The sequence below is a fragment of the Clostridium sp. CCUG 7971 genome (assembly GCF_017590215.1).
In the GTDB taxonomy this organism is placed as follows: Bacteria; Bacillota; Clostridia; order Peptostreptococcales; family Peptostreptococcaceae; genus Faecalimicrobium.
Window position 1 is genome coordinate 1 of the sequence record NZ_JAFFPK010000067.1, and the last position, 47,133, is coordinate 47,133.

Genomic DNA, 47,133 nt, shown 5'->3' on the forward strand with positions numbered 1-47,133 from the left:
TTATCAGTTATTACATTAAATAAATTTTTAGAAACAAAAAATATTTTAAATATTTTTGACTATAAAGCATTGATTTTATTTATAGTACTATTTGTTCTTTCTAATAAGCAGAAAAAACACCCTGCACTATATTTAGGAATAGGTGCAATAGTAGGTATAGTATTTGGACTTTAAATATGGAAGGAAATAAATATAGTGAATGAATTAATAGATTTATTAGATAAAGATATAAAAATATGTGAAGATACGTTAAAAGAAAATGATTTTTTAGAAATGGTAATTATAATAGAAGAATTACACAATAAATATAAAAATAATATAGAACAAATTTCTAATATAGAAAAAGATATAGTTTGGAAGTATAGTAAAAGCGATTTGCAAGTTATAGAAAATTGTTTAAAGGAATATAGAGAAAAATTAATAAAAGAAGAAAGTGAAAAAGATATAAATAAAAAGATAAAAGACCTTAAAGAAAAGATTAAAAATAGTGAAATTCTAAATAAAGAAGAAATTTTAAATACATTAGAAAATATAGAAACTATAAAAAATGAAGAAATAACATTAGATGAAAAATGGGGTAAATCAAAAGAATATTTATCATTTATTAAAAATCAAAATAGATATATAGCAATAGGATTTCTAGAAATACTAGAGTTTATAATTAGAAATTAATAGGAGGGAGTTATGGAAGATATAATCATAGAAACTAATAGGTTGAGTCTACGCGAAATAACTAAAGATGATTATAGAGATATTGCTAATATACTTCAAGATATTGAAGTAATGTATGCATGGGAAAAATCTTTTTCAGATGAAGAAGTCCAAGATTGGATAAATAAAAATTTAAAAAGATACAGTAATGAAGGATATAGCTATTTTTTAGCTATAAATAAAGAGAATAATAAAGTTGTTGGAGTAATGGGACCTTTAATTGAAAAAATAGACCAAAAAGAGTACATAGGAGTAGCATATATATTAAATAAAGAAGCATGGGGAATGGGATATGCAACTGAAGGTGTGAGCGCATGTATAGAGTATGCTTTTGATAAGCTTAATGCTGATAAAGTTATTGCACAAATAAGGCCTAATAACACTAATTCGTGTAATGTAGCAAAAAGATTAAACATGAAAATACAAGGTAAATATATAAAGGTATATGATAATAAGGAAATGGAACATTTAATATATTCAATTAAACATAGTGATTATTTAAAATGTAGTTATAAGAAATAGAGTAGATGTAACACATCTACTCTATTTTAATTTAGATATACAATTTATAATGTTTTAATTTTAAGATTAATACCTTAAGAAAGTAGGACTTTATAAATATAAAAAATGTATTTAATAATAGGATATTAGTTAATAACAATGAATATAATTTAAAATTATTAATTAAATTAGGGGGGATATAATGATAAGAAAATTAAATGAAAATGATAGAAAGATTACGATTAATTTTTTATCAAAACAAGCTGCTATTAATTTATTTATAATCGGTGATATAGAAAACTTTGGATTTGATAGTGAATTTCAAGAGGTCTGGGGAAGTTTTAATAAAGAGAATAATCTAAATGGAGTGCTGCTTAGATTTTATGAAAATTTTATTCCGTATTATGAAGATGAAAATATTGATATTGATGGATTTAAAAAGATAATATTTTCTAATAAAAATGCTAAGATAATTTCAGGAGAAAAGAGTATAGTAGATAATTTTTATGATGTATTTGAAAATAGCAAAGAAAAGAATAGTTATTTTTGTGAGATGGTTAGTTCTAAAAAATTATTATCATGGAGTAACAGTGTAAAAATAGCTTCTAAAAATGAAGCACAAGGTGTATATGATTTAATAGATACAATAAAAGAATTTAAAGATTCACTAAATCCTACAGTTAAACAACTTGTAAGAAAGATAGAAGATAAAAGTGGTCGTATATATTATATAGAAAATGAAAATAAAGAGATAGTGAGTGTAGCTCAAACAGCTGCTGAAAATAGTAAATCAGCAATGGTTGTAGGAGTTGCAACTAGAGAAGACTATAGAAATAAAGGATTATTAAGTAAATGTTTATCTAGACTATGTAATGATTTATTAAATGAAAATAAAACACTTTGTTTATTCTATGATAATCCTAAAGCTGGTAGAATATATCACAGATTAGGATTTGAAACTATTGGCAAATGGACTATGCTTATTAAAGAGTGATAATATTTCCTAGAAAGTATTGAAAATAATAAGTATATTATACTATGAAATATAGATAGAAACTACATTTACAATTCAAAAAATTTGCAATGGAAACTAATATATGGTATTATGGTATATAAAATAGTATATTTTGCAGAAACTAAGAGTGAGACCGATGTGCTCACTCTTTTGTTTTAAATACTAAACTTACAACTGAATAGGAGGGAAGAACATGAAAAGATCGATAGAAGCTACAATAGAAGAAATATTATCGCCAATAACTGATGCTAAAGGATTTGAAATTGTAGATATAGAATATGTTAAAGAAGCTGGAGAATATTATTTAAGAGTGTTCCTTGATAAAGAAGGAGGAATATCTTTAAATGATTGCGAAGCTGTTAGTAGAGAGTTAAGTGAAATACTAGACGTAAAAGATCCAATAAAGGATAACTACTTCTTAGAAGTATCTTCACCAGGACTTGATAGACCACTTAAAAAAGATAAAGACTTTGTAAGATACCAAGGTAGAGACGTTGAAATAAAATTATACAAGCCACTAAACGGTTCAAAACAATTTGAAGGTGAATTAGTTGGATTAACTGAAGATAAAAACATAAAAGTTATAATAGATGAAAATGAAGTTGAGTTTAACAAAAAAGAAGTTGCACTTGTTAGACTTGCTATAAAGTTTTAGTGAGAATTTAACAGGGAGGAAAAACAAATGAATCACGAATTTATGGAAGCTTTAGACGAATTAGAAAAAGACAGAGGTATAGATAAAGAGATACTTATAGATACTATAGAACAAGCACTTTTAACAGCTTACAAGAAAAACTTTGGTTCAGCTCAAAACGTTAGAGTTGAGTTTGACAGAGAAAGAGGAGATGTTAAAGTATTCTCTCAAAGAGTAGTAGTTGATGAGTCTGACTTATATGATACTTTCTTAGAAATAGAACTTAAAGATGCTAGAGAAATAAGCCCAAATTATGAATTAGGAGATATAATAGAAAATGAAGTAACTCCTATGGACTTTGGAAGAATAGCTGCTCAAACTGCAAAGCAAGTTGTTGTTCAAAGAATAAGAGAAGCTGAAAGAGAAATAGTATACAAAGAGTTTATGGATAAAGAAAATGAAATAGTTACAGGTGAAGTAGCTAGAGTAAACAAAAATATAGTTTATGTAAATCTTGGAAGAATAGAAGCTGTAATGACTCAAACTGAGCAAATGCAAGGAGAGAATTATAAAGCTGGACAAAAGATCAAGGTTTACATATTAGAAGTAAAGAAAACAAATAAAGGACCTCAAATAGTAGTTTCTAGAAGTCATCCAGGTTTAGTTAAAAGATTATTTGAATTTGAAGTACCTGAAATATTTGAAGGTATAGTTCAAATAAAATCTATAGCTAGAGAAGCAGGATCTAGAACTAAGATGGCTGTTAAATCAATAGATGAAAAGATAGATCCAATTGGGTCTTGTGTTGGACCTAAAGGTTCAAGAGTTAAAAATATAGTTGATGAGCTTGGAGACGAAAAAATAGATATAATAAACTATAGTGAAGATCCAGCTGAATTTATATCAGCTTCACTTAGTCCATCTAAAGTTGTAAGGGTTGACGTTAATGAAGAAGAAAAGTCTGCATTAGTTGTAGTTCCTGATTATCAATTATCATTAGCAATAGGTAAAGAAGGACAAAATGCAAGACTTGCAGCAAAACTTACTAACTGGAAGATAGATATAAAAAGCGAATCTCAAGCAAATGCAGAATAAGGAGGGATACCTTTGCAAAAAATAAAAAAAGTTCCTCAAAGAAAATGTATAGTTTGTCAAGAAAGAGAATCTAAAAAAGGGTTAATGAGGATTGTTAAAAACAAAGAAGGTCAAATCTTCTTAGATCCAACTAAAAAGGCAAACGGTAGAGGTGCATATATCTGTAAAGATAGTGAATGTCTAAAAAAAGCTATAAAAACTAAAGCTTTAAATAAAGCATTTAAAATAGAGGTATCAAGTGAAGTTTATGAAAATTTACTTAAGGAGCTTGAATCTTATGAATAAAACTACTGAAGCAAAAATATATTCTTTATTAGGCCTTGCAATGCGTGCAGGTAAGTTAGTCTCAGGAGATGATACAACACTTACTGAACTAAAAAAAGGATATGTTAAGCTTGTAATAATAGCAGATGATGCGTCAAATAATACACAAAAACTTTTTAAAGACAAAAGTTCTTTTAGAAGTATACCATATATAAATTTCTCTACGAAATTACAACTAGGGTTAGCTATAGGTAAGGCTCCAAGAGCTGTTCTTGGAATTAAAGATAGCGGATTTGCAAATAAATTAAAAGATTTAATGGAAGAACCAAAAATATAATAGGGGGTGATCTTGTGTCAAAAACAAGAGTATACCAAATCGCACAAGAGCTAAAAATGTCAAATGAAGATGTATTAGCTAAATTAAAAGAATTAGAAATAAATGCAGCAGATGAAAATTCTGAATTAGAAGAAGAAGAAGTTGAATTAGCTTTAGAAATATTAAAAGACGAAATAGCAGCTGCAAATGGAAACACTATAATAGTAAGTGGAAAGTTAACAGTTCAAGAGTTAGCTGAGAAATTAGATAAGTCTGCATCAGAAATAATAATGAAGCTTATGAAAATGGGAACAATGGCTACAATAAATCAAGAAATAAGCTTTGAAATAGCTTCACTTGTTGCAAGTGAATGTGGATTTGAATTAGTTGAAGGGTCAGCTAATGATGAAGAAGAGTTAGAAGCAATAGAAGCTTTAATAGATATAGAAGAAGATAAAGAAGAAGATTTAATTAAAAGACCACCAGTTGTTACTGTAATGGGACACGTTGACCATGGTAAAACTTCTTTACTAGATGCTATAAGAAAAACTAATGTAACTTCAAGTGAAGCAGGAGGAATAACTCAACATATAGGTGCCTCTGAAGTTATGGTAAATGGAGAAAAAGTAGTATTCTTAGATACTCCAGGGCATGAGGCTTTCACATCTATGAGAGCTAGAGGTGCACAAGTTACAGATATGGCAATATTAGTTGTTGCTGCAGATGATGGTATAATGCCTCAAACTGTAGAAGCTATAAATCATGCTAAAGCTGCTGAAGTACCATTAATAGTTGCTATAAACAAAATAGATAAGCCAGGAGCAAATCCAGATAGAGTTAAGCAAGAATTAGCTGATCAAGGTTTACTTGTTGAAGACTGGGGTGGAGATGTTATATCAGTTCCAGTATCAGCATTAAAAGGTGAAGGTGTAGATACTTTACTTGAAATGGTATTATTAGTTTCTGAAATGGAAGAATTAAAAGCAAATCCTAACAAGAGAGCTGTTGGTACTGTAATAGAAGCAGAACTTGATAAAGGTAGAGGACCAGTTGCTACTATCCTTGTTCAAGGTGGAACACTTAAAGTTGGAGACCCAGTAGTTGCAGGACTTGCTAGCGGTAAAGTAAGGGCAATGATAAACTCTAAAGGAAAAAGAGTTAAGACTGCTGGACCATCAACTGCAGTTGAAATATTAGGTTTATCAGAAGTTCCACAAGGTGGAGACCAAGTTATTGCAGTTCCAAATGAAAAAGCTGCTAGAAGTGTAGCTGAAAAGAGACAACAAATGGCTAGAGAAGAAATGTTAAAATCTAACCAAAGAATGAGTCTTGATGATTTCTTCAGCCAAATGGGTGATGCTGATGTTAAGGAATTACCAATAGTTATAAAAGCAGACGTTCAAGGATCTGCTCAAGCTGTTAAGCAATCTTTAGAAAAATTATCAAATGATGAAGTTGCAGTTAGAGTTATACATGGTGGTGTTGGAGCAATAAACGAATCAGACGTTATGCTTGCAACTGCATCTAATGCAATAATAATAGGATTTAACGTAAGACCAGTACCAGGTGCTGAAATGATAGCTAAAAAAGAAAATGTTGATGTAAGAAGTTACACAATAATATACAAAGCAATAGAAGATGTTCAAGCTGCTATGACTGGAATGTTAGATCCAGAATACAGAGACGAAGATACTGGTAAAGCTGAAGTTAGAGAAACATTTAAATTATCAGGTGTTGGTACAATAGCAGGATGCTACGTAACAACAGGTAAAATATTTAGAGGATCTAAAGTAAGAATAGTTAGAGACGGAATAATAATTCATGAAGGTCAATTAGCTGCTCTTAAAAGATTCAAAGATGATGTTAAGGAAGTTAATCAAGCATATGAATGTGGTATGAGTTTCGTTAATTACAACGATATAAAAGAAGGCGATGTAATAGAAGCGTACATTACTAAAGAAGTAGAAAGAAAATTAAAATAGATATAAAGAGGTCGATTTAAATGGCATCATATAACAGAACAAGAAGAATAGCTGAAGAAATAAGAAAAGTAGTAAGCACAATGCTTATAAGTGGAATAAAAGATCCTAGAATAACTTCTATGGTAAGTGTGACTGATGTTGAGGTTACAAATGACTTAAGTTATGCTTATGTATATGTAAGTATTTTAGGTGGAGACGAAGAATCTAGTTTAGTAGGACTTAAGAGTGCAGTTAACTATATAAGAAGAGAAGTAAGCAAGAATGTAAAGCTTAGACATACTCCACAAATAATATTTAAAGTTGATGATTCTATTAAAAAAGGTATGTATATGTCTGATTTAATAAGAAAAGTTAATGAAAAAAATCAAGAAGGATCTGTTGATAATACAGATGAAGAAAACAATGATAACTAATATTGATAATATTATAGACTATATAAATGGAAGTAACGACTTTGTCGTTACTTCTCATATTAGTCCTGATGGAGATAATATTGGTTCAACTCTTGCAATGTACTACTCTCTAATAAAATTAGGAAAAAACGTTTCTTATATACTAGATGATACTCCTCCACTAAATCTAAGATTTTTAACTAAAGATATAAACATACTAAAATCACAAGAAATAAATATTGAAAATTATAGCTTAATATCTCTTGATTGCGGAGATAGAAAAAGAATATGTGTAAGCGAAGAAATAAAAGCAAATGCAAAGAAAATAATTTGCATTGACCATCATGCTAGCAATGATTCTTATGGTGATTTTAACTATATAGATGTTGATGCATCATCAACTTGTGAGCTTGTTTATAATGTATTAGTAAGATTTAGTGAAGTTAATAATATTGATTTAATAGATGAGAAGATTGCTACATGCCTTTATACAGGTCTTGTAACAGACACAGGAAACTTCTCTTATTCAAATGCACATCCAAGTAGTTTTGATATGGCGAAAAACCTTTTGTTAAAAAATGCTCAAAAAGAAACTATAATACAAAATGTTTTCCAAAGTAATCCATATAATTATTATAAATTATTAGGAGAAGCTTTAAATACATTAGATATAGTTAATGAGAAAGTAGCTTGTATAAATATTACTAAAGAAATGCTAAAAAGAAATGTAATAAGCTTTAATGATGTAGATGGAATAACTTCATACACTAGAGATATAGATGGTGTAGAAATTGGCATACTTCTTAAAGAAAAGAAAGAAAATGAAGTAAAAGTTAGTTTAAGAGCTAAAAGCTATGTGGATGTAAGTTCTATAGCACAGAGATTTGGTGGTGGTGGCCATGTAAGAGCTGCTGGATGCACTATTTATGATAGTGTTGAAAATGCCAAGAAAAAAGTATTAGAAGCAGTATTAAAATCAATCTAGGGTGATGCAAATGAACAAAATAGTAAACATAATAAAGCCTACAGGGATGACATCTCATGATGTTGTAAGTGCTGTAAGGAAAATTTTAAATATAAAAAAAGTTGGACATACAGGTACCCTTGATCCAGATGCATCAGGGGTATTACCTATATGTATAGGAAAAGCTACAAAGGTAAGTGAGCTTATACTAAATAAGGATAAATCTTACATCTGTGAATTAACACTTGGTATAAATACAGATACTTATGACTCTTCAGGAGAAATATTAGAAAAATTTAATGTAAATGTAACTAAAGATGAAATAGAAAAAGCCTTTGATAGCCAAAGAGGAGAAATAGACCAATTGCCTCCTATTTACTCTGCGCTAAAAGTAAATGGAAAAAGAATGTGTGACTTAGTTAGAAGTGGAAGAGCTGATGAGGTAGTTTTAAAATCTAGACCTGTTAATATAAAAGAGCTTAAGGTATTAAGTATAAATAATAACAAAATAATGTTTTATGTAGTATGTTCTAAAGGAACTTATGTAAGAAGTATTTGTTATGATATAGGAAAAGAATTAGGGTGTGGAGGACATATGTCTTTCTTACTTAGAACATCATCAGGTAAATTTGACCTTGAAAATGGTATAACACTAGAACAACTAAGAGAATTTAAAGAAAATAATACTTTAGACAAACATTTATATGAAATAGACTATGTATTATCTAACTTTAACCATGTGGTAATAAATCCAAATGCTTATAAGTACTACGTTAATGGTGGAGTTATAGATGAAAGAAGATTTATAGAAAAAAGTTTTAAAGAAGAAGAAGAAATCGTAAGAGTTTATTGTGAAGGCGAGTTTTTGGGTACAGGACAATTAAGCAAAACAGATAACACTATAAATTTAAAAAGTGATAAATTATTTATAGTATAGAAAACATAACTTTAGTGGGGAAATCATTATGATTACTATAAAATCTATAAAAGAAATAGTAAATATAAAAAAAAGTGTTGTCACTATAGGTAACTTTGATGGTTTACATAAGGGTCACCAAGTATTAATAAAAAAAGCAGTAGAATCTGCTAAAAAAAGAAATATAGAAAGTATAGTATTTACTTTTGAAAATCATCCAGCAAATTATTTTGCTAAAACTCCTATAAAACATGTTATTACAAATGAAGAAAAGATAAAAAGGTTAAAAGATTTTGGTGTTGATTATGTAATAAGTATACCATTTGATGAATATATGACTAAAATATCAGCCCTTGAATTTGTAAAAGGCATTTTATTAGATAAATTAGGAGCTAAAAAAATAATAGTTGGACATGATTTTACCTTTGCTAAAAACAAAGAAGGAGATACGAAGCTACTAAAGAAATTATCAGATGAATATGGATTTGAAGTCGAAGTAATAATGCCTATAAAAGTAAATGATATAAGAGTAAGTAGCACATATATTAGAAATTTAGTAGCTCAAGGAAGTGTATGTAGCGTGAAAGAATATTTAGGGTATAACTGCGAAATAAAAGGCAATGTAATCAAATGCAAGCAACTTGGAAGGACAATAGGATTTCCAACAGCTAATATAGAAGTTGATAAAGATACACTTATTCCTAAAAATGGTATATATGCAACTAAAGTACACATTGGTGAAAAAGTATATTATGGAGCAACTAATATTGGTTATAATCCTACTGTAAATGGAGAAAAACTATCAATAGAAACTAATATATTAGAATTTAATGATGATATATATGGAAAAGATATTAAGATTGAATTTTTAGAAAGAATAAGAGATGAAAAGAAATTCTCATCACTAGATGATCTAAAAGGTCAACTTAAAAAAGACACTAACTATGTTTTTAAAAAGTATATTTGCAAAAATAAATAATCTATGATAATATAGACAAGTAAATTAACCTTTACTCGGCATTTAATTGCTCCAATTAGTGCTTAGTAAGAGGCGATTATAATAATTAATGGAGGTAACACAAATGAACAAAACTGAAATAATCAAAGAATTTGGAAGAAAAGAAGGAGATACTGGTTCTCCAGAAGTACAAATAGCTTTATTAACAGCTAGAATAAACGAATTAAACGGTCATTTAAAGACTCACAAAAAAGACCACCACTCAAGAAGAGGTCTATTAAAGATGGTTGGTAGAAGAAGAAACTTATTAGGATACTTAAAAGCAAATGACTTAGAAGGATACAGAGCGTTAATAGCTAAGTTAGGATTAAGAAAATAATAATTTCTTTATTATAAAGATTTCGTAAAAAATAACCTATTATGTAATTTTTAAAATTACTATATAGGTTATTTTTTTATTAAATACATTGATATAACTAAGGAAACACTATAGATTAAAGTTACAAAATACATAAAAATAAGCATATAGGAGCTATGTTTAATATGGGAAAAATATTAATAGTTTTAAGTACTATTGTAGTAATACTATCTATTTTAGTAAGTAACAGAAAAGATAATAAAAGATTAATAAAATCTATATATCAAACATTTAAAGAGATTAATAAAACATATAAGGAAATTTTCACACAAGGAAGTCTATTTATAAAGATAATGCACGGTGGAATATTCATTGTATCAGAAATATTAGTAATATTGATGGTTATAAAATCAGTGACAAAGTATTCTCTAACAAAGCAAACATTAGTACACTATTTATTTTCATTAGGATGTATAGGTTTAACCTTATTAATACTTCATTTGTCTATAGGATATATATTATTGATAACTACTGGTATACAAAAATTTATAGGCGACGTAGAGGATAAAGACTTAAAAGGGAAATTATTGCTAAGTTATTTTATATTAAGTGTATATTTTACTGTATTTTTATTTGACCCAACACAGTTTAAAGGTATTCATGTTATTGCATTAATTGGATTAGTTATATCGTATATAGTAAATTTAAAAATACTTATTAAGTTAATAAAAAATCCTATGCATATAAGAAATAAAAATAAAAATATAATTTCTAGTATAACTATAATTTCAATATTATTGCTATTTATGATTATATTAAATTTATTTTTAGCTACATGTTTAATAAATCAAATTTATCCAGAATCATTTTCAAATGTATCGAGCAATTTTGATTTATTTTATTACACAATAGTTACATTTACTACTGTAGGTTATGGAGATATAATACCTCTAACAGTACCTGCGAAGTTGATTAGTATAATAACGTCCATTACAAGTGTAATCTGTATTACCATATTCTTAAGTAGTGTATTATCGTATAAAGAGTGATAAAACATATTCATAGCTTTATCAAAAAATATAAAATGAAGCAATTTTTAAATTAAAATTTATTAAGAATGTAGTTTCTTATACTTTTTAGAAACTATACTTTTTGTTAAAATATATATTATTATTGGATAATTACATAAAATTAAGTTTATAATTAATAATTTTAGAGAATATAAAAGGTAAAAATGGTATAGATATAGAAATTAGAAATTTGTGTAAATTCTCTAAAAGTAATATAATAGTCAAGTATAGTAGGAGGGATTGATTATGAAAATAAAATTAATATGTGATAGTTTATGTGATGTGCCTAGTGAATTAGTAGAGAAGTATGATATAGATATAATACCTTTAAATATTATAATAGGAGAAAATGAATATAAAGAAGGCATAGATATTACTAATGATGAATTCTATAGAAGAATGAAGGAAGAGAAAGTCGTTCCTAAGACTTCTCAAGCTACATATATACAATTCAAAGAGGCTTTTGATAAATATGTAGGAGAATATCCTATAGTTTGTATAACTGGTTCATCAAAGTCTTCTGGAACTTATCAAAGCGCAGTAATGGCTAAAAATGATACTGAAGGTGAGATATATATATTTGATACACTTACACTTTCGTTAGGAAGTGCTCAATTTGTAGTAAAAGCTTGTGAGTTAATTGAAAACAACAGTGATATTACTCCAAAAGAAATCATAAATGGACTAGAAAGCTTAAGAAGTAGTGTAAGATTATACTTCTTACCAGATACTTTAGAGTACTTACAAAGAAGTGGTAGAGCATCTCTTGCAACAGCAACTATAGGTCAAATGTTAAATATAAGACCTTTATTTACAGTTGAAGATGCAAAGATATTTATACTAACAAAGATAAGAGGTAAAAAGCACATTGTACATACTATGGTTGATACTTTAATAGAGCAATACGATACATTAGAAGATAAAAATATAATAATCGGATGCGGAGCAAACTTGGGTGATTTTGAAACTCTTAAAAAAGAAGTTAAAGATAGAATAAAATGCAAAAATATTTATTTCACAAGAGGTGGAGCATGTATTTGTTCTCATACAGGACCAGATATATTAGCAATTAGTTGTTCGAACTAGAAAATGATTAAATTTAAAGGAAACAGTAAATAATAAATTAGACTAAAATGTATTATGATTCGTTTTGTATCTCAAAAATTCACAAGCATGACTTAGTATATGAGTTTTATGTTGTTAAATTATAGTATTTTTGATAAGATAATAAATAGAACTATAAATTCGGTTTTAAGCGACTGTGTCGGCGATATGAGCGAAGCGAATTTAATAAAGAGGAGGTACAAGCATTAATGTTTGAACATAAAATTTTCAAAATGGATTTTGCAGGAAGAGAACTTTCTGTTGAAATAGGAAAAATAGCTCAGTTAGCTAGTGGTAGTGCAATACTTACATACGGCGAAACTATGGTTATGGTTAATACTTCAAAATCAGCTCAACCAAGAGATGGAATAGACTTTTTCCCTCTAAGTGTTGATTATGAAGAAAAATTATATTCAGTTGGTAAAATACCAGGTGGATTCTTAAAGAGAGAAGGAAAGCCTTCAGAAAAGGCAGTTCTTACTTCAAGACTTATAGATAGACCGATAAGACCATTATTCCCTAAAGGATTTAGAAATGATGTACAAGTAGTTGCTACAGTTTTATCAGTAGACCCAGATTGTACTCCTGATATAGTAGCAATGATAGGTTCATCTGTTGCACTTTCAATATCAGAAATACCATTTAATGGACCTACAGGTTCGGTTTTAGTAGGTTTAGTTGATGGTGCATTTGTTGTTAACCCAACTGCTGAAGAAAGAGAAAAAAGTACTATGCATTTAGTAGTATCAGGAACTAAAGATGCTATAATGATGGTTGAAGCTGGTGGAGAAGAAATACCAGATACATTAATGCTTGAAGCTATATTATTTGCACATGAAGAAATAAAGAAAGTTGTAGCTTTCATAGAAGAAATAGTTGCAGCTGTTGGAAAAGAAAAGATGGAAGTGTCTCTTTTCAAAATAGATGAAGAAGTTGAAAAAGCTGTTCGTGAATTTGCAACTGCTGATATGAAAGAAGCAGTTAAAACTATAGAAAAGCTTGAAAGAATGGAAAAAATGGATGCTGTTAAACAAGCAACATTTGAGAAATTTGAAGATTTATTAGAAGAGTATTCAACTGATATAGAAGATACTCTACAAGCTATAATAAAAGAAGAAGTTAGAAAACTTATAGTTCATGAAAATATAAGACCGGACAACAGAAAGCCAGATGAAATAAGACCAATATGGTGTGATAATGGATTTATACCAAGAGCTCATGGTTCTGGACTTTTCACAAGAGGTCAAACTCAAGTTATGTCAATAGCAACACTAGGTTCAATTAGTGAAGCTCAAATATTAGATGGACTTGATGATGAAGAAAATAAAAGATATATGCATCACTACAACTTCCCTGCATACAGTGTTGGTGAAGCTAGACCATCAAGAGGGCCAGGAAGAAGAGAGATAGGGCACGGTGCATTAGCAGAGCGTGCAATAGTTCCAGTACTTCCTTCTCAAGAAGAATTTCCTTATGCAATAAGAGTAGTTTCTGAAGTATTAAGTTCAAATGGTTCAACTTCTCAAGGAAGTGTATGTGGTTCTACATTATCACTTTTAGATGCAGGTGTACCACTTAAAGATATGGTTGCAGGTATAGCAATGGGACTTATAAAGCATGATGATAAAGTTGCGGTACTTTCTGATATACAAGGTATGGAAGACCATTTAGGAGATATGGACTTTAAGGTTGCAGGAACTGAAAAAGGTATAACTGCTATACAAATGGATATAAAAATAGCTGGTATAGATGAATCTGTATTAAGAGAAGCCTTAACTCAAGCTAAGGTTGGTAGAATTCATATACTAAACGAAATGAAGAAAACTATAGATGCTCCAAAACCAGAGTTATCTAAATATGCTCCAAAGATAATAACAATGAGCATAAAGCCAGATAAGATAAAAGATGTTATAGGACCAGGTGGAAAAGTTATAACAAAGATAATAGAAGAAACTGGTGTTAAGATAGATATAGAACAAACTGGAGATGTATTCATAGCAGGTGTAGACCCTGAAATGTTAGCACTTGCACAAAAGCGTATAACAGATATAGTTGCTGAAGCTGAAGTTGGTCAAACTTATACTGGTAAAGTATCAAGAATAATGGCCTTCGGTGCATTTGTTGAAATACTTCCAGGAAAAGAAGGATTACTTCATATATCTCACATAGCACACGAAAGAGTAGCTAAAGTTGAAGATGTATTAAATATAGGAGATGAAGTAACAGTTAAAGTTACTGAGATCGATGAAAAAGGAAGAGTTAATTTATCTAGAAAAGTACTTTTACCTAAGCCTGAAAAAGCTGAGAAAAAAGAAGATAAATAATATAGATTAAAGACGAGAGTTTACTCTCGTCTTTTTTGTATATAAGTAAATTATATTTTATATAAATATAATTTAAGTAAAAATATATTATAAATTATTGACTTTATTTGCTTATATCATATATAATGAATATAGAAATGAAACATTGTTCCGAATTATGGAACAAATAAGAGAGGGGTTATTGATATGGATATAAGATATGCGAATCATCCAGCTGATTCAAAAAAATATGGAACACAAGAATTAAGAGAGCATTACTTAAAAGAAGAAATATTTACACCAAATTCTATTGGTTTAACATATAGTCATGTAGATAGAATCATATTTGGTGGAGCTATGCCAATAAGTGAAACACTAAGCTTAGTTGCAGGAAAAGAGATGGGTGTGGAATTTTTCCTACAAAGAAGAGAAATGGGAGTTATAAACGTAGGAGAAGATGGTGTAATAGTACTAGATGGTGTTGAATATGACATGAAAAAACATGATGGTATTTACATAGGTATGGGAATTAAAGAAATACTATTTAAATCTAAAAGTGCAGAAAATCCAGCTAAGTTTTATATAAACTCAGTACCAGCACATAAGGAATATCCAGTAGTTAAAATAAATATAGAGGATGCAAGACCAGTTAGATTAGGAGAAAATGAAAACTTAAATAAAAGAACTATATACCAATATGTTCATCCAAATGTATGTCAAAGTTGCCAATTATTAATGGGTATGACAATGCTAGAGCCTAATAATGTATGGAATACTATGCCGTGTCATACACATGAAAGAAGAATGGAAGTATACTTCTATTTTGATATGAAAGAAGATACAAGAGTAATCCATTTAATGGGAGAACCTACAGAGACAAGACATTTAGTAGTTGAGAATGAACAAGCACTAATATCTCCAAGTTGGTCAATACACTCAGGAGTAGGAACAAGTAATTATACATTTATATGGGGAATGTGTGGAGAAAACCAAACATTTGATGATATGGACCATGTAAAAATGTCAGACTTAAAATAAAAATAAAGGGGCTAAAGGAGAATATATTATGGGATGCTTAAATGATTTTTCAATGAACTTTTTCTCTTTAGAAGGAAAAGTAGCAATGGTAACAGGTGGAAATACAGGATTAGGTCAAGGATATGTAGTTGCTTTAGCAAAAGCAGGAGCTGATTTAGTAGTTCCAACTCATGATAAAAATTGGGATGAAACAAGAGAACTAGTAGAAAAATTAGGAAGAAAAGTTCATTTTGTTCAAGGCGATTTAACTAAATCTGAAGATAGAGAAAACGTTATTAAGGAAGCGATAGAAGTTTTTGGCAAAATAGATATACTAGTAAATAATGCAGGAACTATAAGACGAGCACCTCTTCTTGATTACAAAGAACAAGATTGGGAAGCTGTAATGGATATAAACTTAAATGCAGTATATTACCTAAGCCAAAAAGTTGCTAAAATTATGGCAGAAAATGGTGGTGGTAAAATAATAAACATTGCATCTATGCTATCTTTCCAAGGTGGAAAATTTGTACCTCCATATACAGCAAGTAAGCATGGAGTAGCAGGATTAACTAAGGCATTTGCAAATGAGTTAGCTGATAAAAATATTCAAATAAATGCTATAGCACCAGGATATATAGAAACAGCTAATACTGCACCTATAAGAGCAGATGAAAAAAGAAATGATGAAATATTATCAAGAATACCAACGGGTAAATGGGGTAAACCATTTGATTTAATGGGAGCAGTTGTATTCTTATCTAGTAAAGCATCTGACTACATAAACGGAACTATCTTGGCTGTTGATGGTGGATGGTTAGTAAGATAATTCTATATTAGAATCAAAGAACTATACTCACGTAAAGTCTAAAGGGTATAGTTTCTTTGTATTTAATAAATAAGGAGACTTTATAATGAATAATTTTACTTTACAAAGTGATATTAGAAATAATTTTAATTTCAATATGTATGCAAATAAAAATGAAATAGATGAAATAGCAAAATACTGCAAGGAAAAGTTTAAAGAAGAAGTACAAAATGTAATAAGAATAGCTGATGATGTTTCTAATAAGATATTTAAATTTGAATGGAAATGGGATATGGAAAGAACTTTTATACCATATAGATTTGAAGGTAATATAATTTGGGATAAAACTCCTAATGATGACCCAGAATGGATTTTTATGTTAAATAGACATAGATACTGGGTTACATTAGGTCAAGCTTATGTTCTTACGAAAGATGAGAAATATTCAAAAGTATTCATAGAACAAATAATTAACTGGATAAAAGATGTAAAACCTGTAGATGGGACAGATAAAACAACATGGAGGAGTATTGATACAGGCATAAGATGTGAAAATTGGATAAAAGCGTATACATACTTTAAAGATAGTGAATATATTACTCAAGAATTTAATGAAATATTTTTTAAATCATTAAAAGAGCATATCGATTATCTAGAAAAAAATTACAAAGAATCAGGAAAACTAAGTAATTGGGGAGTATTAGAAAATTATGGTCTATTAGTAGCTTCTGTATTTTTAGATAAATTAATAGATGATAATTACTATATAAATTTATCAATAGAAAGATTAAAAGAACAAATAAATCTTCAAGTTATGGATGATGGTATTCATTGGGAGCAATCACCAATGTACTTAAATGAAGTGCTTCATTGCTATTTAAGTAGTTTAATAGTATGCAAAATAATAATATACCATTACCTAAAGATATATTAGAAAAAACTAAAAAATTAGCTTATGCTGATTTATATATGAAAAAGCCAAATCATACTCAAATATGTCAAAGTGATAGTGATGATACTGATTTAAGAGATATGATTACTAAATCAGCTTATTTATTTAGTGATGAAGTATTAAAATTTGGTGGGTATGAAGAAATTGACTTTGAAAGTATATGGGATTTAGGATATAAGTCCGTACAAGAGTACAAGACTATAAATACTAAAACACCAGAATATTCATCGTATGCTTTTGAAGATAGCGGAAATTATTACATGAGATCTGGATGGGAAAGTGATGATAATTATATGTATTTCCATTGTGGAACTCTAGGTAGTGGCCATGGTCATGCTGATTTATTACATGTTAGTATATATGCAAATGAAGAAGATTACCTAATAGATCCAGGTAGATATACTTATATAGAAAGTGATGAGATAAGAGAATATCTAAAAAGTTGTAGCGCTCATAATACAACTACTGTTGATAATACAGATTTTACAGTGATAGATGGGTCTTGGGGATATAAAAAAGTGGCAACACCTATAAAGCACCCTTTTATAACTAATGATAATTTTGATTACTGTGAAGGATCTCACTTAGGTTATATAGATAAAGGTATATTTACAAATAGAAAAGTAATCTATATAAAGCCTAGTATATGGATATTGGTAGATGAATTCTATGGAGAAGGAGAACATGAGTATAAACAGTTTTTCCATTTTGCAAATGATATATATTTAGACGATAAGAAAACTATATGTAAAGGTAAAAATGGAAGTTTAATATTATATCATTTAAATAATTTAGAAAGAAAGATAGAAAAAACACCTATATCTTATCACTACAACATGTTAGAAAAACAAGATACATTAATAACAAATTATAAAAATACTGGATTCACATCAATTACAACTGTTATTTTAGCAAATAATTGTGAAAATGATGTACTTATAGAAAAAATAGAAGTTAAAAATTGTAATGGTAGATTATTAGAAGATTTAGAAGCCGAAGCTATAAAAATATCAGCTAAAGATAAAGTATATATAGTTTTAATTTGCCACAATGAAATATTTAAAGGTAAAAAATTATTAAAAGTAGATGGACATGATGTTTATGGGAAAGTTGTTTTAATAAGTGATATAGAAGGCAAGGTAAGTAAAGAAGTTATAAAATACTAAATACAAAGGGGGATTTATTATGAAAAAATTAAAGGTTTTAAATACATTAGAAAAATGCGGAGTTGTTGCAGTAGTACGCGGTAATACTAAAGATGTAGGTGTTAAAATATCTAAAGCGTGCATAGAAGGAAATGTAGGAGCTATAGAAGTGACTTATACTAATAAGTTTGCAAATGATATAATACGTGAGCTAGATGAAATATATGGAGATTATGATGATGTAGTAATAGGTGCGGGAACAGTATTAGATGAAGAAACAGCAAGACTTGCTATATTAGCAGGAGCTAAATATGTAGTATCGCCATCTTTTAATGAAGAAACAGCAAAACTTTGTAATAGATATATGGTGCCATATATACCTGGAGTAATGACAATAAATGAAATAATAAAAGCTCATGAAAATGGAGTTGATATAGTTAAGATATTTCCAGGAAGTGCATTTGGACCAGGATACATAGCTGCAATTAAAGGCCCTCTTCCTCATGCGAGTGCTATGGTAACAGGTGGAGTTAATTTAGATAATATAGACACATGGGCTAAGGCAGGAGTAGACTTAGTTGGAATAGGTGGAGAATTAAATAAACTTGGAGAAGCAGGTAAATTTGAAGATATAACATCTACTTGTAAGCAATATGTAGAAAAGTTTAAGAAAGCAAGAGGTCACTAGGATGAGAGTAGCTGGACTTGGAGAAATAATGCTTAGGTTATCTACAGATAAAGGAACGATGCTTTCAAGTACTAACAATTTAAATGTTAATTATGGTGGTGGAGAAGCCAATGTATTAATATCCTTATCTAAATTTGGAATTGATACAAGAGCAATAACTAAAGTTTCAAATGATGAAATAGGAGAGGCCATAATTGATTATTTAAGTAGTAAAAAAGTTGAAACTAAATTTATAACAAAAAGTGATAAAAGAACAGGAATTTATTTTTTACAAAGTGGTAGTGGAAATAGAACATCAAAAGTTATTTATGACCGTGCTGATTCAGCATTTAGTAATATGAGAGATGAAGACTTAAATATAGAAAAAGTATTAAATGAGGTTGATGTATTTCATTTCTCAGGAGTAACTTTGGCTCTTTCTGAAAATCTAAGGATATTAATTTTAAATATATTAAAATACTGCAAAAAAATAATATAATAGTAAGCTATGATTCTAACTATAGAGCTAAATTATGGTCTTTAGAAGAAGCTAGTAAGGCTACTTTCGAAGTACTACCATATGTAGATATATTATCAGTTGGGATTTTAGATGCCGAAAATATTTTAAATATGAGTTGTGAATATGAAGATAAATATGAAAAATTAAAATATTATTATGATGAAATAATAAGTCTATACCCAAATGTAAAGCACATTTTTTCTTCTATAAGAGAAAATGTATCTGTATCTGTAAATAAATTACAATGTAATTACTATAGTGATAATAAGCTATATTCTTCTAAAATCTATACTATAGATGATATAGTAGATAGAGTTGGAGGAGGAGATGCATTAACAGCAGGAGTTATTTATGGTATTTTAAATAATAAAAAATCAGAGTATATTACAGAGTTTGCAGCCTCGGCATCTGTATTAAAACATAGTATAAAAGGTGATGCAAACTTAGTATCAATAGAAGAAGTTGAAACTTTAATGAATCATGGCGTTGGAAAAATAGCAAGATAACAAAAAGAGATGTCCTAAAATTTTATTTTAAGGACATCCTTTTTATTTTAAATATAATAGATTAAAGATATTTAATTGTATTACTTATCTCCGTAGAAACCTTACCAAGAGGCTCTTTTAAATCAATAAGATCCTCAACTGTTGAATATATAATCAATCCAGTAACACTCATTGCTAACTCCATCTTTCCGCCGCTACCATATATAGGCATAGATATACAAATTATTCCAGAGTCGTATTCATGCTTATCAAGAGCATATCCTTTCTCTCTTACTTCATGAATTTCCTCTATAAATTCATCTATATTCTTTATTGTTTTTTGTGTGTAAATTTCAAAATTTACATCTTTCATTATTTCTCTGATCTCTTCATCACTATAATTTGAAAGTAATAATTTACCTGCTGCAGTACAATAACAAGGAGCTTTTTTACCAACTTTTGATGACATCACAAATGTTTTATTTGAATTTGTAGGCTCGATTTTATCTACATAGATAATATTAGTACGTGTATCATCTAATACAGAAAGGTGAACTGTTGCATCTACCTTATCTGCAAAACTACTAATTATAGGTCTTGATACCTTGAATATATCTGTATTTTTGCTTACGCAACTAGATAAGTATAATAGCCTGTACCCAAGATAGTACTGCTCTGTGTTTTTTGATTGAGTAACAAAGTCTCTAGATTTTAATGTTGAAATTAATCTGTGTACAGTTGCTTTACTTAATCCAAGAGCTTTAGAAATATCCGTAATTCCAGCTCCATTTGGGCACTCAGCTAAGAATTCTGTTATACTAAGAGCCCTATCAACTGATTGGACTAAATTATTATCGTTCATTATTTATCCCCTTAAAAAAATATTTATATTACTAAGATATACTATATAAGATTTTATTTAAAGAGTAAAGTTGCAAAAAAATAAAAAGAAAAAGATTGATAAATATACAACATAAAATAAAAAAATATATTCAAAATAATTGACAATGGTTTATATACCATTTATAATGGTCTTAAGAAAAGCGAAACGATGTTTCATAATATGGAACATGGAGGTTCGGGTTTTAAATTATATTATGGAGGTATGTCATGATTAAAGATATCAACATCGAAAAAATAGTAAAACATAATGTATTTAAGGAAAACGATTTTGTTACGAGGGAAGAAATTAAGTCAGCAATAGAGCAGTGTATAAAAAGAATTGAAAAAAATATGGATAAATTTGTGGAAATGTATCCTACTCCAGCTACATTTGACAACAAGTATAAAATTATAGACAATATAGAGTGGACTACGGGGTTTTGGACAGGTATGCTTTGGTTAGCATATGAATATACAAATGATCAAAAGTTTAAAAACTTAGCTGATAAAAATGTTGATTCATTTAAATATAGAATTGACAACCAAATAGAAGTAGACCATCATGATATGGGATTTTTATATAGTTTATCATGCGTTGCATCTTATAAATTAACTGGTAATGAAAACGCCAAAGAAGCAGCTATTAAAGCGGCAGACCAGCTAATAGGAAGATATCAAGAAACAGGGCAGTTTATACAGGCATGGGGAGAACTTGGAGCCAAAGATAACTACAGATTAATAATAGATTGTCTATTGAATATACCATTACTTTATTGGGCTCATAGCGTTACAGGAGAAAAGAAGTATTATGATATAGCGTTTAAACATTATACTACATCATGCAATAACGTTGTAAGGGATGATGCATCAGCATTCCATACATTCTATTTTGATAATGAAACAGGAAAACCTCTAAAGGGAGTAACAAGACAAGGATACAGTGATGATTCTTCTTGGGCAAGAGGCCAAGCATGGGGAGTATATGGTTTACCTTTAAATTATAGATATACTAAAAATGAAGAATGCTTTAGATTATATAAGGGAGTTACAAACTACTTCTTAAATCGTCTTCCTGAGGATAACGTTTGTTTCTGGGATTTAATATTTAACGATGGAGATGATCAATCAAGAGATTCGTCAGCTGCTGCTATAGCAGTATGTGGTATGCATGAGATGAACAAATATTTACCAGAAGTAGATGAAGATAAAGAAACTTATAAATATGCAATGCACACAATATTAAAATCTTTAATTGATAAATATGCTACAAAAGAAGATGATGATGTAGATACATTATTGCTTCATGGTGTTTACTCATGGCATTCAGGAAAAGGTGTTGATGAAGGTAACATATGGGGAGATTATTTCTATCTAGAAGCATTGATAAGATTTTATAAAGATTGGGAATTATATTGGTAATAAAAATAAAAAAATATAAAATAAGGGGTGTTTATTATGGGTATACCAGATATAAAAATGATGAGAATTGATGAAAGATTAATACATGGGCAAGGGCAAATGTGGCTAAGTGCACTAGGAGCTAACTTAGTAATAGTAGCAGATGACGAGGCAAGCACTAATAAAATGCAACAAACATTAATGAAAACAGTAGTACCATCATCAGTTGGAATGAGATTTTTCTCTATAGCAAAAACTTGTGAAGTAATACATAAAGCAGCACCACATCAAAAAATATTTATAGTGTGTAAAAGTCCTGAATCAGCGCTTAAGTTAGTTGATGGTGGAGTACCTATAAAAGAAATAAATATTGGAAATATACATAATCAAGATGGAAAAGAAAAAATAACTAGATCAATATACTTAGGTGAAGATGACAAAAATGCACTAAGAACACTAAGAGATAAGCATGGTGTTAAATTTAACACTAAAACAACTCCAATTGGTGGAGATGGAGCAGTTGAAGTTGATATAAATAATTACTTATAAATTTTTATACTAGGGGGATAAGGTAATGGAAATCGGAATATTCCAGTGTGTACTTATTGGTTTATGGACAGGAATTTGTTTAGGCGGTCAGTTATTAGGAATATATACTAACCGTTCATTAGTACTAGCAACAGGCGTTGGTTTAATATTAGGAGATTTACCAACTGCATTAGCTATGGGAGCAGTTTCAGAAATAGCATTTATGGGATTTGGAGTTGGAGCAGGTGGTACAGTACCTCCTAATCAACTAGGGCCTGGTATAGTAGGGACTTTAATGGCTATAACATTAAAATCTTCAGGAATGAACCCAGAAACAGCACTTGCATTATCAATGCCATTTGCTGTAGCATTCCAATTTATAATCACAGCAACATATACAGCTATGTCAGGTATACCAACAGCTGCAAGAAAAGCTTTAGAATCAAAACATTTCAAGAAATTTAGCTTCTTATCTCACTTATCATTTTGGGCATTTGTAGTAGTAGGATTTATAATAGGATTTGCAGCTGCATTTAGTGTTGAAGGAGCTCAAAGTTTAATAAGTATGATACCAGTTTGGATAATAGATGGATTCTCTGTAGCAGGTAGAATGCTACCAGCAATAGGGTTTGCTATGATACTTAATGTTATGGTAAAAAAAGAATATACTGCATTTGTTGTGTTAGGATTTGTTGCAATTACATTCTTCCAATTACCAGTTATAGGAGTAGCATTCTTAGCATTAGTATTTGCGCTATATGATTATCATAATAAGCCAGTGGTAGCAACAGTAAATCAAGTAGAAAGCTCAGAGGAGGATTATTCAGATGGAATCTAAAAAAAACCCAGTATTAAAACTAAAAGATTATTTAATAGTAGCATTTAGATCATTTTTCTTACAATCAGCTTTTAACTACGGAAATTATCAAGGGCTAGGATATGCTAACGTTATGCTACCAGCTTTAAAGAAAATATATGCAAATAATGAAGATCAATTAAAGCAATCAGCAATAGAAAACATAGAATTCTTTAACTCAAACCCTCAGACGTTACCGTTTATAACTAGTATACATTTGGCGCTACTAGATAATGGTGAAAGTGCTGAAAATGCTCGTTCAATTAAAATGGCTCTAATGGGACCTTTATCGGGAATAGGTGATTCATTCTTCCAATTTGGTTTAGCACCATTATTTTCAAGTATAGGCGCAGGTTTAGCTGCAGAAGGATTAATACTAGGACCAATACTATTCTTCTTAGGTATAAATGCATCTTTAATAACGACTAAGGTTTTAACTGGATACTATGGATATAAATTAGGTACTGAGTACATAGAATCATTAAGTGATAAGATGGCAAGTATATCAAGACTTGCAGCTATAGTTGGTATAACAGTAGTATCAGGTCTTGCAGTATCATTTGTAAAAATTACGATTCCGCTTAAGTACTCTGCAACTTTACCAGATGGATCTGTTAATGAAATAGCTTTTCAAACAATCTTAGATAAAATAACACCAAACTTATTACCAGCATTGTTTACATTATTTATATTCTACTTAGTTAGAAATAAAAAATGGAATGTATATCAATTATTAGCTTTAACTCTAGCTATAGGTATGATTGGATCAGTAGTAGGGGTAATAGCATAAGAAGGAGTGTAATATGTATAATATATTAATAGTAGGACATGGGAATTTTGCAACAGGTATGAAATCAGCATTTGACTTATTGCTAGGAGATAGTGATAGAGTTTATGCTCAAGATCTTTCAGAAGATATAACTCATGAAAAATTTGAAAATATAGTAACTGATTATTTAAATAAACATGATCAATTAATAGTATTTGCAGATTTGATGGGGGGAGCTCCAAGTCAAATAGTAACAAGAAAAATAGCAGAATTAGCAAGATCAAAAGAACAATTTGTAGTATCAGGAGTATCTTTAGGAATTATGATTGATATTGCGACTAACATATTAGTATTAAATGATGAAGATAATATGTTAGATAAGATAAATAATTCATTAGATTTGGTAAGGTCTACTATGGGAGTTATGAGTCTTTGTGACTTTGAAAATGAAGAAGAGGATTTAGAATGTGAAGATATGATATAAATTTTATATTCATATTAATTAAGGAGTAATAAAATGAAAGGTAGCACAATTTTATTAGTAGTAGTAATATTTATACTGTATATTCTTACTATGATAATTATGCAAAATAAAAGAAAAAATCAAATTCAGATAGAACAATCTAAAAGAGATGAATTTATAAAAAGCATAAAAGTTGGAGACTACGTACTTACTATGTCTGGAATATATGGATATATAAGAAAAATTAATAATAATAAAGTTTCTTTGGAAATATCCAAAAATGTAATAATAAATATTGATGTACAGTCAATAATGGCGACATTAGAAAATTAGTAATGCAGTAATATCTATAATATAAAAATAGATTTAAGAAGTGAACTCTAAAATTAGAGTTCACTTTTTTTGCATAAATAGGGACTTCCTTTAATAAAATTTATAAAGAAATAATTTGTACATATTTGGTATAAACAAAATGAATTTTAGGAGGAAGTTTCAATGATAATGATGGTACTTACTAAAAAGAAACTAAAGAAGATAATTACAGTAGCAATAATAGTTATAGTAGCCTTAGTAGGTATAATATTTATGGCAACTAAAGGAAACATTAAGCCTACATTTAAATTATTTAACAGTGCAGAGTTACCATATACTCAAGGTACAAAAAAAAATAGCGGATACGTTGCATTAACTTGTAATGTAGACCTAGGTTGGGAAACAGAGTATGTAGAGGGAATACTTAAAGCACTAGAAAAAGAAGATGTTAAAATATCTTTTAATGTAACTGGTAGATGGGCAGAAAAAAATCAAGACATGCTTTTAAAGATTAAAGAACAGGGGCATACAATAGGTAATCATGGACATAAACATCTAGATTATGCAAATTTATCCTATGAAGAAAATCTAGATCAAATAAAAACTTCTAAAAAAATAATAGAAGATATAATCAAGGAAGATACAAAATTCTTCCAAGCTCCATCTGGTTCTTTTGGAGACGCAACAATGAAGGCAGCAAAAGAAGTAGGTTATACATGCTTTAAATGGGATATAGATACAATAGACTGGCAAAATAGGAAAGAACCAGAAGTAATAGTAGAAAGGGTAAGAAAAAAAGATATGAAAGATGGGAGTATAATATTAATGCATCCTACATATGCAACAATGGAAGGTATAGATGATATTATAAAAATAGTAAGAGATAATGGTTTTAAACCGGGTAGCTTAAATGATATATTTTAAGTGATTTAACCTTATACGTTTATAAATTAGGGGAATAGTTGAATAAAAAATGCTTCTAACTTATAATTGAATACATGTATATTTAAAAAAGTTACGATTAAGATAAAATTAAGCTGATATAAAGACGATATAAATGGAGGTTGAGTATGTACAAAACGCATAAATTAGATAACGGACTTACTATAATAGGAGAGGAAATACCTTACCTTAAATCTATTTCTTTAGGGGTTTGGATAAATGCAGGATCTAGAATAGAAGATGAAAAAATAAGTGGAATATCTCACTTTATAGAACATATGCTATTTAAAGGGACAAAGCATAGAACATCAAAAGAAATCGCTAGTGAAATAGATAATTTAGGCGGACAAATAAACGCATTTACAAGTAAAGAGTGTACATGCTACTATGTTAAGCTATTAGATTCACATATAGATATTGGAATAGATATACTTAGTGATATGGTATTAAATCCATTGTTTGATGAAAAGGATATTGAAAAAGAAAGATCAGTAATAATTGAAGAACTAAAAATGTATGAAGACTCACCAGAGGACTTAGCATATGATTTATTAACAGAAAATATATATGTAAACAATCCTCTTGGAATGAATATAATAGGAACAACGAAGTCTTTAGATGAAATAAATCAAAAAGATTTATTAAATTACTTTAATAAATACTATGTACCTAATAATGCTGTAATATCTATATCTGGGAATTTTGACTTTGATGAAATGGTTAATAAAATAGAAGATAAATTTAACTTATGGAAACAAAAAGAAGTTAGTGTAGAGGTAGAAAAAGCAGAATTTAACCCTTGCTTTATAGCTAAAAATAAAGATACAGAACAAGTAAATATAGCGATAAGTCTAGAAGCTGTACCATCAGAAAATACAGAAGAAGTTTATGCATTGGCGGTTATAAATACTGTATTTGGCGGTAGTATAAGTTCTAGGTTATTCCAAAAAATTAGAGAGGAACAAGGCTTAGTTTACTCAATATACTCAACTCAAACTTTATATAAAAAGTGTGGAGAACTAGGTATATTTGCAAGCATGGGACTTGATAACTTAAAAGAAGTATATGAATCAATTATAGAAGAAATAAAAAATATGAGAGAAAATTATTTAACAGAAAAAGAAATTGAAGAAAGTAAAGAACAGCTTAAGGGAAGTTATATATTAGGTTTAGAAAGTACGAGTAGCAGAATGATGGCATTTGGAAAAGCTATGTTACTAAATAAAAATGTAAGAACTACTGATGATATATTAAAATGCATAGACAATGTCAACAGCGAGATGGTAAACAAAGTAATAGATAAAATATTTAATGTAGATAAACTAGGCGTATGTATCGTAGGTAGAGGTGTAGAGGATATTAAATTATAGTGATTTACTATTTAATAGATAAAAATTGGGGGGATAAACATGAATTTATCTGAAATAGCAGGTAAAGAAATAGTTAACCTAGTAACAGGGGAAAGACTAGGTGTAATTGGAGAATGTGACCTTATATTAGATGAGACTACGGGAGAAATACTTGCCCTTTTAGTACCAAGAGAAAGAGGATTTTTTGGAATTAAAAAAGATAAATCAACACTAGAAGTACCATGGAGAAATGTTAGAAAGATAGGAAACGACATGATAATAATAGAATATGATGGTGTTTACTAGGAGGCTTATATATGGGGATTTTAGTTCAGAAATTCGGAGGTACATCAGTTGAATCCTATGAAAAAATGAATGAGGTTTGCAAAATAGTAAAGTCGTACAAAGAAAAAGATAAAAATCTAGAATTAGTAGTAGTTGTATCAGCAATGGGAAGAAAAGGTGCACCTTATGCTACTGATACTCTTATAGGTTTGTGTAAAGAAATAGAGGTAGAACCACAAAAAAGAGAACTAGATATCTTAATGTCTTGTGGTGAGATAATATCTGGAACAATACTTGTTAATATGCTTAAATCACAAAATATAGATGCAGTTTTTTTAACTGGAGCTCAAGCAGGAATTATAACTAGTGATGATTTTTCAAATGCAAAAATACTAGATATAAATCCTACTAGAATAATAAATGAGCTTGAGAAGAAAAAAGTAGTTGTAATAGCAGGCTTTCAAGGTGCGACAGAGGATGGAGAAATAACTACACTTGGAAGAGGTGGTAGTGATACTTCAGCTGTTGCAATAGGAAAAGCTCTAGATTGTGATATAGTTGAAATATATACAGATGTAGATGGTATAATGACAGCAGACCCTAGAGTTGAGCCAGGGGCTAAAGTTTTAAAATGTATAGATTATGAAGAAGTATTTCAAATGGCAGATAAAGGTTCAAAAGTAATTCACCCAAGAGCAGTACAACTTGCCAAAAGTGGAAATATAACTTTGGCTATAAAAAATACGCTAAACCCAGCCTGTGAAGGAACTAAAATTTGTCTAGAATGTGACAATAAAAATTGTAAAAAATCTTATGAGAAAAATTTTAATTTTATGGCTACAGTAGCCAATAAAGATAAAATAGCTCAAGTAAAAATAAAAGCAAAAGAAGATGTGTTTATAAATATAATAAATGAACTAGGAAAAAATAATATAAGCATAGATATGATAAACTTTTTTATAGACGAAAAAATATTTATCATAGACGAAGAAAATATAAACAGCTTAGAAGAGACATTAAATAAATTTGAGGTAGAATATGAAATAAATAAAGGTTTATCAAAAGTAACCTTAATATGTTCAAACATGACAGGAATACCTGGTATAATGTCTAGGGTAGTAAGTTCACTTGCAAAATCTAAAATAGATTTACTTCAGACATCTGATTCAAATATGACAATATCTTGCTTAGTGAATAAACAAGATATGTCAAGCGCAGTTCATGCAATTCATAATGAATTTTACCTAAAATAGAATATAGATAATAAATACTCCTCTTAAAATATGCATATTATAAAAAGTAGTAACGTTCGTATAACGAATTTTTTATGATATTTTTGGAAATAATAATCCTAAAGCATATTTTGAGAGGAGTATTACATATGAACTACTATGAAGAGAACAACTTCAATAATAATATAAACATGCCAAATCTTGATGGGAGTAAAAATAAAGATAAAACTAAAAGCAAACAAGTAAAAAGTGAGGCTGAAAATAATCCAGTTCCAGAAAGTGAAGAAATACAGAATATAAAACAAATGGGAGTGCCTAATATGCCTCCACAGCCTACTAAAGATATACAATGTATAACTATAATAGGAGAAATAGAAGGTCACTTTATAGGTAATCCGCAAAAGAAAGCTACTAAATATGAACATATAATACCAATGCTTTATTCAATAGAAGAAAGCCCTGAGATAAAAGGGGTACTAATAGTATTAAATACAGTAGGCGGAGATGTTGAAGCAGGATTAGCTATGGCAGAACTTATAAATTCTACATCTAAAAAAGTAGTAACTTTAGTACTTGGAGGAAGTCACAGTATAGGAGTTCCACTTGCTACAGCTGGAGATTATTCTTTTATAGCACCAACAGCTACAATGATAGTACATCCAATTAGAACTAATGGATTAGTAATTGGTGTTAATGAAACTTTTGAATATTTCAAGAAAATGCAAGAGAGAATAGTTGATTTTATTACTAGAACATCAAATATAGAAAGAGAAACGCTTATAAAAATTATGCACTCAAAGGATGAACTTGTAAGCGATGTAGGTAGTGTTCTTATAGGAAAAGAAGCTGTTGAATGTGGTCTTATAGATGAAGTTGGAGGGTTAAAAGAAGCTTTATCTAAATTAAGAGAACTAATAAAAGAATCTAATGAAACAACAAATAGCAATAGTGACGAAAATAAATAAGATTTGTTCAAATAATGTATTATATGATATAATTAAAAAATATAGATTAAAGTGTTAGTGTTAAGGCATTAACACTTTTTGCTATGGTCTAGATAATTAAATTTTAAATATTATAATTAGTTAACTATAGAGATATTTTTTATTAGATATAGTTGATTATATGAAACTGTAAAAAAATAAGAGGTGAGATTGATGGCTAAGAAAAAAAAGAGCAAAAAGAAAGATAATAAACTAAGCTTTAATGCAGAATATCACAACCTAGTAACCATATTTGTAGGTATATTTTTATTATATAGTTTAAATTCAAGTTCAATGGGTTTGATAGGAAACATAATGCAATCATTATTTAAAGGTCTATTTGGGTCTCTTTCAATTGCTATACCATTTATAGTAATTGCAACAGGGATACTTGGATTCTTTGATGGAAATGAGTATATATACAGGCTTAAACATACTAAAGTATATTATGCAGGTATAGCGTTTATATTTGTATTTTATGGGCTTATGAATGCTAGAAACCTTCCAGTTGATAGTCCACTAAGTCCAGAAATGTTAAAACCGGTTATGCAAATGGGGGTAAATGGTGAAGGTTGTGGACTGATAGCAACTACAATAACTTACTATTTAAGTAAAATATTTGGTATAACAGGTAGTTGGTTAATAAGTGTATTTGCGCTTATAATAACTGTTATGTTTACATTTAATATATCTATAAAGGATGTAATGTCAAATGTAGCTAGTAAAAATAACAGTAACAAAGATTTAAGTTTTAAGGATCGAGTTTTAAATATGAAACAATCTGCAATAGACATGATAACTGATGAAGTTGATGAAAATACAGTTGTTAAAAAAGAAGGCAAGTTAAAGAATTTTATGTCTAAGAAAAAGGCAGAAAAAGTCGAAGAAGCAGTTATGGATTATAATGAAGACGTTAATGATAAAACTATAAAGATAGTAGGATTTAACAAAGCAGAAGATGAGTATTTAGAAATATTAGAAGGAACTCAAAGTATGTCTGAGCTAGAGGTACTAAAAGGACTTCAAGATATTAAAGAAGAACCTAAAGAAAAGCAAAAATCAAATAATTTAAACAATGATATACAAAAGACTCAACCAATAAATGTTAAATCAGAAGCAACATATGAAAATTATAAAATACCAAGTGTTGAGATTTTAAATAAAGTTGATAAAAAAACTGATGATAATGGTAGAAAGAAAGTGTTAAAAAATGCATCTTTACTTGAAAAGACATTATCTGACTTTGGAGTTGAAGCAAAAGTTAATCAAGTTACAGTTGGACCTACTATAACTAGATATGAAATACAGCCAAGCCCAGGAGTTAAAGTTAGTAAAATAGTAAATTTAACGGATGATATAGCTTTAAGCTTAGCGGCAAAAAGTATAAGAATAGAAGCTCCAATACCAGGTAAAAGTGCAATAGGTATAGAAGTTCCAAATGAAGAAGCACAAATGGTAGGGCTTAGAGATGTTATTGAAAGTGATGAATTTAAAAAGTTTGATTCTCCATTAGCTATGGCTTTAGGTAAAGATATAAGTGGAAAACCAATTATAGGTGATATAGGAAAAATGCCTCATTTACTTATAGCAGGGTCAACTGGTTCTGGAAAAAGTGTTTGTGTAAATACTTTAATAAATAGTATATTATACAAAGCTAAACCTGATGAAGTTAAGTTTTTACTTATAGACCCTAAGGTTGTTGAACTTGCAAGTTATAACGGAATACCACACTTATTAATACCAGTAGTTACAGATCCGAAAAAAGCAGCAAATGCACTTAATTGGGCAGTTGTTGAAATGAATAGAAGATATAAATTATTTGCAGACACTCAAGTAAAAGATATAACAAGTTACAATGAAAAGGCGGAAGAAAAACTTCCAAAGATTGTAATAATAATAGACGAGCTTGCTGACTTAATGATGGCAAGTGCAAATGATGTTGAAGATTATATTTGTAGATTGGCACAAATGGCAAGAGCTGCAGGTATGCATTTAATAGTTGCAACGCAAAGGCCTTCAGTTGATGTTATAACAGGTGTTATAAAAGCAAATATACCATCAAGAATTGCTTTTGCAGTCTCATCTCAGACAGACTCAAGAACTATACTTGATATGGGTGGAGCAGAAAAATTACTTGGTAAAGGTGATATGTTATTCTACCCATTAGGTGCAGCGAAACCCGTAAGACTTCAAGGGGCATTTATATCAGAAAATGAGTCGGAAAAAATTATAGACTACGTGAAGAGCCAAGTAAGGGAAGAAGTTAAATATGAAGATACTATAATGGAAACTATATCTAAAGCTAATATATCTAAATCAAGTGATGAAGATGAATTATTAAACCAAGCTATAGAGTTTGTAGTTGAAAGTGGTCAAGGATCAGCATCTATGCTACAAAGAAAATTTAAAATAGGATTTAATAGAGCAGCAAGACTTATAGACTCTATGGAAGAACGTGGAATTGTTGGTAAAAGCGAAGGAAGTAAACCTAGAAAGGTATTAATGAGCAAACAAGACTTACAAAATTTAGAAGGTGAATAAAATTGAAAACAATAAAGGTAGAGGATGCATTAGTACTTAAAAATGCAATATTTATAGATGTAAGAACTGAATCAGAACATAAAGAAGATAATATACTAAATGCATTTAATATGCCATTATTTAAAGATAATGAACACAATGAAGTAGGAACTATATATAAGATGCAAGGAAAGCATGAAGCTATCCAAAGAGGATTTGAGTATGTAACATATAAGTTAAAAGATATATATATGCAAGTAACATCATTTGCAGGAGAGTATGATAATATAGTTGTATATTGTGCTAGAGGTGGGATGAGAAGTGGGTCTATAGTTAATCTACTATCATCTCTAGGGATAAATGTCTACCAACTTGAAGGTGGATATAAAGCATACCGAAACTATGTATTAAACTATTTACAAAATATAATGGACACTAAAAACTTTGTAGTAGTACATGGTTTAACTGGAGCAGGAAAAACAGATTTACTAAAGATGTTAGAAGAAAAAAATATAGATAATATTGACTTAGAAGGGATAGCTAAAAATAGTGGGTCTACTTTTGGATTTATAACTTTTGACGAAAAACCACCATCTCAAAAGCATTTTGAGACTAAAATCTTTGAAAATTTATTTTTCTCAACTACTGACTATGTGTTTATAGAAAGTGAAAGTAAAAGAGTAGGACATGTATTAATACCTAATGAAATTTATGATGCAATAGTTAGAGATGGATATCATTTGCTTTTAGAATGTAGTTTAGAAAATAGGGTTAAAAGATTATGCAGAGATTATATATATGGTAAAGATAGTGAAAATGTAGAAGTACTAAAGACGTGTATATCTAAGTTTAGAAAAAGACTTGGTAATAATAAAGTAGATGAGTATATAAATTTATTAGATGAAGGTAAATATGAAGAACTTGTAGAAAAGTATTTAGTAGAATACTATGATCCTCTATATTTACATTCAGTTAAGAAGTATACTTACAATAAAGTTATAAATTTTGATAATATGGAAAAAGCTTTAGAAGAAGCAATGACATTTCATAAAGCAGCAACAAAAGGAGAGATACAATGTTAAAAATAGCACTAGAATCGCTAGGATGTTCTAAAAACCTGGTAGATGCAGAAATAATGATGGGAATACTTAATAAAAAAGGATATAAATTAGTAGGAGACTTTGAAGAAGCGGATATAATATTAGTTAACACTTGTGGATTTATAGAATCAGCAAAGCAAGAATCAATTGATACTATACTTGAACTTGCTAAGCTTAAAGAAACTGCAAATTTAAAAATTCTTATAGTAACAGGATGTTTAGCTCAAAGATACTCTGAAGAATTAAAGGCTGAAATTCCTGAGATAGACGCAATAGTTGGAACAGGAAGTTATCAAAATATAGACGAAATAATAGCGTCATTAAAAGAAGAAAAGCATATAGTAAGCTTAAATGACATAGAATTTGCATATAATGAAGAGTTACCAAGATATATATCAACTCCGGCTCACATGGCTTATTTAAAGATAGGTGAAGGTTGTGACAATAAGTGTACTTACTGTATAATACCTAAATTAAGGGGTAAATATAGAAGTAGAAAGATGGAAGATATAATAACTGAAGCAAAAGGATTAGCAGCTAGAGGAGTTAAAGAAGTTGTAGTTATAGCACAAGATACAACAAAGTATGGTTGTGACTTATATGGCAAAGAGATGTTACCAGAGCTTTTAGAAGAACTTGCACAAATCGAAGGTCTAAAGTGGATAAGAATAATGTATTCATATCCAGAATCTATAACTGAAGAATTAGTTAAAGTTATTAAAAAGTACGATAATATATGTAATTATTTTGATATGCCAATACAACACGCAAGTAATAGAATACTAAAACTAATGAATAGACATACAACTAAAGAAGATATATTATCAAAAATAGAAATGATAAGAAAGTATATACCAGATGCTACTTTAAGAACTACAATAATAGTAGGGTTCCCAGGTGAAACTGAAGAAGACTTTGAAGAATTAGTAGAGTTTGCAAAAATAGCTAAATTTGATAGATTAGGTGCATTTGCATATTCAAGAGAAGAAGATACACCAGCAGATAAACTACCTAATCACTTGGATGAAGAAGTTAAGATCGAAAGAAGAGATGCTTTAATGTTAGTTCAACAAGGTATATCACAAGAACTTAATGCAGCTAAAGTTTCAAATGTATATGAAGTATTAGTTGAAGAACAAATAGAAGATAAGGTTTATATAGGAAGAACTCAAGGAGATGCAGAAGAAATAGACAGTATAGTATATGTAAAATCTGAAAATAAGCTTGAGGTTGGAGAATTTGTAACTGTAAAAATAAATAATGCGCTAGAATATGATTTAATGGGAGATGTTATTAATGAACTTGCCTAATAAATTAACTTTATTTAGGATATTTTTAATACCAGTATTCATACTGGTAATGTTATTTGACATACCGAACAAATTTTTGATAGCATGTTTAGTTTTCATAATTGCAGCTATAACAGATGCAATGGATGGAAATATTGCTAGAAAACATAATTTAGTAACTGACTTTGGAAAATTTATGGACCCATTAGCAGATAAACTTTTAGTTATATCAGCACTTATTTGTATGATAGAAGTAGACTTAGTTCCTGGATGGATGGTTATAATAATCGTAGCTAGAGAACTTACTGTAAGTATATTAAGAGCAATTGCAGCAGCTGATGGAAAGGTTATAGCGGCAAGTGGTGGTGGAAAACTAAAAACAATAAGCCAAATGGTAGCAATACCGTTATTATTATTAGGGGCTAATTTTGATAATTCACTTTTAATAATAATAGGTGATATAACTATACTTATTGCTACATTACTTACGTTATATTCAGGATGGGAATATTTATACAAAAATAAACATTTATTTATGGATAGTAAATAATAATATAAGCTGTAAAAGATAATTTTAATTACCTTTTACAGCTTTTTAAATATAAATATAAATTTTGTATAAAAATATAAATAAAGGTTTATAAATAAAATGGGTGTGGTAAAATTTTACTGAAAACTTATTTAGAATTCATCGTCAAAAATATTTTAAAAATAGATAAATAAAGAACAATTTAAACTATTTTAAGAATTGACTATATAAGATTTATAAGATATAATCAATATATAGTTTAGAGAACAAATGTTTGATTTATATAGATGAAAGGATGGTATTAAAATGAGTATAGAACAAGATAAATTAAAAGCGCTTAATCAAGCGTTAGGACAAATAGAAAAGGAATTCGGTAAGGGTTCAGTAATGAAGTTAGGAGAAGCTACTTCAATGGCAATAGACGTTATACCTACAGGGTCTATAGGTCTTGATATAGCAGTTGGTATAGGAGGACTTCCAAAGGGAAGAATAATAGAAGTATACGGACCAGAATCTTCAGGTAAGACAACAGTTGCACTTCATACTGTAGCAGAAGCACAAAAACAAGGTGGAATAGCAGCATTTATAGATGCAGAACATGCGCTAGATCCAGTTTATGCAAAAGCTTTAGGTGTAGATATAGACAATTTAATAATATCTCAACCAGACACAGGGGAACAAGCGTTAGAAATAGCAGAAGCATTAATAAGAAGTGGTGCAATAGATATAATAGTAGTTGACTCGGTTGCAGCATTAGTTCCAAGAGCGGAAATAGAAGGAGATATGGGAGATAGTCATGTTGGTCTTCAAGCAAGACTTATGTCTCAAGCACTTAGAAAATTAACAGGTTCTATAAAAAAATCTAACTGCGTGGCATTATTTATAAATCAGTTAAGAGAAAAAGTTGGTATAATGTTTGGTAACCCAGAAACTACAACTGGTGGACGTGCTCTTAAGTTCTACTCTTCAGTAAGACTTGATGTTAGAAGAATAGATTCTATAAAGCAAGGAGACAGAGTAATAGGGAATAGAACAAGAGTTAAGGTTGTTAAAAATAAAGTAGCTCCACCATTTAAGCAAGCAGAGTTTGATATAATGTATGGAGAAGGTATATCTAAAGTTGGAGATTTACTTGATATAGCTGCTGGAGTAGATATAGTTAAAAAATCAGGAGCATGGTATGCTTATGAGGAAATTAAACTTGGACAAGGTAGAGAAAATGTTAAAAAATTCTTAATTGATAATCCAGATTTAATAGAAGAAATAGATGTAAAAGTAAGAAAACATTATAAATTAGATGAAACTAGAGAAAATGCACAAGAAGAAGAAGATACATTAGAATAATAAAAAAATATACACACCTCCTATTAACTTGACATGAGTTAGAAAAAATTATAAAATTAAAGAAGGATAAATTATCTAATTTTGATTTTATAGCAAACTATTTTTAGAAAAATTAAAGTAAGAGTAATTTGCTTAGATTACAAGACAGATTATGTGTATTTAGGGTACTTTACATATATATAGTTTTACTTGTGATTATAAAAATGATTTTGAAAGTTTTAGAGATGACATTTTGGGATTATTAACAAAGGAGGTGGATGTCATAATGCAGTTCGTAATGATTTTAATAGGTGCAGCCGTTGGTATTATAGTAGGATATTTTGTAAGAAAAAATATTTCCGAATCAAAAATAGGTCAAGCTGAAAACCTAGCTAAAGAAATATTAGAAAAGGCAGCTAGAGATTCAGAGACAGTACAAAAAGAAAAGCTACTAGAAGCAAAAGAAGAGATCCATAAGTGGAGAAGCGAAGCTGAAAGAGAAAACAAAGAGAGAAGAATTGATTTACAAAAGTATGAAAAAAGAGTAATTCAAAAAGAAGAAGTATTAGATAAAAAGTTACAAAACTTAGAATCTAAAGAAACTAGTTTAAATGATAAACTAAAAAATGTAGAGAAAAAAACAGAGGAAGTTGAGGTTATAAAGACTCAACAATTAGAAAAGCTAGAGAATATATCAGGGATAACTTCAGATAAAGCAAAGGATATTATATTAACTAATGCTGAAAGAGAAGTAAGACGTGAAATGTCTATAATGATAAAAGAGATAGAAGCTCAAGCTAAAGAAGATGCTGAAAAGAAATCAAGGGAAATAATAGGGTATGCCATCCAAAAATGTGCAGCAGACCATGTTGCAGAAACTACTGTTACAGTAGTAAACTTACCTAATGATGAGATGAAGGGTAGAATCATAGGTAGAGAAGGTAGAAATATAAGAACTTTAGAAACATTAACAGGGATAGATCTTATAATTGATGATACACCAGAAGCTGTAATTTTATCAGGATTCGATCCTATAAGAAGAGAAGTTGCAAGAGTTGCTCTTGAAAAATTAATAGCTGATGGAAGAATACATCCTGCTAGAATAGAAGAGATGGTTGAAAAAGCTAGAAAAGAAGTAGATAACATAATAAAAGAATATGGGGAACAAGCTACTTTTGAAACTGGTGTACATGCAATACATCCTGAATTAGTAAGATTATTAGGTAGACTTAATTATAGAACAAGTTATGGACAAAATGTTCTTAAGCATTCTATAGAAGTAGCTCACATAGCTGGGATAATGGCAGCAGAGATAGGGGCAGATGTTAAATTAGCTAAAAGAGCAGGTTTACTTCATGATATAGGAAAAGCAGTAGATCACGAAATGGAAGGTACACATGTAGAAATAGGTATGGACTTATTAAAGAGATATAAAGAATCTAAAGACGTAATACATGCTATGAGTACTCACCATGGTGACTATGAACCACAAACAATAGAAGCAGTTTTAGTTACTGCAGCAGATGCTATATCAGCAGCTAGACCAGGTGCTAGACGTGAAACTTTAGAAGCGTACATTAAGAGATTAGAAAAATTAGAAGAAATAGCTAATTCTTATGAAGGCGTAGAAAAATCGTTTGCTATACAAGCAGGTAGAGAAGTTAGAATAATGGTTAAACCTGAAAATGTAAGCGATGAGGATATCCACTTATTAGCTAGAGAAATGACTAAAAAAATCGAGGATGAACTTGAATATCCTGGACAAATTAAAGTAAGTATAATAAGAGAAACTAGAGCAATTGAATATGCTAAATAGATAAAAGAGAGGTAATTTACCTCTCTTTTTTAGTTTAAATTTATAAAATTAATATATAAATATTTATAATAAATCAGAATATATAATTAAAATTTGAAATCTAATAATATATATATTAAGTATTAGAAACGAGCTTAAAAACTAATATATAGCCTATTATCATATAAATATATTAATACAAAAATTTAATGTATAAAAATTTAAATATATAAAAATAATATTTATAAAAGTTATTTAAAATAAAAATATAAAAAGTATATGATACATAACTAAATTGGTAATAATAAATACAAACGAAAAGAAAGGATGTATTTTATGTTAAATAAATTAGCTAAAAATCAATATGTAAAAATAACAAATTGTGATAAAAATGAAGATATAGAATATGGAGTAGTACTTACTGAAAAAGATGATAAGTATGATATAATGAGTGTTGGATTTGAAAATAAAAATGGATCATTTATAGATTATCCTACAGATGTAGAGAATTTAGTACAAACTTATACTACAAAAGATGCTACATTTTATGAAGTAAAAGAAAATGATGTAAGAAGAAAAATGAATTTATGGATGGAAAAGAATTATAAAATGTAATTTATAGGGGGGTATAATATACTCTCCTTATTTTGTATAAAAACTTATTATATGTATTTAAAATCAAAATTTAATATAAATATGTAAAATTTTACATTTAAAAATAACCGATATAGCAAAGTATAAGTTAAAATGGTATAATTATTATAAAATAAGGGGGAATGTAAGGTGAATCAGTACATAAATATTAACTCTCAACTAGATGCTTTAAAGATAAAAGAAATAGAAAAAAGCTTTTATGAAAAGATGAATCAAGATATTAATATTGTGCCAAAAGTTACTCCTTTTAAAGGAATAAATACAGATATGTTGTATATAAAAGATAATAAGATTTTATTTATAAAATTTATGGATACAACAGAGGATTTATTTTTCATATTAGAAGAAGAGCTAATTGAAGTAATGAATGAAGAAAATGATTTACTAAAACTTAAAATGGCACAAAATAATAAAAATATATTCTATAATTATATTTTTATTATGCCATATGTAGAATTAGATGACGATTATAAAGATAATGAATTTGTTAATAATCATATAATAGATAAGACTAAACTTCAAAATATTATAGACAATAAAGACCTTATAAATGGTTACTTAAAAGAAAGTAATAATGAGATAGATTTAAATTTATTTATATTAGAAATATGTCCAGAATACTATGTTATAAACGATAAGGCTAATTTAAATAAACAGTTTAAAAAAATCTCATTTTATAATGATGATTATAAATATAGTGCTGATATGATAAAAGGTAGCCAAATGAGAGATGTAATATCTATAAAGTATGGTAATACATTATTTACAGGTGGTTCTGGGACAGGTAAGAGTACTATTATGATATCTAGAGCTATGAAATTAGCTAGAGTATATCCGCATCATAAATTTTTAATATTAACGGATTCAAAACAAGCATGTAATGAATTAAGAGAAAAAGTACAACTATTATATAAGGGGAATAATAACTTAGAAATATACACATTTAGTTCTTTTATTTTTAAATTAGCTAAAAAGTATAATTTAATTGTAGATTATAATATGCTGAAAAAAGATTTTGAAAAAACTTTCAATAATTTATTAAAACAAGCCAAAAATATTATAAAAAATAAACACATGTTTAAAGGAATATTTATAGATGAGGCGGAAAGTTTTTCAAAATCAAATATAGAGTTTATTAGAGAATTTTTATATAAGAGTAAGTTTATATTTAATATGTTTTCATGTGACTCAATAAATATATCTACTAATTTAAATATATTTAAAGGTGTATATGATGAGATAGAATTTGAAGAGAAAATATTCTTAGATAAAAACTATAGACAGTCTATGGAACTTGTTGAGTTTGGCAATAATTACGCTAAAAATTCTAATGAATATATTAAAAATTTAAGAAGTAATATAAATCATAATGAATTTTATGAAACTAAAGCAATTAGAAGTGGAAATAAAGCTGTAGATATTATAAAAGTTAGTGATTTAGATGAACAAATTAGCTCTGTTTTATGGGAAATTGAATATTTAGTAAGTAAAAAAGGACTAGATTATTCTGAAATAGGAATTATATATCCATATAATAAGAAAAAACTTAAAAATGGCAAAACTATATACTTCCAATATATGCTTAAAAAGGCCCTAGAAGAAGCTGAAATACCATATATATATGCAGAAGAGAATTTAACTAATATAAGCAAAAAACCTGGCGTTACAATGTCTAATATTTATACAATTAGAAACTTAGAATATAAGGCAATAATAATTTGTCAGTTAGAAATGCTATATAATCATACAATAAATGATAAAGAACAAGATTATCAAATAAATGACTTCGTAGGAGATTTAAATAAAGTATATTTAGCTATAAATAGAGCTTGTGATTACTTAAGTATAATCACTACTTTTAATGAAAACTCTAGCGATATAATAAAGCTTCTTATAGAGTCAAAATAAAAAAGAAGCACATTTGTGCTTCTTTTACTTTATAATACTAAAATATCCAGAAATAGCTAAGTACTATTATCCCTAGAACTATTCTATAGTAACCAAATACTTTAAAGTCATGTTTTTTAATATAATCCATTAATAATTTAATAACAAATACTGAAACAATAAATGCTACTATAGAGCCAGTTGCTAGTACAATCCATTCAAATCCAGTAAATGCAAAACCTGCTTTATAAAGTTTTAAAGCACTAGCACCAAGCATAGTTGGTATAGCTAAGAAGAATGAGAATTCTGCAGCTACATATCTAGATGCTCCTAAAAGTGTAGCACCTATTATAGTAGAACCAGATCTAGATGTACCAGGTATTAAAGCTAAGCATTGGAATAATCCAATACCAATAGCTAACTTATATGTAAGTTGTGAAAAATCATTAACTTTAGGTTTTTTATTTCTGTTTTCAAGAACTATCATTATTATACCGTAAACTATAAGTGCTATAGCTACAGTAGTTGAATTAAAGAATAACTCATCTATTTTATCTTCATATAATACACCGATTAAACAAGACGGTATAACTGCGATTATAACTTTAATCCATAAATCTATAGTTTCACGTTGTTGAATTCTGCTCTTTGAGCTATCAAATGGATTTAGCTTTTTAAAGAATATTGTAAGAACAGCAAGGATTGAACCAAACTGAATTACTACTAAAAAAGTACTTATAAATTCAGGACGCATATTTAGTTTTATAAACTCATCAACTAGTATCATATGTCCAGTACTACTTACAGGTAACCATTCAGTAATTCCTTGAACTACACCTAAGATAATAGCTTTAAAAATATCAAGCATATTAATTACCTCCAATTTAAAATCTAAGTAACGTAAAATACGTTAACTATAAAAGTATATCAATATTATAAAATATATTCAATACATAAGATAAAATATTAAATAAATTATAAAGAATAAGAAAGGAGACATTATGTATACTACAAAGGGATTAGATGATTATGAATATGAAGTTTTTAAAAGTTTTTCAAGGAAGCTAAGCCCAACAACAAAGCATGACTACTTATCTAAAATAACATTATTTAAAGAATTTCTGAAAAATAAAGACTTAGTTTATGTAACAAAACATGATTGTAAAAAATTTATAGACTATATTCAAGAAAGATATGCAAAATCAACATGTGAAAAAATTTATAGTTATTTACATAGTTTCTATAATTTTTTAATGAAAGAAGAATATATAGAAATAAATCCTTTTAGACATGTTGAAAAACCAGCAGTAACAAGAATAAAAACTAAAGATGATGTACTTAGCATACAAGAAATAAATAAGCTTATAGACGTATTACATAAACTAAATATTAGAGATAGGGTAATAATAGTATTCTTAATAACTACGGGATGCTTACTAAATGAGCTTGTAAACTTAAAATGGAAAGATATAATGGTTGATGAGAAAGATAACTATTATACTAAATTAGGAAAAGGTAGAAAAGAAAGAATAGTTAAACTTCATCCATATTGCTTTAAATTAATAGAAGATTATAGAAATTACTCAGGATTAGAGGAAATTATAACTCCAAGTGAAGATTTTGTATTTACTACACAAAAGAGTAATTCTATAACAGATAGAAATGTAAGATTAATAGTAAGTAAGGCATTAAGTTTAGCAGGACTGTCTCAGTATTCAGCAAAAGATTTTAGACATTCATTTGCAGCTATAGCATTAAGATTAGGTGCAGAGGAAGAAGATATAAAAAATCAATTGGGATGGAGCGATAAATACTATGCAATAAGGTATAAATATGTTTTAAATTTTGTTGATAGTGAAAGTGTAGATTACTTAGCGAATAAGGAAAATCTCAAGATAAATGAAAAGTAAAGATGAACATAAACAAAAAAAAACTTGTTATAGTTCGGTATATTTTGTATAATTAGGTTATAAAAAGACTCAAGGAAGGTGCAAATTATGATAGATAACAAATATAACACATATACAAATCCTTTAACAGATAGATATTGTAGTAAAGACATGAGCTACATATTCTCGCCACAATTTAAATTCTCTACTTGGAGAAAATTATGGGTTGCACTTGCAGAAGGTGAAAAAGAACTAGGAATAAATATAACTGATGAGCAAATAGCTGAGTTAAAAGCTAATATAGAAAATATAAATTTTGATGAAGCTAGAAAAATAGAAAAAGAAGTTAGACATGATGTTATGAGTCATGTAAAAGCATATGGTATGCAATGTGAAAATGCTAAAGGTATAATACATTTAGGTGCTACTTCAGCATATGTTGGAGATAACACAGATGTTATACAAATGAATGAAGCATTAAAACTTATAAGAGTTAAGCTTGTAAACCTAATAAATAACTTAAAAGAATTTGCTCTAAAATATAAAGATATGCCAACGCTTGGATTTACTCACTTCCAAGCTGCTCAACTTACAACAGTTGGTAAAAGAGCAACTTTATGGGCTCAAGATTTAATAATAGATTTAGAAGATTTAAATTATAGAATAGATAATATGAAACTAAGAGGTGTTAAGGGTACTACTGGTACTCAAGCAAGTTTTGTTAGCTTATTTGAAGGCGATACAGGTAAAATAAAAGAACTTGATAGATTAGTTTGTGAAAAAATGGGATACAAGTCTTCATATGCTGTAAGTGGGCAAACTTATACAAGAAAATTAGACTATCAAGTAATAAGCGTATTATCAGGTATAGCTCAAAGTATGCACAAAATGACTAACGATATAAGACTTTTACAAAGTTTAAAAGAATTAGAAGAGCCTTTTGAAAAAAATCAAATAGGTTCATCTGCAATGGCTTACAAAAGAAATCCAATGAGAAGTGAAAGAATAGCGTCACTTTCTAAGTATATAATATCAGAATCTTTAAGTCCTGCATTAGTACAAGCTACTCAATGGTTAGAAAGAAGCTTAGACGATTCAGCAAACAAAAGATTAGCTATACCTCAAGCATTTATGGCAGCAGATGCTATAATTGAAATAGGAATGAATGTAACTGATGGATTAGTAGTTTATGAAAGCATGATAAATAAACATATAAATGAGGAACTTCCATTTATGGCAACAGAAACTATTTTAATGGAAGCTGTAAAAAGAGGTGGAGACAGACAAGAGCTTCATGAAATAATAAGAGAATATTCTATGAAGGCAGCTTATAGAGTTAAGCATGAAGGTTTAGATAATAATTTAATGGAGCTTATAATGAATGATGATTCATTTAAAATGAGCAAAGAAGAAATGTTATCTATAATGGATCCTAAAAACTTTGTGGGAATAGCTCCAGAGCAAGTTGTAGAATTTGTAAATGAGACATTAGAACCTGCAATAGAGCCTTATAAAGAAGATATAGGATTAAAAATAGATTTACACGTATAAAATTTTATATAAAGAGTTAAAAAATAAGCTCATATTGATAAGGTAAATTATATCCTAATCTATATGAGTTTATTTTTTTAGAAAATATGGAATCTAATAGTTAAAAATCAATCATAAGTCTATCGACTTAAAAATATAAAAATATGTATAAAACCGAGTAACATTAAAAATATAAAATGTTATATATATGAATTGAAATGGTACTTCTTGCAAAAAGTAATATTATATCATGCTAAGGAGGAACCATAATGGCAGGAAATACTAACACATCCAAAAAATTAACTCTGATATCATTAATACTGATGATATTTACATCAGTATTTGGATTTGCAAATATGCCGAGAGCATTTTATTTAATGGGATATGCAGCAATACCATGGTATGTAATTAGCGCAATATTATTCTTTATACCATATGCTTTTATGATGGCAGAGTATGGAGCTGCATATAAAAAAGAAACTGGAGGTATATACTCTTGGATGGAAAAGTCTGTAGGTGCTAAATATGCATTTATAGGAACATTCATGTGGTATGCATCTTATATAATTTGGATGGTAAATGTATCATCAACTATATGGGTACCATTATCAAATGCAATATTTGGAAAAGATAGAACAGGTGAATTAGCATTTGTAGGATTAAATGCTACTCAAATTTTAGGAATGCTAGGATGTTTATGGATATTATTAGTAACTTTTGTAGCTACTAAAGGAATAGAAAAAATAAAAAAAGTAACATCTATTGGTGGTACAGCAGTAGCATTATTAAACGTAGTATTACTTCTTGGAGGATTTTTAGTATTACTTTTAAATGGATTTGAGTTTGCACAACCAATAAAAGATATAGCTAGAGACTTTACAGTATCTCCAAATCCAGCATATCAAACACCAATAACAATGCTATCATTCTCAACATTTGCAATATTTGCTTTTGGAGGATTAGAAGTCCTAGGAGGATTAGTAGACCAAACTGAAAATGCTGAAACTACTTTCCCTAAAGGTCTTACAATATCAGCTATAGTAATAGCAGTAGGTTATGCACTTGGTATTTTTGCTTGTGGTATGTTTACTAACTGGTCAGCTATATTAGACTCTCCAAATGTTAATATGGCAAATGTTGCCTATGTGCTTATGAGAAACTTAGGATTTGAATTAGGAAGAGCATTTGGAATGGCTGATACATCTGCAATAACACTTGGAATGTGGATAGCTAGATTTGTAGGTTTTTCAATGTTCTTAGCATTAACAGGAGCGTTCTTCACATTAACATATTCACCGCTTAAAACATTAATTGAGGGATCTCCAAAAGAAATTTGGCCAGGTAGATTTAGTGAAATAAGAGATGGAATGCCTATAAATGCTATGAAAGTACAAGCTATCATAGCAATAGCAATAATATTAATAGTTTCATTTGGTGGTTCAAATGGTAAAGCATTCTTTAATTTATTAGCTCTTATGACTAATGTTGCAATGACAGTGCCATATATATTTTTATCAGGAGCTTTCCCAAGATTTAAGAAAAAGCAATTAGAAGGAAAAGTTGAAAAACCATTTGTAGTTTTTAAAACTTATGGATCAGCTATATTTGTATCTGTAATAGTTACTATTGTAGTTGGATTTGCTAATGTATTTAGTGTAGTAGAACCAGCTCTAGGAGGTAGAACTTTAGATACTATATTCATGATAGCAGGTCCTGTTGCATTCTCAATAGTTGCGTTAATATTATACTTTATGTATGAAAGTAGATATTTAAATAGAAAATAGTGTAGTAAGTTAAAGCATATTATTTAGTTTTAATTAAAACTAAAATAACATGCTTTATTTTTATTTTAGCTAAAAAATTAGTAATAAATTGAGATTATTTTATTTTAAAAAGGTATTGTATTAATAAATATTTTAATGTAAACTATAATGGAATATCTGAAAAGATAATAAATTATAATATCTGGAGGGGTAAAATGAATTATATAATATCAGATACAATAAGCTTTTTATCTAAAACATTTCCAAAAATATATTCAAGCCTTTATCTAGAGTATCTAAAACAATATGCAAGTACGTATAATGTAAATAAAACTCAGTTAAGAGCTTTACTATTTATAAAAAATAATGGATCTATAAGTATGACTGATCTATGTTCAAAGTTAAACATAGAAAAAGGAAGTTTAACTAGCATGGTAGATGATTTAGCGCAAAAAGGATTTGTAATTAGAGAAAGAGATTTATCAGATAGAAGAAAATACTTAATTAATACTACAGAACAAGGAAATGAGATTGCTCTAGACTTTATGGAAAAGTTAAGCATTAAGTTAGAAGAAAAGTTTTCTAAATTTAGTGAGGATGATAGAAATAGATATATAAATGCTATAAATACCTTACAAGATATTTTAACTAAAAATGGAATTAAATAAAAAAGCAACC

46 protein-coding genes and 1 pseudogene are annotated in these 47,133 nt (G+C 28.7%); 45 read left to right on the plus strand and 2 right to left on the minus strand.

Annotated elements, in window-relative coordinates:
* The first annotated feature begins 195 nt into the window (after window positions 1–195).
* The 22 genes and pseudogenes from JWF52_RS09560 (at window position 196) to JWF52_RS09665 (ending at window position 20,198) form a co-directional block, all read left to right on the plus strand.
* Window positions 196–672, plus strand: coding sequence for a hypothetical protein (locus JWF52_RS09560; RefSeq protein ID WP_208333350.1), 477 nt, complete (start codon window positions 196–198; stop codon window positions 670–672).
* A gap of 12 nt (window positions 673–684) precedes the next feature.
* A complete protein-coding gene (locus tag JWF52_RS09565; RefSeq protein WP_208333351.1) occupies window positions 685–1,233 on the plus strand; it encodes a GNAT family N-acetyltransferase in 549 nt (182 codons plus the stop codon).
* A gap of 181 nt (window positions 1,234–1,414) precedes the next feature.
* The gene (locus JWF52_RS09570) at window positions 1,415–2,206 is read left to right on the plus strand and encodes a GNAT family N-acetyltransferase (protein WP_208333352.1); all 792 of its coding nucleotides are present in this window, start codon (window positions 1,415–1,417) and stop codon (window positions 2,204–2,206) included.
* Between the two features lie 214 nt (window positions 2,207–2,420).
* A complete protein-coding gene (gene rimP / locus JWF52_RS09575; protein ID WP_208333353.1) occupies window positions 2,421–2,882 on the plus strand; it encodes a ribosome maturation factor RimP in 462 nt (153 codons plus the stop codon).
* Window positions 2,883–2,909: 27 nt separating this feature from the next.
* The gene (nusA, locus tag JWF52_RS09580; protein WP_208333354.1) at window positions 2,910–3,956 is read left to right on the plus strand and encodes a transcription termination factor NusA; all 1,047 of its coding nucleotides are present in this window, start codon (window positions 2,910–2,912) and stop codon (window positions 3,954–3,956) included.
* Window positions 3,957–3,968: 12 nt separating this feature from the next.
* Window positions 3,969–4,241 (plus strand): RNase P modulator RnpM, encoded by a 273-nt coding sequence (gene rnpM / locus JWF52_RS09585; protein ID WP_042272856.1) that lies wholly within the window; start codon window positions 3,969–3,971, stop codon window positions 4,239–4,241.
* Window positions 4,234–4,557: a L7Ae/L30e/S12e/Gadd45 family ribosomal protein gene (locus tag JWF52_RS09590; protein ID WP_208333355.1), complete on the plus strand. Its 324-nt coding sequence runs from the start codon at window positions 4,234–4,236 to the stop codon at window positions 4,555–4,557. Before rnpM ends, JWF52_RS09590 begins: the two co-directional genes overlap by 8 nt.
* 14 nt (window positions 4,558–4,571) lie before the next feature.
* Window positions 4,572–6,518, plus strand: coding sequence for a translation initiation factor IF-2 (gene infB / locus JWF52_RS09595; RefSeq protein ID WP_208333356.1), 1,947 nt, complete (start codon window positions 4,572–4,574; stop codon window positions 6,516–6,518).
* A gap of 20 nt (window positions 6,519–6,538) precedes the next feature.
* Complete coding sequence (rbfA, locus tag JWF52_RS09600) at window positions 6,539–6,931, plus strand: 30S ribosome-binding factor RbfA (RefSeq protein ID WP_208333357.1); 393 nt, start codon at window positions 6,539–6,541, stop codon at window positions 6,929–6,931.
* A complete protein-coding gene (locus JWF52_RS09605; protein WP_286184082.1) occupies window positions 6,909–7,895 on the plus strand; it encodes a DHH family phosphoesterase in 987 nt (328 codons plus the stop codon). The genes rbfA and JWF52_RS09605 overlap by 23 nt, the downstream gene beginning before the upstream one ends.
* 10 nt (window positions 7,896–7,905) lie before the next feature.
* Window positions 7,906–8,811, plus strand: a complete 906-nt coding sequence (gene truB / locus JWF52_RS09610; protein ID WP_208333358.1) for a tRNA pseudouridine(55) synthase TruB — start codon at window positions 7,906–7,908, stop codon at window positions 8,809–8,811.
* 28 nt (window positions 8,812–8,839) lie between these two features.
* Window positions 8,840–9,769, plus strand: coding sequence for a bifunctional riboflavin kinase/FAD synthetase (locus tag JWF52_RS09615; protein WP_208333359.1), 930 nt, complete (start codon window positions 8,840–8,842; stop codon window positions 9,767–9,769).
* Window positions 9,770–9,872: 103 nt separating this feature from the next.
* Entirely contained in the window at window positions 9,873–10,127 is a 255-nt protein-coding gene (gene rpsO / locus JWF52_RS09620) for a 30S ribosomal protein S15 (protein ID WP_286184083.1), read from the plus strand.
* A 164-nt stretch (window positions 10,128–10,291) separates the two neighbouring features.
* The gene (locus tag JWF52_RS09625) at window positions 10,292–11,155 is read left to right on the plus strand and encodes a potassium channel family protein (protein WP_208333361.1); all 864 of its coding nucleotides are present in this window, start codon (window positions 10,292–10,294) and stop codon (window positions 11,153–11,155) included.
* A 267-nt stretch (window positions 11,156–11,422) separates the two neighbouring features.
* Window positions 11,423–12,262, plus strand: a complete 840-nt coding sequence (locus JWF52_RS09630) for a DegV family protein (protein WP_208333362.1) — start codon at window positions 11,423–11,425, stop codon at window positions 12,260–12,262.
* A gap of 227 nt (window positions 12,263–12,489) precedes the next feature.
* Window positions 12,490–14,604 (plus strand): polyribonucleotide nucleotidyltransferase, encoded by a 2,115-nt coding sequence (locus tag JWF52_RS09635; RefSeq protein WP_208333363.1) that lies wholly within the window; start codon window positions 12,490–12,492, stop codon window positions 14,602–14,604.
* Window positions 14,605–14,790: 186 nt separating this feature from the next.
* Window positions 14,791–15,621, plus strand: coding sequence for a 5-dehydro-4-deoxy-D-glucuronate isomerase (gene kduI / locus JWF52_RS09640; RefSeq protein ID WP_208333364.1), 831 nt, complete (start codon window positions 14,791–14,793; stop codon window positions 15,619–15,621).
* 28 nt (window positions 15,622–15,649) lie between these two features.
* Complete coding sequence (gene kduD, locus JWF52_RS09645) at window positions 15,650–16,429, plus strand: 2-dehydro-3-deoxy-D-gluconate 5-dehydrogenase KduD (protein ID WP_208333365.1); 780 nt, start codon at window positions 15,650–15,652, stop codon at window positions 16,427–16,429.
* Window positions 16,430–16,514: 85 nt separating this feature from the next.
* Window positions 16,515–17,342 carry a heparinase II/III family protein gene (locus JWF52_RS09650; protein ID WP_208333366.1) on the plus strand — a complete coding sequence of 276 codons (828 nt, stop codon included), beginning with the start codon at window positions 16,515–16,517 and terminating at the stop codon, window positions 17,340–17,342.
* Complete coding sequence (locus JWF52_RS09655) at window positions 17,303–18,526, plus strand: heparinase II/III family protein (protein WP_208333367.1); 1,224 nt, start codon at window positions 17,303–17,305, stop codon at window positions 18,524–18,526. Before JWF52_RS09650 ends, JWF52_RS09655 begins: the two co-directional genes overlap by 40 nt.
* A 19-nt stretch (window positions 18,527–18,545) precedes the next feature.
* Window positions 18,546–19,193 (plus strand): bifunctional 2-keto-4-hydroxyglutarate aldolase/2-keto-3-deoxy-6-phosphogluconate aldolase, encoded by a 648-nt coding sequence (locus JWF52_RS09660; RefSeq protein ID WP_208333368.1) that lies wholly within the window; start codon window positions 18,546–18,548, stop codon window positions 19,191–19,193.
* A 58-nt stretch (window positions 19,194–19,251) separates the two neighbouring features.
* Window positions 19,252–20,198: pseudogene (locus JWF52_RS09665) on the plus strand (PfkB family carbohydrate kinase).
* Window positions 20,199–20,259: 61 nt separating this feature from the next.
* On the opposite strand, the gene JWF52_RS09670 reads toward JWF52_RS09665, so the two are convergent.
* Entirely contained in the window at window positions 20,260–21,039 is a 780-nt protein-coding gene (locus JWF52_RS09670) for an IclR family transcriptional regulator (protein WP_208333369.1), read from the minus strand.
* Between the two features lie 248 nt (window positions 21,040–21,287).
* Here JWF52_RS09670 and JWF52_RS09675 point away from each other — a divergent pair, with 248 nt between their 5' ends.
* The 19 genes from JWF52_RS09675 (at window position 21,288) to JWF52_RS09765 (ending at window position 41,294) form a co-directional block, all read left to right on the plus strand.
* Window positions 21,288–22,478 (plus strand): glycoside hydrolase family 88 protein, encoded by a 1,191-nt coding sequence (locus tag JWF52_RS09675; protein ID WP_208333370.1) that lies wholly within the window; start codon window positions 21,288–21,290, stop codon window positions 22,476–22,478.
* A 36-nt stretch (window positions 22,479–22,514) separates the two neighbouring features.
* Complete coding sequence (locus tag JWF52_RS09680; RefSeq protein WP_208333371.1) at window positions 22,515–23,006, plus strand: PTS sugar transporter subunit IIB; 492 nt, start codon at window positions 22,515–22,517, stop codon at window positions 23,004–23,006.
* Between the two features lie 25 nt (window positions 23,007–23,031).
* On the plus strand, window positions 23,032–23,823 hold the full coding sequence (locus JWF52_RS09685; RefSeq protein WP_208333372.1) for a PTS mannose/fructose/sorbose/N-acetylgalactosamine transporter subunit IIC: 792 nt from the start codon (window positions 23,032–23,034) through the stop codon (window positions 23,821–23,823).
* Entirely contained in the window at window positions 23,813–24,631 is an 819-nt protein-coding gene (locus JWF52_RS09690; RefSeq protein WP_208333373.1) for a PTS system mannose/fructose/sorbose family transporter subunit IID, read from the plus strand. The genes JWF52_RS09685 and JWF52_RS09690 overlap by 11 nt, the downstream gene beginning before the upstream one ends.
* Before the next feature lie 13 nt (window positions 24,632–24,644).
* Window positions 24,645–25,094: a PTS sugar transporter subunit IIA gene (locus JWF52_RS09695; protein WP_208333374.1), complete on the plus strand. Its 450-nt coding sequence runs from the start codon at window positions 24,645–24,647 to the stop codon at window positions 25,092–25,094.
* Between the two features lie 33 nt (window positions 25,095–25,127).
* A complete protein-coding gene (yajC, locus tag JWF52_RS09700) occupies window positions 25,128–25,406 on the plus strand; it encodes a preprotein translocase subunit YajC (RefSeq protein ID WP_208333375.1) in 279 nt (92 codons plus the stop codon).
* Window positions 25,407–25,568: 162 nt separating this feature from the next.
* The gene (locus tag JWF52_RS09705) at window positions 25,569–26,309 is read left to right on the plus strand and encodes a polysaccharide deacetylase family protein (RefSeq protein WP_208333376.1); all 741 of its coding nucleotides are present in this window, start codon (window positions 25,569–25,571) and stop codon (window positions 26,307–26,309) included.
* Between the two features lie 146 nt (window positions 26,310–26,455).
* On the plus strand, window positions 26,456–27,697 hold the full coding sequence (locus JWF52_RS09710) for a M16 family metallopeptidase (protein WP_208333377.1): 1,242 nt from the start codon (window positions 26,456–26,458) through the stop codon (window positions 27,695–27,697).
* A 39-nt stretch (window positions 27,698–27,736) separates the two neighbouring features.
* Window positions 27,737–27,982 carry a YlmC/YmxH family sporulation protein gene (locus tag JWF52_RS09715; protein WP_208333378.1) on the plus strand — a complete coding sequence of 82 codons (246 nt, stop codon included), beginning with the start codon at window positions 27,737–27,739 and terminating at the stop codon, window positions 27,980–27,982.
* An 11-nt stretch (window positions 27,983–27,993) separates the two neighbouring features.
* Window positions 27,994–29,214: an aspartate kinase gene (dapG, locus tag JWF52_RS09720; protein WP_208333379.1), complete on the plus strand. Its 1,221-nt coding sequence runs from the start codon at window positions 27,994–27,996 to the stop codon at window positions 29,212–29,214.
* A 170-nt stretch (window positions 29,215–29,384) separates the two neighbouring features.
* Window positions 29,385–30,158: an ATP-dependent Clp protease proteolytic subunit gene (locus tag JWF52_RS09725; protein ID WP_208333393.1), complete on the plus strand. Its 774-nt coding sequence runs from the start codon at window positions 29,385–29,387 to the stop codon at window positions 30,156–30,158.
* Window positions 30,159–30,350: 192 nt separating this feature from the next.
* Complete coding sequence (locus tag JWF52_RS09730) at window positions 30,351–32,717, plus strand: FtsK/SpoIIIE family DNA translocase (protein WP_208333380.1); 2,367 nt, start codon at window positions 30,351–30,353, stop codon at window positions 32,715–32,717.
* Between the two features lie 2 nt (window positions 32,718–32,719).
* Complete coding sequence (gene mnmH, locus JWF52_RS09735) at window positions 32,720–33,778, plus strand: tRNA 2-selenouridine(34) synthase MnmH (protein WP_208333381.1); 1,059 nt, start codon at window positions 32,720–32,722, stop codon at window positions 33,776–33,778.
* Window positions 33,772–35,106, plus strand: coding sequence for a 30S ribosomal protein S12 methylthiotransferase RimO (gene rimO, locus JWF52_RS09740; RefSeq protein ID WP_208333382.1), 1,335 nt, complete (start codon window positions 33,772–33,774; stop codon window positions 35,104–35,106). Before mnmH ends, rimO begins: the two co-directional genes overlap by 7 nt.
* Window positions 35,093–35,635, plus strand: a complete 543-nt coding sequence (pgsA, locus tag JWF52_RS09745; protein WP_208333383.1) for a CDP-diacylglycerol--glycerol-3-phosphate 3-phosphatidyltransferase — start codon at window positions 35,093–35,095, stop codon at window positions 35,633–35,635. Before rimO ends, pgsA begins: the two co-directional genes overlap by 14 nt.
* 285 nt (window positions 35,636–35,920) lie before the next feature.
* A complete protein-coding gene (gene recA / locus JWF52_RS09750) occupies window positions 35,921–36,958 on the plus strand; it encodes a recombinase RecA (RefSeq protein ID WP_208333384.1) in 1,038 nt (345 codons plus the stop codon).
* Between the two features lie 265 nt (window positions 36,959–37,223).
* A complete protein-coding gene (gene rny / locus JWF52_RS09755) occupies window positions 37,224–38,753 on the plus strand; it encodes a ribonuclease Y (protein WP_353654911.1) in 1,530 nt (509 codons plus the stop codon).
* Between the two features lie 315 nt (window positions 38,754–39,068).
* Window positions 39,069–39,347, plus strand: a complete 279-nt coding sequence (locus tag JWF52_RS09760) for a hypothetical protein (RefSeq protein ID WP_208333385.1) — start codon at window positions 39,069–39,071, stop codon at window positions 39,345–39,347.
* A gap of 168 nt (window positions 39,348–39,515) precedes the next feature.
* Entirely contained in the window at window positions 39,516–41,294 is a 1,779-nt protein-coding gene (locus tag JWF52_RS09765; protein ID WP_208333386.1) for a UvrD-helicase domain-containing protein, read from the plus strand.
* A 37-nt stretch (window positions 41,295–41,331) separates the two neighbouring features.
* Here the strand turns inward: JWF52_RS09765 and JWF52_RS09770 are convergent, their stop codons facing one another.
* Window positions 41,332–42,147 (minus strand): undecaprenyl-diphosphate phosphatase, encoded by an 816-nt coding sequence (locus JWF52_RS09770; RefSeq protein ID WP_353654912.1) that lies wholly within the window; start codon window positions 42,145–42,147, stop codon window positions 41,332–41,334.
* 127 nt (window positions 42,148–42,274) lie between these two features.
* On the opposite strand from JWF52_RS09770, the gene JWF52_RS09775 reads away from it, so the two are divergent.
* The 4 genes from JWF52_RS09775 (at window position 42,275) to JWF52_RS09790 (ending at window position 47,123) form a co-directional block, all read left to right on the plus strand.
* Window positions 42,275–43,183: a tyrosine-type recombinase/integrase gene (locus JWF52_RS09775; protein WP_208333388.1), complete on the plus strand. Its 909-nt coding sequence runs from the start codon at window positions 42,275–42,277 to the stop codon at window positions 43,181–43,183.
* Window positions 43,184–43,270: 87 nt separating this feature from the next.
* Window positions 43,271–44,713 (plus strand): adenylosuccinate lyase, encoded by a 1,443-nt coding sequence (purB, locus tag JWF52_RS09780; protein WP_208333389.1) that lies wholly within the window; start codon window positions 43,271–43,273, stop codon window positions 44,711–44,713.
* 248 nt (window positions 44,714–44,961) lie between these two features.
* Complete coding sequence (yjeM, locus tag JWF52_RS09785; RefSeq protein WP_208333390.1) at window positions 44,962–46,476, plus strand: glutamate/gamma-aminobutyrate family transporter YjeM; 1,515 nt, start codon at window positions 44,962–44,964, stop codon at window positions 46,474–46,476.
* Between the two features lie 194 nt (window positions 46,477–46,670).
* Window positions 46,671–47,123: a MarR family winged helix-turn-helix transcriptional regulator gene (locus JWF52_RS09790; RefSeq protein WP_208333391.1), complete on the plus strand. Its 453-nt coding sequence runs from the start codon at window positions 46,671–46,673 to the stop codon at window positions 47,121–47,123.
* The last annotated feature ends 10 nt before the right edge of the window (window positions 47,124–47,133 follow it).

Coding starts and splice junctions, on each gene's coding strand:
- JWF52_RS09565 (WP_208333351.1), top strand. CDS start 685: ATGGAAGATATAATCATAGAAACTAATAGGTTGAGTCTACGCGAAATA.
- JWF52_RS09570 (WP_208333352.1), top strand. CDS start 1,415: ATGATAAGAAAATTAAATGAAAATGATAGAAAGATTACGATTAATTTT.
- rimP (WP_208333353.1), top strand. CDS start 2,421: ATGAAAAGATCGATAGAAGCTACAATAGAAGAAATATTATCGCCAATA.
- nusA (WP_208333354.1), top strand. CDS start 2,910: ATGAATCACGAATTTATGGAAGCTTTAGACGAATTAGAAAAAGACAGA.
- JWF52_RS09590 (WP_208333355.1), top strand. CDS start 4,234: ATGAATAAAACTACTGAAGCAAAAATATATTCTTTATTAGGCCTTGCA.
- rbfA (WP_208333357.1), top strand. CDS start 6,539: ATGGCATCATATAACAGAACAAGAAGAATAGCTGAAGAAATAAGAAAA.
- JWF52_RS09605 (WP_286184082.1), top strand. CDS start 6,909: ATGAAGAAAACAATGATAACTAATATTGATAATATTATAGACTATATA.
- truB (WP_208333358.1), top strand. CDS start 7,906: ATGAACAAAATAGTAAACATAATAAAGCCTACAGGGATGACATCTCAT.
- JWF52_RS09615 (WP_208333359.1), top strand. CDS start 8,840: ATGATTACTATAAAATCTATAAAAGAAATAGTAAATATAAAAAAAAGT.
- rpsO (WP_286184083.1), top strand. CDS start 9,873: ATGAACAAAACTGAAATAATCAAAGAATTTGGAAGAAAAGAAGGAGAT.
- JWF52_RS09625 (WP_208333361.1), top strand. CDS start 10,292: ATGGGAAAAATATTAATAGTTTTAAGTACTATTGTAGTAATACTATCT.
- JWF52_RS09630 (WP_208333362.1), top strand. CDS start 11,423: ATGAAAATAAAATTAATATGTGATAGTTTATGTGATGTGCCTAGTGAA.
- JWF52_RS09635 (WP_208333363.1), top strand. CDS start 12,490: ATGTTTGAACATAAAATTTTCAAAATGGATTTTGCAGGAAGAGAACTT.
- kduI (WP_208333364.1), top strand. CDS start 14,791: ATGGATATAAGATATGCGAATCATCCAGCTGATTCAAAAAAATATGGA.
- kduD (WP_208333365.1), top strand. CDS start 15,650: ATGGGATGCTTAAATGATTTTTCAATGAACTTTTTCTCTTTAGAAGGA.
- JWF52_RS09650 (WP_208333366.1), top strand. CDS start 16,515: ATGAATAATTTTACTTTACAAAGTGATATTAGAAATAATTTTAATTTC.
- JWF52_RS09655 (WP_208333367.1), top strand. CDS start 17,303: ATGCAAAATAATAATATACCATTACCTAAAGATATATTAGAAAAAACT.
- JWF52_RS09660 (WP_208333368.1), top strand. CDS start 18,546: ATGAAAAAATTAAAGGTTTTAAATACATTAGAAAAATGCGGAGTTGTT.
- JWF52_RS09670 (WP_208333369.1), bottom strand. CDS start 21,039: ATGAACGATAATAATTTAGTCCAATCAGTTGATAGGGCTCTTAGTATA.
- JWF52_RS09675 (WP_208333370.1), top strand. CDS start 21,288: ATGATTAAAGATATCAACATCGAAAAAATAGTAAAACATAATGTATTT.
- JWF52_RS09680 (WP_208333371.1), top strand. CDS start 22,515: ATGGGTATACCAGATATAAAAATGATGAGAATTGATGAAAGATTAATA.
- JWF52_RS09685 (WP_208333372.1), top strand. CDS start 23,032: ATGGAAATCGGAATATTCCAGTGTGTACTTATTGGTTTATGGACAGGA.
- JWF52_RS09690 (WP_208333373.1), top strand. CDS start 23,813: ATGGAATCTAAAAAAAACCCAGTATTAAAACTAAAAGATTATTTAATA.
- JWF52_RS09695 (WP_208333374.1), top strand. CDS start 24,645: ATGTATAATATATTAATAGTAGGACATGGGAATTTTGCAACAGGTATG.
- yajC (WP_208333375.1), top strand. CDS start 25,128: ATGAAAGGTAGCACAATTTTATTAGTAGTAGTAATATTTATACTGTAT.
- JWF52_RS09705 (WP_208333376.1), top strand. CDS start 25,569: ATGATAATGATGGTACTTACTAAAAAGAAACTAAAGAAGATAATTACA.
- JWF52_RS09710 (WP_208333377.1), top strand. CDS start 26,456: ATGTACAAAACGCATAAATTAGATAACGGACTTACTATAATAGGAGAG.
- JWF52_RS09715 (WP_208333378.1), top strand. CDS start 27,737: ATGAATTTATCTGAAATAGCAGGTAAAGAAATAGTTAACCTAGTAACA.
- dapG (WP_208333379.1), top strand. CDS start 27,994: ATGGGGATTTTAGTTCAGAAATTCGGAGGTACATCAGTTGAATCCTAT.
- JWF52_RS09725 (WP_208333393.1), top strand. CDS start 29,385: ATGCCAAATCTTGATGGGAGTAAAAATAAAGATAAAACTAAAAGCAAA.
- JWF52_RS09730 (WP_208333380.1), top strand. CDS start 30,351: ATGGCTAAGAAAAAAAAGAGCAAAAAGAAAGATAATAAACTAAGCTTT.
- rimO (WP_208333382.1), top strand. CDS start 33,772: ATGTTAAAAATAGCACTAGAATCGCTAGGATGTTCTAAAAACCTGGTA.
- pgsA (WP_208333383.1), top strand. CDS start 35,093: ATGAACTTGCCTAATAAATTAACTTTATTTAGGATATTTTTAATACCA.
- recA (WP_208333384.1), top strand. CDS start 35,921: ATGAGTATAGAACAAGATAAATTAAAAGCGCTTAATCAAGCGTTAGGA.
- rny (WP_353654911.1), top strand. CDS start 37,224: ATGCAGTTCGTAATGATTTTAATAGGTGCAGCCGTTGGTATTATAGTA.
- JWF52_RS09760 (WP_208333385.1), top strand. CDS start 39,069: ATGTTAAATAAATTAGCTAAAAATCAATATGTAAAAATAACAAATTGT.
- JWF52_RS09775 (WP_208333388.1), top strand. CDS start 42,275: ATGTATACTACAAAGGGATTAGATGATTATGAATATGAAGTTTTTAAA.
- purB (WP_208333389.1), top strand. CDS start 43,271: ATGATAGATAACAAATATAACACATATACAAATCCTTTAACAGATAGA.
- yjeM (WP_208333390.1), top strand. CDS start 44,962: ATGGCAGGAAATACTAACACATCCAAAAAATTAACTCTGATATCATTA.
- JWF52_RS09790 (WP_208333391.1), top strand. CDS start 46,671: ATGAATTATATAATATCAGATACAATAAGCTTTTTATCTAAAACATTT.